General features: G+C 72.9%; 49 protein-coding genes (1 of these 49 running past the window's edge). 35 read left to right on the forward strand and 14 right to left on the reverse strand.

The window, feature by feature from the left end; translation table 11 throughout:
- Entirely contained in the window at nucleotides 1-1437 is a 1437-nt protein-coding gene (locus tag DCW30_RS08375) for a PLL family lectin (protein ID WP_076685799.1), read from the reverse strand.
- A 210-nt stretch (nucleotides 1438-1647) separates the two neighbouring features.
- Here DCW30_RS08375 and DCW30_RS08380 point away from each other — a divergent pair, with 210 nt between their 5' ends.
- A complete protein-coding gene (locus DCW30_RS08380; RefSeq protein WP_237283424.1) occupies nucleotides 1648-3333 on the forward strand; it encodes a carboxylesterase/lipase family protein in 1686 nt (561 codons plus the stop codon).
- Between the two features lie 19 nt (nucleotides 3334-3352).
- Here DCW30_RS08380 and hutI read toward each other — a convergent pair whose 3' ends face one another.
- The 4 genes from hutI to hutU are packed head-to-tail and all read right to left on the reverse strand — an operon-like array spanning nucleotide 3353 to nucleotide 8809.
- Nucleotides 3353-4534 carry an imidazolonepropionase gene (hutI, locus tag DCW30_RS08385; RefSeq protein ID WP_076685798.1) on the reverse strand — a complete coding sequence of 394 codons (1182 nt, stop codon included), beginning with the start codon at nucleotides 4532-4534 and terminating at the stop codon, nucleotides 3353-3355.
- 47 nt (nucleotides 4535-4581) lie between these two features.
- Nucleotides 4582-5934, reverse strand: a complete 1353-nt coding sequence (locus DCW30_RS08390) for a formimidoylglutamate deiminase (RefSeq protein ID WP_076689237.1) — start codon at nucleotides 5932-5934, stop codon at nucleotides 4582-4584.
- Nucleotides 5931-7133 carry an allantoate amidohydrolase gene (locus DCW30_RS08395; protein WP_076689239.1) on the reverse strand — a complete coding sequence of 401 codons (1203 nt, stop codon included), beginning with the start codon at nucleotides 7131-7133 and terminating at the stop codon, nucleotides 5931-5933. The genes DCW30_RS08390 and DCW30_RS08395 overlap by 4 nt, the downstream gene beginning before the upstream one ends.
- An 11-nt stretch (nucleotides 7134-7144) precedes the next feature.
- Nucleotides 7145-8809, reverse strand: a complete 1665-nt coding sequence (gene hutU / locus DCW30_RS08400) for a urocanate hydratase (RefSeq protein ID WP_076685797.1) — start codon at nucleotides 8807-8809, stop codon at nucleotides 7145-7147.
- Nucleotides 8810-8944: 135 nt separating this feature from the next.
- On the opposite strand from hutU, the gene DCW30_RS08405 reads away from it, so the two are divergent.
- The 6 genes from DCW30_RS08405 (at nucleotide 8945) to DCW30_RS08430 (ending at nucleotide 14246) form a co-directional block, all read left to right on the forward strand.
- Entirely contained in the window at nucleotides 8945-10363 is a 1419-nt protein-coding gene (locus tag DCW30_RS08405; RefSeq protein WP_076685796.1) for a type III PLP-dependent enzyme domain-containing protein, read from the forward strand.
- 117 nt (nucleotides 10364-10480) lie between these two features.
- Complete coding sequence (locus DCW30_RS08410; RefSeq protein ID WP_062774352.1) at nucleotides 10481-11845, forward strand: APC family permease; 1365 nt, start codon at nucleotides 10481-10483, stop codon at nucleotides 11843-11845.
- Nucleotides 11846-12061: 216 nt separating this feature from the next.
- Complete coding sequence (locus tag DCW30_RS08415; protein WP_076685795.1) at nucleotides 12062-12526, forward strand: hypothetical protein; 465 nt, start codon at nucleotides 12062-12064, stop codon at nucleotides 12524-12526.
- Entirely contained in the window at nucleotides 12523-13311 is a 789-nt protein-coding gene (locus tag DCW30_RS08420; RefSeq protein ID WP_076685794.1) for a hypothetical protein, read from the forward strand. The genes DCW30_RS08415 and DCW30_RS08420 overlap by 4 nt, the downstream gene beginning before the upstream one ends.
- Before the next feature lie 82 nt (nucleotides 13312-13393).
- Nucleotides 13394-13786, forward strand: coding sequence for a roadblock/LC7 domain-containing protein (locus tag DCW30_RS08425; RefSeq protein WP_062774346.1), 393 nt, complete (start codon nucleotides 13394-13396; stop codon nucleotides 13784-13786).
- Nucleotides 13787-13871: 85 nt separating this feature from the next.
- On the forward strand, nucleotides 13872-14246 hold the full coding sequence (locus DCW30_RS08430) for a hypothetical protein (RefSeq protein ID WP_076685792.1): 375 nt from the start codon (nucleotides 13872-13874) through the stop codon (nucleotides 14244-14246).
- 21 nt (nucleotides 14247-14267) lie between these two features.
- Here the strand turns inward: DCW30_RS08430 and DCW30_RS08435 are convergent, their stop codons facing one another.
- Nucleotides 14268-15101 (reverse strand): MurR/RpiR family transcriptional regulator, encoded by an 834-nt coding sequence (locus DCW30_RS08435; protein ID WP_076685791.1) that lies wholly within the window; start codon nucleotides 15099-15101, stop codon nucleotides 14268-14270.
- Nucleotides 15098-16657, reverse strand: coding sequence for an aromatic amino acid ammonia-lyase (locus DCW30_RS08440; RefSeq protein ID WP_076685790.1), 1560 nt, complete (start codon nucleotides 16655-16657; stop codon nucleotides 15098-15100). Before DCW30_RS08440 ends, DCW30_RS08435 begins: the two co-directional genes overlap by 4 nt.
- Nucleotides 16658-16789: 132 nt before the next feature.
- Here DCW30_RS08440 and DCW30_RS08445 point away from each other — a divergent pair, with 132 nt between their 5' ends.
- From DCW30_RS08445 to DCW30_RS08470, 6 genes are all read left to right on the forward strand, one after another.
- Entirely contained in the window at nucleotides 16790-17908 is a 1119-nt protein-coding gene (locus DCW30_RS08445) for an ABC transporter ATP-binding protein (RefSeq protein ID WP_079250107.1), read from the forward strand.
- Nucleotides 17905-18552, forward strand: coding sequence for an ABC transporter permease (locus DCW30_RS08450; RefSeq protein ID WP_076685789.1), 648 nt, complete (start codon nucleotides 17905-17907; stop codon nucleotides 18550-18552). Before DCW30_RS08445 ends, DCW30_RS08450 begins: the two co-directional genes overlap by 4 nt.
- 1 nt (nucleotide 18553) lies before the next feature.
- The gene (locus DCW30_RS08455) at nucleotides 18554-19225 is read left to right on the forward strand and encodes an ABC transporter permease (RefSeq protein WP_076685788.1); all 672 of its coding nucleotides are present in this window, start codon (nucleotides 18554-18556) and stop codon (nucleotides 19223-19225) included.
- A gap of 11 nt (nucleotides 19226-19236) precedes the next feature.
- Nucleotides 19237-20169 (forward strand): ABC transporter substrate-binding protein, encoded by a 933-nt coding sequence (locus tag DCW30_RS08460; RefSeq protein ID WP_076685787.1) that lies wholly within the window; start codon nucleotides 19237-19239, stop codon nucleotides 20167-20169.
- Nucleotides 20170-20249: 80 nt separating this feature from the next.
- A complete protein-coding gene (locus tag DCW30_RS08465; RefSeq protein ID WP_076685786.1) occupies nucleotides 20250-21677 on the forward strand; it encodes a purine-cytosine permease family protein in 1428 nt (475 codons plus the stop codon).
- 11 nt (nucleotides 21678-21688) lie between these two features.
- On the forward strand, nucleotides 21689-22108 hold the full coding sequence (locus DCW30_RS08470; RefSeq protein WP_076685785.1) for a hypothetical protein: 420 nt from the start codon (nucleotides 21689-21691) through the stop codon (nucleotides 22106-22108).
- A 74-nt stretch (nucleotides 22109-22182) separates the two neighbouring features.
- On the opposite strand, the gene DCW30_RS08475 is transcribed toward DCW30_RS08470, so the two are convergent.
- On the reverse strand, nucleotides 22183-24480 hold the full coding sequence (locus DCW30_RS08475) for an MMPL family transporter (protein ID WP_076685784.1): 2298 nt from the start codon (nucleotides 24478-24480) through the stop codon (nucleotides 22183-22185).
- Nucleotides 24481-24839: 359 nt separating this feature from the next.
- On the opposite strand from DCW30_RS08475, the gene DCW30_RS08480 reads away from it, so the two are divergent.
- The 9 genes from DCW30_RS08480 (at nucleotide 24840) to DCW30_RS08520 (ending at nucleotide 33839) form a co-directional block, all read left to right on the forward strand.
- Nucleotides 24840-25448 carry a TetR/AcrR family transcriptional regulator gene (locus tag DCW30_RS08480; RefSeq protein WP_076685783.1) on the forward strand — a complete coding sequence of 203 codons (609 nt, stop codon included), beginning with the start codon at nucleotides 24840-24842 and terminating at the stop codon, nucleotides 25446-25448.
- Nucleotides 25449-25535: 87 nt separating this feature from the next.
- Nucleotides 25536-26147, forward strand: coding sequence for a hypothetical protein (locus DCW30_RS08485; protein ID WP_062774323.1), 612 nt, complete (start codon nucleotides 25536-25538; stop codon nucleotides 26145-26147).
- A gap of 492 nt (nucleotides 26148-26639) precedes the next feature.
- A complete protein-coding gene (locus DCW30_RS08490; protein ID WP_062774321.1) occupies nucleotides 26640-27416 on the forward strand; it encodes an AfsR/SARP family transcriptional regulator in 777 nt (258 codons plus the stop codon).
- 343 nt (nucleotides 27417-27759) lie between these two features.
- The gene (locus DCW30_RS08495) at nucleotides 27760-29412 is read left to right on the forward strand and encodes an aldehyde dehydrogenase family protein (protein WP_076685782.1); all 1653 of its coding nucleotides are present in this window, start codon (nucleotides 27760-27762) and stop codon (nucleotides 29410-29412) included.
- 103 nt (nucleotides 29413-29515) lie between these two features.
- Entirely contained in the window at nucleotides 29516-30808 is a 1293-nt protein-coding gene (locus tag DCW30_RS08500) for an aspartate aminotransferase family protein (RefSeq protein WP_076689236.1), read from the forward strand.
- Between the two features lie 12 nt (nucleotides 30809-30820).
- Nucleotides 30821-31309 (forward strand): type II toxin-antitoxin system RatA family toxin, encoded by a 489-nt coding sequence (locus DCW30_RS08505; RefSeq protein ID WP_076685781.1) that lies wholly within the window; start codon nucleotides 30821-30823, stop codon nucleotides 31307-31309.
- Nucleotides 31310-31326: 17 nt separating this feature from the next.
- Nucleotides 31327-32328 (forward strand): beta-ketoacyl-ACP synthase III, encoded by a 1002-nt coding sequence (locus tag DCW30_RS08510; RefSeq protein ID WP_076685780.1) that lies wholly within the window; start codon nucleotides 31327-31329, stop codon nucleotides 32326-32328.
- A 33-nt stretch (nucleotides 32329-32361) separates the two neighbouring features.
- Nucleotides 32362-32601, forward strand: a complete 240-nt coding sequence (locus DCW30_RS08515) for an acyl carrier protein (RefSeq protein WP_062774314.1) — start codon at nucleotides 32362-32364, stop codon at nucleotides 32599-32601.
- Nucleotides 32601-33839, forward strand: a complete 1239-nt coding sequence (locus tag DCW30_RS08520) for a beta-ketoacyl-[acyl-carrier-protein] synthase family protein (RefSeq protein WP_076685779.1) — start codon at nucleotides 32601-32603, stop codon at nucleotides 33837-33839. Before DCW30_RS08515 ends, DCW30_RS08520 begins: the two co-directional genes overlap by 1 nt.
- A gap of 74 nt (nucleotides 33840-33913) precedes the next feature.
- On the opposite strand, the gene DCW30_RS08525 is transcribed toward DCW30_RS08520, so the two are convergent.
- Genes DCW30_RS08525 through DCW30_RS08535 form a run of 3 tightly spaced genes read right to left on the reverse strand, consistent with a single transcriptional unit; the run spans nucleotide 33914 to nucleotide 38212 of the window.
- Nucleotides 33914-34240 carry a RedY protein gene (locus DCW30_RS08525; RefSeq protein ID WP_076685778.1) on the reverse strand — a complete coding sequence of 109 codons (327 nt, stop codon included), beginning with the start codon at nucleotides 34238-34240 and terminating at the stop codon, nucleotides 33914-33916.
- A 55-nt stretch (nucleotides 34241-34295) separates the two neighbouring features.
- Nucleotides 34296-35474, reverse strand: a complete 1179-nt coding sequence (gene redW, locus DCW30_RS08530) for an L-prolyl-[peptidyl-carrier protein] dehydrogenase (RefSeq protein WP_076685777.1) — start codon at nucleotides 35472-35474, stop codon at nucleotides 34296-34298.
- Entirely contained in the window at nucleotides 35471-38212 is a 2742-nt protein-coding gene (locus DCW30_RS08535) for a polyketide synthase (RefSeq protein WP_076685776.1), read from the reverse strand. The genes redW and DCW30_RS08535 overlap by 4 nt, the downstream gene beginning before the upstream one ends.
- A 263-nt stretch (nucleotides 38213-38475) precedes the next feature.
- On the opposite strand from DCW30_RS08535, the gene DCW30_RS08540 reads away from it, so the two are divergent.
- Genes DCW30_RS08540 through DCW30_RS08575 form a run of 8 tightly spaced genes read left to right on the forward strand, consistent with a single transcriptional unit; the run spans nucleotide 38476 to nucleotide 48987 of the window.
- Nucleotides 38476-38736 carry an acyl carrier protein gene (locus DCW30_RS08540; RefSeq protein ID WP_062774305.1) on the forward strand — a complete coding sequence of 87 codons (261 nt, stop codon included), beginning with the start codon at nucleotides 38476-38478 and terminating at the stop codon, nucleotides 38734-38736.
- Nucleotides 38733-40577, forward strand: coding sequence for an aminotransferase class I/II-fold pyridoxal phosphate-dependent enzyme (locus tag DCW30_RS08545; RefSeq protein ID WP_076685775.1), 1845 nt, complete (start codon nucleotides 38733-38735; stop codon nucleotides 40575-40577). The genes DCW30_RS08540 and DCW30_RS08545 overlap by 4 nt, the downstream gene beginning before the upstream one ends.
- 10 nt (nucleotides 40578-40587) lie before the next feature.
- Nucleotides 40588-42174, forward strand: coding sequence for a D-alanine--poly(phosphoribitol) ligase (locus tag DCW30_RS08550; protein WP_076685774.1), 1587 nt, complete (start codon nucleotides 40588-40590; stop codon nucleotides 42172-42174).
- A gap of 36 nt (nucleotides 42175-42210) precedes the next feature.
- Nucleotides 42211-43062, forward strand: coding sequence for a thioesterase II family protein (locus tag DCW30_RS08555; protein ID WP_076685773.1), 852 nt, complete (start codon nucleotides 42211-42213; stop codon nucleotides 43060-43062).
- Nucleotides 43059-44114, forward strand: a complete 1056-nt coding sequence (locus DCW30_RS08560) for a methyltransferase domain-containing protein (RefSeq protein ID WP_076689234.1) — start codon at nucleotides 43059-43061, stop codon at nucleotides 44112-44114. The genes DCW30_RS08555 and DCW30_RS08560 overlap by 4 nt, the downstream gene beginning before the upstream one ends.
- A gap of 37 nt (nucleotides 44115-44151) precedes the next feature.
- Complete coding sequence (redH, locus tag DCW30_RS08565) at nucleotides 44152-46881, forward strand: undecylprodigiosin ligase RedH (RefSeq protein ID WP_076685772.1); 2730 nt, start codon at nucleotides 44152-44154, stop codon at nucleotides 46879-46881.
- 4 nt (nucleotides 46882-46885) lie between these two features.
- A complete protein-coding gene (locus tag DCW30_RS08570) occupies nucleotides 46886-47761 on the forward strand; it encodes a 4'-phosphopantetheinyl transferase family protein (RefSeq protein ID WP_079250105.1) in 876 nt (291 codons plus the stop codon).
- Between the two features lie 8 nt (nucleotides 47762-47769).
- Nucleotides 47770-48987: a RedV protein gene (locus tag DCW30_RS08575; RefSeq protein ID WP_237283423.1), complete on the forward strand. Its 1218-nt coding sequence runs from the start codon at nucleotides 47770-47772 to the stop codon at nucleotides 48985-48987.
- Nucleotides 48988-49231: 244 nt separating this feature from the next.
- Here DCW30_RS08575 and DCW30_RS08580 read toward each other — a convergent pair whose 3' ends face one another.
- Nucleotides 49232-50620 carry a cystathionine beta-synthase gene (locus DCW30_RS08580; RefSeq protein WP_062774299.1) on the reverse strand — a complete coding sequence of 463 codons (1389 nt, stop codon included), beginning with the start codon at nucleotides 50618-50620 and terminating at the stop codon, nucleotides 49232-49234.
- A 158-nt stretch (nucleotides 50621-50778) separates the two neighbouring features.
- Here DCW30_RS08580 and DCW30_RS08585 point away from each other — a divergent pair, with 158 nt between their 5' ends.
- The 4 genes from DCW30_RS08585 to DCW30_RS08600 all read left to right on the forward strand — a co-directional run bounded on the left by DCW30_RS08585 (nucleotide 50779) and on the right by DCW30_RS08600 (nucleotide 56623).
- Entirely contained in the window at nucleotides 50779-51798 is a 1020-nt protein-coding gene (locus tag DCW30_RS08585; protein WP_076685771.1) for an SGNH/GDSL hydrolase family protein, read from the forward strand.
- A 150-nt stretch (nucleotides 51799-51948) separates the two neighbouring features.
- A complete protein-coding gene (locus tag DCW30_RS08590; RefSeq protein WP_076685770.1) occupies nucleotides 51949-53976 on the forward strand; it encodes a serine/threonine-protein kinase in 2028 nt (675 codons plus the stop codon).
- Nucleotides 53977-54254: 278 nt separating this feature from the next.
- A complete protein-coding gene (locus DCW30_RS08595; protein ID WP_076685769.1) occupies nucleotides 54255-55475 on the forward strand; it encodes an acetyl-CoA C-acetyltransferase in 1221 nt (406 codons plus the stop codon).
- A gap of 311 nt (nucleotides 55476-55786) precedes the next feature.
- On the forward strand, nucleotides 55787-56623 hold the full coding sequence (locus DCW30_RS08600) for a hypothetical protein (protein WP_076689228.1): 837 nt from the start codon (nucleotides 55787-55789) through the stop codon (nucleotides 56621-56623).
- A 41-nt stretch (nucleotides 56624-56664) separates the two neighbouring features.
- On the opposite strand, the gene DCW30_RS08605 is transcribed toward DCW30_RS08600, so the two are convergent.
- A complete protein-coding gene (locus tag DCW30_RS08605; protein ID WP_232626709.1) occupies nucleotides 56665-56976 on the reverse strand; it encodes a hypothetical protein in 312 nt (103 codons plus the stop codon).
- 102 nt (nucleotides 56977-57078) lie between these two features.
- Here DCW30_RS08605 and DCW30_RS08610 point away from each other — a divergent pair, with 102 nt between their 5' ends.
- Complete coding sequence (locus DCW30_RS08610; RefSeq protein ID WP_062774294.1) at nucleotides 57079-57309, forward strand: DUF4287 domain-containing protein; 231 nt, start codon at nucleotides 57079-57081, stop codon at nucleotides 57307-57309.
- 94 nt (nucleotides 57310-57403) lie between these two features.
- Here DCW30_RS08610 and DCW30_RS08615 read toward each other — a convergent pair whose 3' ends face one another.
- Nucleotides 57404-57671: the 3' end of a Bax inhibitor-1/YccA family protein gene (locus tag DCW30_RS08615; protein ID WP_062774293.1), read on the reverse strand. Its footprint extends 662 nt past the window's final position; 268 of the gene's 930 nt are visible here — the last part of the coding sequence; the start codon falls outside the window, past its right edge; its stop codon occupies nucleotides 57404-57406.

Genomic DNA, 57671 nt, shown 5'->3' on the forward strand with positions numbered 1-57671 from the left:
TCACAGCGGTTGCCAGTCGAGCCAGGTGCTGCCCGGCTGGTGCTGCCAGCGGTGGTGGACACCGCCGGGGTTGTTCGCGAAGATCTCCAGCCGGCCGTCCCGATTGCGCAGCCCCCGGATGAAATAGCCTCCGCCGCCGAAGTCCTGCCAGGTGCGCCACGCCCCCGACGCGTCCACCTGGTAGTTGTGCTGCAGGACGTCGTCATTCATGGCGAACACCTCGATCCGCTCGTCATGCGACTCCACCACCGCAAGCCGCGCACTCACCGGACCACCCAGCGGCTGCCAGTCGTGCCAGTCACCGGCCGGAACGTTCTGCCACCGGTGATGCACCCCCGAGTCATTGCTCGCGAAGACCTCCAACCGACCATCACGGTTCCTCGCCACCGCCAGATGCTCACCCCCCAGACCGAAGTCCACCCACTCCCGCCACGTCCCCACCAGATCCGTCTGACAGGTGTGACGGAAGATGTCATCGTTCATCGCGAACACCTCGATCCGCCCGTCCGACGCCGGAGCCGCCGCAAGCCGCGCACCCGCAGGACCACCCAACGGCCGCCAGTCATGCCACGTCCCACCCGGCGTGTCATGCCAACGGTGATGCACACCACCGCCGTTGGAAGCGAACACCTCAAGGCGACCGTCATGGTTCCTGGACACCGCCAGATGGTCCCCGCCCCCGCCGAACGCATACCAATCGGCCCACTCCCCCGACACCTTCGCCTGATACCGGTGCATGAACGTCCCACCGTTCATGGCGAACAACTCCAACCTGCCGTCCGGTGACGCCGCCAGCGCGACCGTCGCCGACGCCGGGCCGCCGAACGCCCGCCAACCCGACCACGCACCCCCCGGCTCATGCTGATACGTGTGATAGATCTGGTCGACCGCCGCATGGAACACCTCCACACGGCCGTCCACCGACATCCCCACCGCGAGCCGCTGCCGCCGGTCCGGCGTTACGGGGCCCTTCCACCAGCTCGTCTCCTTGCGGGCGCCGGCCCACGAGAAGCTGAAGTGGATGTGGTTGGTGTGCGGGTTGGCGCCCCGGTACGGCTGCCAGCCGGCGTCGGGGCGGTTGGCCATCCAGATGCGCCGGTTCCAGATCATGTACATGATGCCGAAGCGGCGGGCGAGGGCGTGCGGGTTGCCGTGCCGGTCCGTGGCGTGCAGCCAGCCGATGAGGTCGTCGGCCAGGTGCTCCTGGCCCTGCACGTTCACGCCCCAGTCCCAGGCCCGCCCCTCCTTGTGCTCGCTCTGGCCTCCGCTGCCGCAGGCCCTGCTGATCCCCATGCTGGTCGTGCCGGGGTAGGCGGCGAGCACCAGGTCGCGGAAGCCGACCAGGCCGGGCTTGGCCTCGGGGTCGCAGCCGCGCTGCGGTTCGTAGGGCGCGTACGGGTCGATGTCGGGACCGAATTCGGGTGTGGTGGGCGCCATGTCCGGCTCCTCGGGTCTCGGTCCCCCGCCCGGTGCGGAGGATCGTCGTACCCGTGGGGCGCGTGATGGGATCGCGCGGCCGCCGGACGCGATCACGCGCCTGCCCCGTGGCAGTGGCGCGGGCCCGTCCGACCGGGCCCGTGCCCCGTTCAGGTCGTCCTCGGTGCGTCCGCGCGCCGGGACGGACGCCCACGAGGAAGGCTTCCCGTCGTGATCCCTCACAGAACTCCCCACCGGGCGGCCGTCGCGCTGGCGGCCACCGCCCTGACGTTCACCGCGCTGCTGTCCGCCCCGCTCACCTCCGCGGCGAAACCCGGCCCCGGCACCGGGGCGACGCCACACGCCGGCGACACCGTGCGCACCGACGCCGGTCTCGTCCGCGGCGTCCGGGCGGGCCCGCACCGTGTCTTCCGGGGCATCCCCTACGCGGCGGCCCCCAAGGGACGCCACCGCTGGGCGCCGCCCCGCCCCGTACGGCCGTGGAAGGGGGTCAGGGACGCCACGAAGCCCGGGCCGCTGTGCCCGCAGGCGCCCTCGGCGTACGCGCCCATCTCCAGCACCGAGGAGGACTGCCTGGTCCTGAACGTCACGACGCCGCCGGTCACGGACCGGCGTCCGCGGCGGGCCGCGCCCGTGCTCGTATGGGTCCACGGGGACGGCTCCGTGGGCGGGGGCGGCTTCTTCGACGGCCGCAGACTGGCCGGACGCGGCCTGGTGGTCGTCACCGTCAACTACCGGCTCGGCGTCTTCGGCGGTCTCGCCCTGCCCGGTCTGCGGGGGTCGGGCGCCTTCGGCCTCCAGGACCAGCGGGCCGCCCTCACCTGGGTACGCGACAACGCGCGGGCCTTCGGCGGCGACCCGGGCAATGTCACCGTGGCCGGTGTGTCGTTCGGCGCGTCCGCCGTGGCCGGGCACCTGACGTCACCCGCCTCCAAGGGCCTGTTCCACCGTGCCGTCATGGCGAGCGGTGAGGCCGTGATGGACATGCCGGCCGGGGCGATGGGCCCCGGCGTGCCGGGCTATCCGTGGTATGTGTGGCGCACGGGCCGGGAGATGGAGGACATCACCACCGAGATGACCTCGACCCTCGGCTGCCGGGACCACCGCCCGCGGCGCACGCTCGCCTGCCTGCGCGCCCTGCCCGTAGAGACGATCCTGAAGGTGCCGCACATCATGAACGCCTTCCAGGCGTTCGGATACGGCAACGCCACCCTGCCCGAACTGCCCCCGAAGGCCCTGCGCGCCGGACGTTTCCACCGGGTGCCCGTCCTGTCGGGCGCGACGCTCGACGAACACCGCACGTTCGTCGGGATGACGTACGACGCGGTGGGGAGGACGTTCACCGAGGCCGACTACGGGCGGGCGCTGCGCACCGCGTTCGGCAGGCGGTTCGCGAAGCGGGTGCGGGCCGAGTACCCCACGGCGGCGTTCCCCTCCCCCGCGCTGGCGTGGGCCACCGTGATCACCGACCGCATGTGGGCGCGGGGCACGTGGGACCAGCACGAGGCGCTGGCCCGGCACGTCCCGGTGTACGCCTACGAGTTCGCCGACCGCGACGCGCCCATGTTCCTGCCGCTGCCCGGCGACTTCGACTTCGGCGCCTTCCACGCGGGCGACATCCCGTACCTGTTCGAGGACGAGACGGCCGAGCCGCGGTTCACCCCGGCGCAGCGGCGCCTGTCGGCCACGATGAGCGGGTACTGGGCCGCGTTCGCCCGCACCGGCACGCCGGGTGCCGGTGCCCTGCCCGCCTGGCCGCCCTACCGGCCGGGCCCCGGCGCCGGCCGGCCGTACGCGACGCACACGCCGTACACGCAGTCGTTGGCGCCGCACCGGATCGGCCCCGTCGACTACCACCGGGAGCACAACCTCGCCTTCTGGCGCCGCGAGGGCTGACGCGGCCCCCACAGGGTGATCAGCGGGTCGGCGACGTGACCCGGCCCCGCTGCCACACCTCGGCGACCAGCGGCACCCCGGGGCGGTAGGCCAGGTGGACGTGGCTGGGGGCGTCGAGGAGGGCCAGGTCCGCGCGGGCGCCCTCGCGGACGACGCCGATGTCCGTGCGGCGCAGGGCCGCCGCGCCGCCCGCCGTGGCCGACCAGACCGCCTCGTCCGGGGTCATGCCCATGTCCCGTACGGCCAGCGCGATGCAGAACGGGACCGAGGACGTGAACGACGAGCCCGGGTTGCAGTCCGTGGACAGGGCGACCGTGGCGCCCGCGTCCAGGAGGCGGCGGGCGTCCGGCCACTCCGCCCGCGTGGAGAACTCCGCGCCGGGGAGCAGCGTCGCCACCGTGCCGCCCTGCGCCAGGGCGTCCACGTCGGCGTCCGTCAGGTGCGTGCAGTGGTCGGCGCTGGCCGCGTCCAGTTCCACGGCCAGTTGGACGCCGGGGCCGTACGAGAGCTGGTTCGCGTGGATGCGGGGGTGCAGGCCCTTCGCCTTGCCCGCCGTCAGGATGGCGCGGGCCTGGTCGCCGTCGAAGGCGCCCTTCTCGCAGAAGACGTCGATCCAGCGGGCGTGCGGGGCGCAGGCGTCCAGCATCTCGCCGGTGACCAGTTCCACGTACGCGGCGGGGTCGTCGGCGTGGTCGGGGGAGACGATGTGGGCGCCGAGGAACGTGACCTCGTCCGTGTGCCGCGCCGCGATGCGGAGGGCGCGGGCCTCGTCCTCCGTCGTCAGGCCGTAGCCCGACTTCGTCTCGAACGTGGTGGTGCCCTGGCGGAGGGCTTCGGCGAGGTAGTGCTCGACGTTCGCCTCCAGCTCGGCGTCCGTGGCCGCGCGGGTCGCCGTGACCGTGGTGCGGATGCCGCCCGCGGAGTACTGGCGGCCGGACATGCGGGCGTTGAACTCCTGGGTGCGGTCGCCCGCGAAGACCAGGTGCGAGTGGGAGTCCACGAAGCCGGGGATCGCGGCGCGGTTCCCCGCGTCGTGGACGGTGTCCGCCGCCGGGGCCTTGGCCGCCGGGCCGACCCAGGCGATCCGCTCGCCGTCGAGGACGACGGCGGCGTCCGTCAGGAGGCCCAGGGGGCTTCCGTCGCCCTGGGCGGGGTCGTTGGTGACGAGGCCGGCGATGTTCGTGATGAGGGTGGTCGTCATGGGTGCTCCGGGTGGGGGCGAAGGGGCGGGCGGCGCTGGGGGTGTCGTCAGTCTCGTAGCGCCGCGATCGCCTCCGTCAGGGCGCTCGCGACGTCCGGGACCAGGGTGTGGACGCCGTCCCGTACGATCCGGCGGCCGCCGGTGACGACGTGCCTGACGTCCGCCGCCGTCGCCGCGAACACCGCCGTCTCGGCCGCCAGGCGGGGGACGGGGCCCGCCGTGCGGACCGAGTCCAGGGCGATCGTGGTGAGGTCGGCCAGGGCGCCCGGTTCGATCGTCCCGGCGTCCGGCCAGCCCAGCGTCGCGTGGCCGTCCGCCGTCGCCGCGCGCAGCAGCGCCGCCGCCGTCCAGTGGCCCCGCGTGTGCGAGCGGAGGCGTTCGTTCAGCTCCATGGCCCGCGCCTCCTCCAGGAGGTCGATGACCGCGTGGCTGTCGCTGCCCAGGGAGAGCGGGCTGCCCTCGCGCTGGAGGGCGACGGCGGGGCCGATGCCGTCGGCCAGGTCGCGTTCCGTCGTCGGGCACATGCACGTGCCCGTCGTGGAGCCGCCGAGCAGGCCGATGTCCTCCGGCGTGAGGTGGGTGTTGTGGACGCCCGTCGTGCGCGGGCCGAGGACGCCGTGGTCGGCGAGCAGCTGGGTCGGGGTGCGGCCGTGCACCGCGAGGCACGCCTCGTTCTCGGCCTTCTGCTCCGAGAGGTGGACGTGCAGCGGGGCCCCGCGGTCCGCCGCCCACCGCGCCACCGTGGCCAGCTGGGCCGCGGGGACCGCGCGCACCGAGTGGACGGCCGCGCCGATCCGGGCGTGGTCGCGGTCCTTGAGCGCCGAGACCCGCTCCGCCCACACCTGTGTCGTGCCGTCGGAGAAGCGGAGCTGGTGGCGGTCGGGGGCCTTGCCGCGCTCCGCGCCGAGCAGGCCCGACGCCACGTACGCCGTGTCCAGGAGCGTGATGCGGACGCCCGCGTCCGCCGCGGCCTGGATCAGGGCCTCGCCCATCGCGTTCGGGTCGGCGTACGGGACGCCGCCGGGGGCGTGGTGGAGGTAGTGGAACTCGCCCACCGCCGTGATACCGGCCAGCGCCATCTCCGCGTACACCGCGCGGGCCAGCGCGTGGTAGGTCTCCGGGGTCAGGCGGTCCGCCACCCCGTACATGACCTCCCGCCAGGTCCAGAACGTGCCCGAACCGACCTGGACGGTGCCGCGCAGCGCGCGGTGGAACGCGTGGCTGTGGGCGTTGGCGAGGCCGGGGAGCGTCAGGCCGCGCAGGACCGTCGCACCGGGCGGGGGCGCGCCGGTGTCCCTGCGGACCGCCGTGATCCTGCCGTCCGCCACGTCCACCGCCACGCCCGGCTCCACATGGGCGCCGAGCCAGGCGTGTTCCAGCCAGTACGTGTCCGTCGTCACCTGCACGCCAGCCCTTCCAGTACGTCGGCGAGTGCGGTCACCCCGGCCACGCAGTCGTCCTCGGCGGCGAACTCCGCCGGGGAGTGCGAGACACCCGTGGGGTTCCGTACGAACAGCATGGCGGTGGGGATGGAGGCGGACAAAATACCCGCGTCGTGTCCCGCGCCCGTGCCGAGGACCGGGACCGGCCGGTCGGCTTCCCCGCGCAGGATGGCGCCCAGTTCGTCGCGCAGCGCGTGGCCGAACTCCACGACCGGCGTGAAGGACTCCCGTACGACGTCCAGGTCGACGCCGTGGCGGTCCGCGTACGCGCGGGCCGCCTTCTCGATGCCGGTGATCACCGCGTCCAGCGTCTCCTGGTCGGCCGCGCGGGAGTCCAGCCAGCCGCGCACGAGGGAGGGGATGGCGTTGACGCCGTTCGGCTCGACGGAGACCTTGCCGAAGGTGGCCACCGCGCCCGTCAGCTCGGCCTCGCGGCGGGCGGCGATGACCGTCTCCGCGTACGTCAGCATCGGGTCCCTGCGGTCGGCGATGCGGGTCGTGCCCGCGTGGTTGGCCTCGCCCCGGAAGTCGTAGCGCCAGCGGCCGTGCGGCCAGATGGCGGAGGCGATGCCGACCGGGTCGCCCGTCAGGTCCAGGGCCCTGCCCTGCTCGACGTGGAGTTCCACGAAGGCGCCGACGCGGGCCAGGCGCTCGGGGTCGGGGCCGATGCCGTACGGGTCGTAGCCCGCCGCCTCCATGGCCTGCGGGAGCGTGACGCCCTCGCCGTCGGTCAGCCTGTGCGCGGCCTCGATCGTGAGCTGTCCGGCCGTCAGCCGGGAGCCGACGCAGGCGAGGCCGAAGCGGGCGCCCTCCTCGTCGGCGAAGTTGACGATCGCGAGCGGTCTGCTGAACACCGCCTCGCGGGCCCGGAGTTCGTCCAGGGCCGCGAAGGAGGAGACGACGCCGAGGGGGCCGTCGTACGCGCCGCCGTCGGGGACGGAGTCCAGGTGGGAGCCGGTGACGACGGCGTCGCCCGCCGCCGGGTCGCCGAGCCAGGCCCACTGGTTGCCGTTGCGGTCCAGTTCGTACGTCAGGCCGCGGGAATCGGCCTGCTGCTTGAACCAGGCCCGGCAGTCGGCGTCGGCCCCCGTCCACGCGTAGCGGCGGTAGCCGCCGGAGGCGGTGTCCCGGCCCAGCGGGGCCAGGTCCCGCCACATCTCGTGGAACGTCACGCCTGCTCGCCCTCCCGCATGGGGACGCGGACGCCCCGCTCGTCCGCCACCGTCTCCGCGATGTCGTACCCCGCGTCGACGTGCCGGATCACGCCCATGCCGGGGTCGTTGGTCAGGACCCGGCGGATCTTCTCGCCCGCGAGCTCCGTGCCGTCGGCCACGGAGACCTGGCCCGCGTGGATCGAGCGGCCCATGCCGACGCCGCCGCCGTGGTGGAGGGAGACCCAGCTCGCGCCGGACGCGACGTTCACCATGGCGTTCAGGAGCGGCCAGTCGGCGATCGCGTCGGAGCCGTCGAGCATGGCCTCCGTCTCGCGGTACGGGGAGGCCACCGAGCCGCAGTCCAGGTGGTCGCGGCCGATCGCGAGGGGGGCCCGGAGCTCACCGGAGGCCACCATGTCGTTGAAGCGCTCGCCGGCGCGATCGCGCTCGCCGTAGCCGAGCCAGCAGATGCGGGCGGGCAGGCCCTGGAAGTGGACGCGCTCCCCCGCCATCTTGATCCAGCGGTGCAGGGACTCGTTCTCCGGGAAGAGGTCGAGGATCGCCTTGTCCGTCTTGTGGATGTCCGAGGCCTCGCCGGAGAGCGCCGCCCAGCGGAAGGGGCCCTTGCCCTCGCAGAAGAGCGGGCGGATGTACGCCGGGACGAAGCCGGGGAAGGCGAACGCGCGGTCGTAACCGGCGAGTCGGGCCTCGCCGCGGATCGAGTTGCCGTAGTCGAAGACCTCGGCGCCCGCGTCCATGAAGCCGACCATGGCCTCCACGTGCCGGGCCATGGACTCGCGGGCGCGGGTGGTGAAGCCCGCCGGGTCCTTCGCCGCGTACGCCGCCATGTCGTCGAAGTCGACGCCCGTCGGCAGGTACGCGAGGGGGTCGTGGGCGGAGGTCTGGTCCGTCACGATGTCGACCGGCGCGCCCTCGGCGAGCATCCGCGGGAGCAGATCCGCCGCGTTGCCGAGGAGGCCGATGGACAGGGGGCGGCGGGCGTCGCGGGCCTCGGTGGCGAGCTGGAGCGCGTGCTCCAGGGAGTCCGCCTTCACGTCCAGGTACTTGTGCTCGATGCGGCGCTCGATGGCGCGCGGGTCGCAGTCGACGCAGATCGCCACGCCGTCGTTCATGGTGACGGCCAGCGGCTGGGCGCCGCCCATGCCGCCGAGTCCCGCGGTGAGGGTGATCGTGCCGGCCAGGGTGCCGCCGAACTTCTTCGCGGCGACGGCGGCGAACGTCTCGTAGGTGCCCTGGAGGATGCCCTGCGTGCCGATGTAGATCCAGGAGCCCGCGGTCATCTGGCCGTACATCGTGAGGCCGAGCTGCTCCAGGCGGCGGAACTCCTCCCAGTTCGCCCAGTCGCCGACCAGGTTGGAGTTGGCGATCAGGACGCGCGGCGCCCACTCGTGGGTCTGCATGACGCCGACGGGGCGGCCCGACTGGACGAGCATCGTCTCGTCCTGCTTCAGGGTCCGCAGCGTGCGCGCCATCGCGTCGAAGGAGCGCCAGTCGCGGGCCGCCTTGCCGGTGCCTCCGTAGACGACGAGCTTGTCGGGGTGTTCGGCGACCTCGGGGTCGAGGTTGTTCTGCAGCATCCGGAGGGCGGCTTCCTGCTGCCATCCCAGGGCGCTCAGTTCCGTGCCGCGCGGTGCCCGTACGGGGCGGGGTCCTGACATGGGCGGTGCCTCCTCGCGTCGATGTCGCTGCAAGCTTGTTATTCACATCCTGGTGGCCTGAATAGAGCTAGTCAATAGCGAACGAATGCACGAGTACGCCAGCGGGGCCGCGGCCCGGGTGATTGGCTGGATCGCATGGATCACGTGGAGCAGCCGGAACGGGAGCACGCGGCGCGCGACGGACGGGGCCGGGCCGACGACGAGACGCGGGACCTCCGTTCGGGGGCCGCCGCCGCGGCCCGGCGCGACCTCGCCGTCCGCGCCGCCGTCGAGCAGGGCGTCGTCTCGCCCGCCGCCCCCGTCGCGGGGCTCCTCGACATCGCCGGCATCCGCGCGAGCGCCGCGGCCCTGCGGTCCGCCTTCGAGGCGGTCACCCCGCGGGGGACGCCCGTCCTGCACGCCTTCGCCGTCAAGGCCACGCCGCTCGTGCCGGTCCTGCGGCTGCTGCGCGCGGCGGGGATCGGCGCCGAGGTGGCGAGCCCCGGCGAACTGGCGCTCGCGCGGGCCGCGGGGATCGCGCCCGCCGACACCGTGCTCGACTCGCCCGCCAAGACCCCGGCCGAGCTGCGCCAGGCCCTCGCGCTCGGCATCGCCGTCAACGCGGACAGCCCCCAGGAGCTGGCCCGCGTCGACGCCCTGATCCAGTCGGCGCCCACCTCCTCCCCCCTCGGCCTGCGCGTCAACTCCCAGATCGGCGGCGGCTCGATCGGGGCCCTGTCGACGGCGACGGCCACCTCCAAGTTCGGTGTGCCGCTGCGGGACGAGGGCGTCAGGGAGTGGGTGGTCCAGGCGTATCTGGACCGCCCGTGGCTGACCCGGCTGCACGCCCACTCCGGCTCCCAGGGCATGCCGCTGGAGATGATGGTGCGCGGGGTCGCGGCCACGTACGAGCTGGCCGAGGAGATCAACGCGCGCGTCGGACGCCGGCAGGTCGACACCATCGACATCGGCGGCGGCCTCGCCGTCAACTTCGGCTCGGACGAGGAGACCCCGACCCACGCCCAGTACGCGCGCCGCCTCAAGGCCCGGGTGCCGGGACTGCTCGACGGGCGGTACGGACTGGTCACCGAGTTCGGCCGGTCGCTGCTCGCCAAGCACGGCACGCTCCTCGCCCGCGTCGAGTACACCAAGGAGGCGGGCGGCCGGCCCATCGCGGTGACGCACGCGGGCGTGCAGGTGGCGACGAGGACGGTGTACGCGCCCGCGTCCTGGCCGCTGCGGATCGCCGCGTACGACGGCGAGGGACGCCCCAAGCGGGGAACCACCGTCGGCCAGGACATCGCGGGCCCCGCCTGCTTCGCCGGCGACCTGCTCGCCGAGAACCGGCCGCTGCCGCCGCTCGCGCCGGGCGACCACGTCGCCGCCCTCGACACCGGCGCCTACTACTTCGCCCAGCACTACTCCTACAACAGCCTCACCAGGCCCGGCGTCCACGGCTTCACCGCGTACGACGGCGAGGTCCGCTTCGCCACCGCGCGCGAGCCGCAGACGCTCGACGCGATCGTGGCGGAGGCGGGCGGGGGGCCGGAGCGCGACGCCCTGCGGCGCCTCTGAACCGGGGCCGGGCGCCCGGCCGGCCGGGAAGGCTCAGGGCTTGCTCAACCCGTGCATAGTGACGTGCGTCACGGGCATCCCTCCCCCGACGTGTTCTCGGGCTCGGGGGAGGCTCCTGTGACGGCATCCGGCACACCCACCACCACACCTGCACCCGCCGACGGCGGTGCGCTGCACCGCGCCATCGGCCCCAAACTGCTGATCCTCTTCGTGATCGGCGACATCCTCGGCACCGGCATCTACGCCACCACGGGCAAGGTCGCGGGAAAGGTCGGCGGCGCGCTCTGGCTGCCGTTCGCGATCGGCTTCGTCGTGGCGATCCTGACGGCCGCCAGCTACGTGGAACTGGTCGGCAAGTACCCGAAGGCCGCCGGCGCCGCGCTCTACACCCAGAAGGCGTTCAAGACGCCGTTCCTCACCTTCATCATCGCCTTCATGGTGATGTGCTCGGGCCTGTCGTCGGCGAGCGCCGCGGCCCGCGCGTTCAGCGGTGACTACCTCGGCGAGCTGACGGGGGACGCGCTGCCGCCGACCCTCATCGCGATCGTCTTCGTCGTCCTGCTCGCCGCGCTCAACATGCGGGGCGTCTCGGAGTCGGTGAAGACCAACGTGGTCCTCACGCTCGTCGAGCTCACCGGGCTCGCGATCATCCTCGCGATCGGCGCGTACGCGGTGCTCAGCGGGGACGGGGAGCCCTCGCGGCTCACCGAGTTCGAGTCCGGGGGCAGTGGATACGCGCTGATGACCGGCGTGCTCGGCGCGACCGCCCTCGGCTTCTTCGCCTTCGTCGGCTTCGAGGACTCGGTGAACATGGCCGAGGAGACCAAGGACCCCGTCCGCACCTTCCCGCGCGCGATCTTCATCGGCGTGGCCGTGACGGGCACGATCTATGTGCTCGTGGCGCTCGTGTCGTCCCTGCTGGTCGACTCAGAGACACTGGAGGGGTCGAGCGGGCCGCTGCTGGAGGTCGTCAAGGCGGGCGGCGTCGACTTCCCGCACAAACTCTTCGCGCTGATCGCGCTGTTCGCGGTCACCAACTCGGCGCTGATCAACATCATGATGGCCTCGCGGCTCTGCTACGGCATGGCCAACGAACGCATTCTGCCGCGCGCCATGGGCCGGGTCCTGGCGAAGCGCCGCACCCCCGTCGTCGGCATCGTCTTCGTGTCGCTGCTCGCCGTCGGCCTGGTGTCGACCGGGGAGATCGAGGGGCTCGGGGACACCACGGCGTTCCTGCTGCTCTGCGTCTTCGCGGTGGTCAACGTAGCCGTGCTCGTGCTGCGCAAGGACCGCGTCGAGCACCGGCACTTCCGCACGCCGACCGCCCTGCCGGTCCTGGGCGCGATCACCGCGCTGATCCTCGCGAGCCCGCTGGCGGACCGGCCCGCGGAGGTCTACCTCCGCGCCGGGGTGCTGATCGCCATCGGCGTCGCCCTGTGGGGCGTGAACAAGGCGGTGCTCAAGGCGCGCGGCGAGGACTGACCGGCGATCACGTTCGGCCCTGGACCGGTCAGTTGTGGGCGGTTCAGGGCCGTATGGCGTCCTTGAACCGTCAGGGGTCGGGCATGTTCCCCTGGAAAATGCCCATCAGCGGGGAGTCTCCACGATTCCCGCATACCTTCCTCACACCGGGCGGCTGTCGGCGTCCGGTCGGGTGGTCAGGGGCCGCCCGGTCCAACCCTGGGGAGGGGAAGCCGCGTGCCCGGAATCGACGAGTGTCTGTCCGAAGCGATGGCACTGCCCGGTGCGCGGGGCGCGGCGATCGTCGACTGGACCAGCGGGCTCGCCCTCGGTTCGGTCGGCGATTCCCCGAACGGCGACCATGAGGCGACCGCCGCGGAGACCGCGGAGGTGGCGCGGTCGGCCGCCGAGTACGGGGCGTTCGCCCCGGCGACGCCCGCCCCCGCACCGGCCGGGCCCGGCCCCGCGCCCCTCACGCCGGACTCCGCGGCCGTCGTGCCCGACCTGGCAGCGGTCCGCGGGGAGCTGCCCGTGGAGGACCTCATGGTCACCACGCGGGCAGGGTTCCACCTGATCCGCTTCGTCGAGACGACCTTCGACAGCAGCGTGTTCCTCTACCTCTGGCTCGACCGGCGCACCGGCAACCTCGCGCTCGCCCGCATGCGCCTGCGCGACCTCTCCGAGCGGCTGGTGCTGGTGTGAGTGCCCCGCGGACGGCCGAACCCGCCGCGTCGCCGCTGCTGCGGCGCCTGGCGGGCGAACGGGCGACCGGCGCGCTCCTGCGCGACCAGGGCAGCCTCTACCTCGCCGAGGGCCGTGTCGTGCACGCCGAGAGCCCGGCGGCGCCCGGCGTCGACGTCCTGCTCACCGCGGGCGGCACGCTGCCCCCGCAGGGCTGGCAGGAGGCCCTGTCGCTGGCGGACACCCGGCACGGGGTGGCGCGGCACCTGGTCGACAGCGGCCGGGTCACCGCGGGCGAGCTGGAGGTCTGCCACCTCGGCGCGCTGTTCGACGCGGCGTTCTTCGTGCTCGGCCCGGCGAGCGGACCCACCCGCTTCCGCTACGGGGTCGCGCACTGGCTCGGCCGGGTGCGCCCCGTGGCGGCCGAGGCCGTGGCGCGCGAGACGCGGCGGCGCCGGGCGCTCCTGGACAGCATCTGGCCCTGCCCCGGCCTCGACACCGCGCCCGTCGTACGCCGCCCGCCCGCGCCGGGGCAGCGGGTCACCGCCCGGCAGGGGGCCCTGCTGCGGCTCGCCGACGGCTCCCGCACGCCGACGGAGATCGCCTGGGCCCTCGGCCGCCCCTCGTTCCACACCCTGATAGAGGTCAGACGGCTCGCCGCGGCCGGTCTCGTGGAGTCACCGCGAGCGGGGCCCGCCGCCGCCCCGGACCCGGCCCCGGACCCCGCCCCGTTCCCCCTCGACCACCCCGAGCCGGACATCGCCCTGCTGCGCCGGGTCAGGGACGCGCTGGAGGCGAGCCTGTGAACCCCCCTGCCGCGCGACGGCCGCGGCATCCGCACCGATGAGGCTCTTCGCGCTGCGCAGGCGCGCCGGGAGGAGACAGCTGATGGCCGCCGAATCCGACGTACTCGGTGAACTGAGACGGCTGCGGACCCGCATCCCCCAGTTGAGGGGCGCCCTGACGGCGAGCGTCGACGGGCTGCTTCTGGCGCAGGACGCCGCGGACGTGGAGGCGGAGGGCGTCTGCGCCCTCACCGCGGCGGCGCTCGGCGTGGCGCTGCGGCTCTCCGACGCCACGCGCCAGGGCCGCTTCCGCGAACTGCTCATCCGCGGCGACCAGGGCTACGTGGCGACGTACGCGGCGGGTTCGTCGGCCGTGCTGACACTGCTCGCCGAGCCCCGGGTCAACGTGGGCCGGCTGCATCTGGAGGCCCGCCGCTCCAGCGTGCTCATCGGCGAGCTGGTCGACGCCGCCGTCGAACGAGCGGAGGAAACCTGACGTGTCCCCCACCCCGCCCACCCCGCCCCCCACACCGCGGACCTCCACCAGAAATCCCGCCCGACGGAAAGGAAGTGCGAAGCGCATGGCCAACACGGAGACGGCACTCAAGGAAGCGACCACCTCGATCGAGGGCGTCATCGGCGCGGCCCTCGTCGACTACACCAGCGGCATGGCCCTGGGCACGATCGGCGGCGGCAAGGACCTCGACCTCTCGGTGGCCGCCGCGGGGAACACGGACGTCGTGCGCGCCAAGCTGCGCGCGATGGAGCTCCTCAACCTCAAGGAGGAGATCGAGGACATACTGATCACGCTGGGCACCCAGTACCACCTGATCCGGCTGATCAGGGGCCGCAACAACAACGGCCTCTTCCTCTACCTGGCCCTCGACAAGGACCGCGCCAACCTGGCCATGGCCCGCCACCAGCTCCGGCGCATCGAGTCGGCCCTGGAGGTCTGAGCCCTGGCCCCGCCACCTCCGCTACTCCACGAAGAGACCCCGCTCCGCCGCCCGTACGTCGAACTCCTCCAGGCGGGCCTGGGCGTCCGGGAGGCCGTCGCACATGGCCTCCAGCAGGACGCGGCCGAGCAGCATCGGGGCGCAGGCCGTGTCGAAGGCGAGGCCGGTGCCGACCGCCGCGGGCAGCAGCAGGTCGGAGTGGGCGGCCACGGGGGCGAACGCCGAGTCGGCGACCGTCACCACGGTCAGGCCCGCCGCGCGCGCGTTGGCGAGGGTGTCGACGACCTCGCGGGGGTGGCGGGGCAGGGCGAAGCAGAGGAGGGCGGTGGCGCCCGCGCGGACCGCGGCGTCGACGCGGTCGGCGAGCATCGTGCCGCCCTCGTCGAGGAGGCGGACGTCGGGGTGGACCTTCGCGGCGAAGTACGAGAAGCCGTACGCCTGGGAGGCCGCCGCCCGCAGTCCGAGCACCGGCAGCGGCCGTGAGGCGGCGAGGAGCCGTCCCGCGCGCTCGACGGGGGCGGGGTCGGCGAGCAGCCCGGCGAGGTGCCGGAGGTTCTCGATCTCCGCCTCGACCGCCTGCTGGTACTCGTTCGCCAAAGCCTTGGCCGAGGACTCGGCGGGCGCCACGTCCCGCAGGTGCCGGCGCAGCGCCGGGTAGCCGTCGAAGCCGAGCGCCACGGCGAAACGGGTGACGGAGGGCTGGCTCACTCCCGCCAGCTCGGCCAGTTCGACGCTGGAGAGGAAGGGCGCGTCGGCGGCCCTGCGCACCATGCAGTGGGCGATGCGCCGCTGGGTCGGTGTGAGCCGGTGGCCCTCGAAGAGCACTTGCAGTCGCGCGGCAGGGCTGTCACTCATGCCGTCCCCCTCAGAATGTCTGTTCCCACACTCGTGCCGGCGCCGGACTCCGCCCAGAGCCGGGTGAAACGGCTCAGCAGCCCGGCCGCCGCCGTCACATCATCCGTCAGCGGCCGGTCGGCGAGTTCCGCCTCCAGTGCGGAGTCGGCGAGCGCGAAGGCCTCCGCGAGCGGCGTCTCGGGATCGGGCCGTATCCCGCGCTGCCTCAACGCCCGTACGGCGGCCACCAGTTCGCATCCCACGACCATGCGGTACGCCTCGCAGGCGCGCAGCGTCTGGCGTGCGGCGAGCGAGGCGAAGCTGGCCTGCTCCTCGACGCCGCGGGAGAGCACCGCGTGGCCGAGGGAGGCGGGGGCGGAGAAGGCGCGCAGGTCGCCGAGGGCGGCCCCGGCCGCGTATTCGAGGATCATCACGCCCGACGAGGCGGGCTCGCCGTCGGCGAGGAAGGGCCGCAGGCGGGTGAAGGCCGGTTCGTTGAGGGTGGAGAGGCGGGAGGTGGAGAGCCGGGCCGCCTGGGTCACCGCCAGCCGGAAGTGGTCGAGGGCCAGAGCGAGTTGGGCGAGGTAGAAGCCGCCGTGGTGGTAGGCCGCCATGTCCTCGGGTGAGATCAGCGGGTTCTCGGCCGCCGCGTTGATCTCGACGGTGAGGACGTCCTCCAGGGCGTTCGCCGCGTCGTGGGCGGGTCCGTGGATCTGCGGCACGCAGCGGAAGCCGTAGGGGTCCTGGATGCGGCCGAGCGGCGGGGTGGGGCGGTCGGCGGCGCCGAGGAGGCGGCGCATGCGCTCGGCGACCGCGGAGGAGCCGGGGTGGGGGCGCGCCTCGTGGACGGGGAGCGCGTACGCCTCGTGGGAGCCGTCGACGGCCATCAGGGAGAGCGCGGCGACCACCTGGGTGGCGCCGATCAGGCCCCGCAGTTCGTGCAGGGCGAGCGCTGACTGGCCGAGAGTGAGGGCGTTGCTGCTGATCAGGGCGAGGGCGTCGTTGTTGTCCAGGGGCTGCGGCTCGGGGGCGGCGCCCGGCCCTCGCCAGGGGTGTTCGCCGGCGAGGGCGAGGCCCATCTGCGCGAGGGCGGCGATGTCGCCGGTGCCGACCGAGCCGAACTCGTTCACCCTCGGGTACGCGCCCGTCTCCAGGGCCCGGCACAGCGCGGTGACGACGCTGGGGCGCAGGCCCGCGCCGCCGGCGAGGAGCTGGTTGGCGCGGACGGCGAGCATGGCGCGGACCTGCCGGGCGGGCAGCTCGGCGCCGATGGCCCCGGCGTGCGAGCGCAGCAGCCGCAGACCGTGGTCGGCGGCGGCGCCGGTGGGCACGTCCTCGTTCCGGTTGGCGCCGACGCCGGTGGAGCGGCCGTAGACGCGGCCCCAGGCGGCGATCTCGCGGGCGGCGTTCCAGGACTCCTCCGCGCGCTTCATGCCGTCGGTGGCCGGCACGGGGCGGGCGTCGGATTCGGCCAGGCGTACGACGTCTGCGACCATCATTCCCCGGCCGTCGAGGACGACGACCGCTCCCCTGTCGTCGCTCGCCGTGTCCGCGATACGAGACGACTTCACTCGCAATCCCTCCTCAATCGGACGCCCTGTCTTGCTCAGCGACCACGTGTTGCCAGCGATGTGCGCCGAACCCATTGACAACTTATTCAGACAGCGAGAACTCTGCATGACGATATACAGCCGGGCAAGGGACTCCTCATGATCCAGTTCGACACGGTCCACAAACGCTTCCCGAACGGCACGACAGCGGTCCACGACCTCACGCTCGACATGCCGGAAGGCGGCGTGACCGTCCTGGTCGGATCTTCCGGTTGCGGCAAGACGACGACCCTCCGCATGATCAACCGCATGGTCGAACCGACCTCGGGCGCCATCCGGGTCGGCGGCCGTGACGTCCTCGAACAGGACGCGGCCGACCTGCGCCGCTCCATCGGCTACGTCATCCAGCAGTCCGGGCTCTTCCCCCACCGCACCGTCCTCGACAACATCGCCACCGTGCCGCTGCTGCTCGGCTGGGGCCGCAGGAAGGCCAGGGCGCGGGCGGCGGAACTCCTGGAGACCGTCGGCCTCACCGCCGACGCCGGGAAGCGCTACCCGCACCAGCTCTCCGGCGGCCAGCAGCAGCGCGTCGGCGTGGCGCGGGCGCTGGCGGCGGACCCGCCGGTGCTGCTCATGGACGAGCCGTTCGGCGCGGTGGACCCCGTGGTCCGCACCCAGCTCCAGGACGAACTGCTCCGCCTCCAGCGCGAGCTGTCAAAGACCATCGTCTTCGTCACGCACGACATCGACGAGGCCGTCCGCCTCGGCGACCGCATAGCCGTCTTCCGCACCGGCGGCCACCTCGTGCAGTGCGCCGCGCCCGCCGAACTGCTCGCCCGCCCCGCGGACGACTTCGTCGCGGACTTCCTCGGCGCGGAGCGCGGTCTGAAGCTGCTCTCCCTGGTCCCCCTGGCCGGGGTCCCCCAGGGCCCGGCCCCGCAGGACGGCGACTGGGCGCTGCGGCTGGACGCTGCGGGGGCGCCGCTGGCCTGGCGGCACAAGGACGGTGACGCGGCGGACCTCCCCGTACGGCCGCTGCGGGACGGCGACTCGCTCCTCGCCGCCCTCGACGAGTCCCTGGCGTCCCCGACGGGGCTCGTGGCCCGCGTGGACGCGGAGGGGCGCCTGACGGGGGTGTCGTCGCGGGACGACATCCACGAGGGCGCGGCGCGCGAACGGGATCGCTGCGTCCGCGGGCCGGTGGGGGCCGACCACGCGGTTCCCCGCGCCCCCGCCGCGGCCGGCTCGACGCGGGACGACGTCGAGGGGCGGGCATGAGCGTCGACTGGTCGTGGACAGCCGACCACGCCGACGAGCTGGCCACCCTCACCCTCTCCCACCTCCAGGCCGCCCTCTCCGCCGTGCTGCTCGGCCTGGTGATCTCCCTGCCGCTGGCCGTCCTCGCGCACCGCGTACGCCCGCTGCGCGGACTGCTGCTCGGCCTGTCGAACGTCCTGTTCACCATCCCCTCCATCGCCGTCTTCGTGCTGCTCCTGCCGGTCAGCGGGCTCACCAGGACCACCACCGTCATCGGCCTGACGATCTACACCCTCGTCGTGCTGCTCGGGAACACCGTCGAGGGCCTGGACTCCGTCCCCGCGAGGACCAAGGAAGCCGCCGAGGCCATGGGCACGCGCCCCCTGCGGACGCTGCTCACCGTCGAGCTGCCGCTCGCCCTGCCGGTGATCATGGCGGGGGTGCGGATCGCGACGGTCATGTCGATCTCCCTGGTCTCCGTGGCGACGTACATCGGCGACGGCGGCCTCGGCCAGCTGTTCACCGACGGCTTCCAGCGCGACTTCCCCACCCCCGTGATCGTCGGCGTCGTCCTCACCCTGCTCCTGGCGCTCGTCGCGGACGCGCTGCTCGTCACCGTGCAGTACGTCCTGACGCCCTGGACCCGCCGCCAGAGGAGCGCGTGACATGTACGAACTCTTCAAGGACCTCGGCGCCTGGCTGGTCAGCGGCGAGCAGTGGACCGGGCCCGACGGCATCGGTCACCGCCTCGCCGAGCACCTCCAGTACTCGCTGCTCGCCACGCTCGTCGCGGCGGCCATCGCGCTGCCGCTCGGCCTGCTCATCGGCCACACGGGACGCGGCGCCTTCGTCGCGATCAACCTGGCCTCCTTCGGCCGGGCGCTGCCCACCGTCGGCCTCGTCGTGCTCGTCTTCCTGGTGAGCGGCCTGTCCATGTGGCCCGTCTACATCGCGCTCGTCGCGCTCGCCGTCCCCTCCATCGTCACCAACACCTACGCCGGCATGACCGCCGTCGACCGCGACGTGAAGGACGCCGCGCGCGGCCAGGGCATGCGGGCCCACCAGGTCCTCTTCCAGGTGGAGCTGCCGCTCGCGCTGCCGCTGATCATGACCGGGCTCCGGCTCGCCCTGATCCAGGTCGTCGCGACGGCGACCATCGCCGCGTACGTCTCCTTCGGCGGGCTCGGCCGGTACGTCTTCGACGGCCTCGCCCAGCGCGACCTGGTCCAGGTGCTCGGCGGCGCCGTGCTCGTGGCGGTCGTCGCCGTCGTACTCGACCTGGCGCTCTCCGCACTCCAGCGCGCCCTCTTCCGCCACCGTCCGGCCCAGCGGGCCTAGGAGCGATCACCATGAACCGCAGAACCCTCCTCGGCGGACTCCTCGCCACGGCCTCCGTCCCCGCACTCGCCGCGTGCGGCGGCGGCATCACCTCCCTGGACGGCGGCGGCGCCGGCGGCGGCGGCGGCTCCAGCAAGGGCGGCGTCACCATCGGCACCGCCAACTTCACCGAGAACCAGGTGCTCGGGTACCTCTACGCCGCCGCCCTGGAGGCCGAGGGCGTGAAGACGAGCGTGCGCCCCAACCTCGGCACCCGGGAGATCCTCATCCCCGCGCTCAAGGGCGGCGACATCGACCTGCTGCCCGAGTACCAGGGCGCCCTCCTGCACTACCTCGACCCGAAGGCGGAGGCCACCGAGGAGGGAGAGATGCAGAACGCCCTCGCCATGGCCCTGCCGCGCGGCCTGCAGATCCTCCCCTACGGGCGGGCGGAGGACTCCGACGCGTTCGTCGTCACGCGCGACACCGCGAAGGAGTACGGCCTGAAGTCCCTCGCCGACCTGGCGAAGCACGACGGCGAGCTGGTCATCGGCGCCGCCCCCGAGGTGAAGAAGCGCACGGTGGGCGCGGTCGGCCTCAAGGACGTGTACGGAGTGGAGTTCAAGGAGTTCAAGTCCCTGGACTCCTCCGGGCCGCTGGTGAAGGGCGCCCTGCGCAAGGGCGACGTCGACGTGGCGAACCTCTTCACCACCGACACCGACATCGCCGCCGAGCGCTGGGTCGTCCTCACCGACCCCAAGAACCTCATCCCCGGCCAGCACGTCGTGCCGCTCATCGCCGACCGCAAAGCCGACTCCACGGTGCGCAAGGCGCTCGCCCGGCTCGGCGCGCTCTTGACCACGCGGCAGCTCACCGAACTGAACCGCCTGGTGGACAAGGACAAGAAGGACCCGAAGGACGTCGCCGACGACTGGGCGGCGCGGCACGGGCTGACGAGGAAGTAGGCGCCCGGAGGCAGCGCCCAGAGGCAGTACCCGCGGGCGGACGGCCCGAAGAGGCAGCACGACAAGGGGAGTTGATCGGCATGGCAGCCGAAGAGCTGGTGGAGCGGCGCTCCATCGACGTCGTCCCCGACGACGAACGGCACGGCACCGCGTTCAGCCAGTTCACGCTCTGGCTCGGCGCCAACCTTCAGATCACCGCGGTCGTCACGGGCGCACTCGCCGTCGTCTTCGGCGGCGACGTGGTGTGGTCGCTGGTCGGCCTGGTGCTCGGCAACCTCCTGGGCGGCGCGGTCATGGCGCTGCACTCGGCGCAGGGGCCGAAGCTCGGCCTGCCGCAGATGATCCAGTCGCGGGCCCAGTTCGGGGTGAAGGGCGCGGTCGTCCCGCTGCTCCTCGTCATCCTGATGTACGTCGGGTTCTTCGCGTCCGGCAGCGTCCTCGCCGGACAGGCCACGGCGGAGCTGACGCACACCGGCGACACCACCGGCATCGTGCTCTTCGCCGCGGTCACGGCGGTCATGGCGGCGGTCGGCTACCGCGTCATCCACGCGCTCGGCCGGGTGGCGAGCGTGATCTGCGCGGTGGCCTTCGTCTATCTGGGGGTGCGCCTCCTGGACCGCGTGGACCTCCCCGCGCTGTTCGGCGACGCCCACTTCGACCTGCCGATGTTCCTGCTCGCGATGTCGCTCTCGGCGTCCTGGCAGCTCGCCTTCGGCCCCTACGTGGCGGACTACTCGCGCTATCTGCCGCGTACGACGTCGGGGAAGGCCACCTTCTGGTGGACGCTGTCGGGCTCGGCGATCGGCTCGCAGTGGTCGATGACGTTCGGGGTGCTCGTGGCGGCGAGCGCGGGTGACGCCTTCCTGGCCAACCAGGTCGGCTACGTCGTCGGCCTCGGCGGCACCGGCCTGATCGCCTCGTTCCTGTACTTCGTGATCGCGCTCGGCAAGCTGACCATCAACGTGCTCAACACCTACGGCGGCTTCATGTCGATGGTCACGAGCGTCAGCGGCTTCCGCGGCCAGAAGGTCCTGACCCGGCGCGGCAGGGCCGCGTACATCGCGCTGATCATGGTCGCGGGCACGGCGGTGGCGCTGCTCGGCAAGGACAGCTTCCTCGCGTCGTTCAAGGACTTCCTGCTGTTCCTGCTGACCTTCTTCACGCCGTGGTCGGCGATCAACCTGGTCGACTACTACCTGATCTCACGCGAGCGGTACGACATCCCCGCCCTCTTCGACCCGCGCGGCCGCTACGGCTCCTGGCGCCGGGACGCCCTCGCCGTCTACGGCGTCGGGGTCCTCGCCCAGCTGCCGTTCCTCGCCACGCACTTCTACACGGGCCCGCTCGTCGAGCCGCTGGGCGGCGCGGACGTCTCGTGGATCGTGGGCCTCGCGGTGCCCGCGGTGCTGTACTGGGCGCTGGCCCGGCGGAACCCGGCCGTCCCTGGGGGTGGGCCCCGGCCGGAGAGGGGGGTTAGCCCCACCGCGGGCACCGCCCCAGCGCCGTAACGTAAAGCGGTATGGAAGCCCGTGACGCCGAACTCAAGAAGGAACTCGACGCCACTCTGCACGCCCGCAGAGAGCTCGGCGAAGAGTACGACTCCGCTCTGGTGGACTCGTTCCTGGGGAAGGTCGAGCAGCGCCTGGACGGCACGATCGACCGCCGGCTCCGCCGTCACATGGCCGAGCAGCAGATGATCGTCGCCCGCGGGGCCCGCTCGCCGAGCCCGGTGACCGACTCCTGGGGCGACCGCTTCGGCTTCGGCGTGATCTCGCTGATCCTGGCGGTCCCGCTCTCCGCGATCGGCGTGGTCAACGCCGGGATGCCGGGCCTGCTCACCACGTGGGCCGGCATCGTCGGCGTCAACATCGCGCAGGCGGCCCGCGGGGCGGTCTTCGGCGAGCGCCGCAAGGAGCGGGGCTCGGAGTGGGACGACTGAGGACGTCGCGCCGCCCGGCCCCATGAGTGTGCCGCGCCGCCGCACCCGGTGAGGCGGGTGCGGCGGCGCGGGGTTCACCTGGCCGCCCCGGTGCGTTTGGGGACGCCTTCGTCCGTGGCCTGCGCGGGTACCGCCGCGGGGCCGTCGGCCGCGGGCGCGGCGGGGACCTCGTGGTGGAAGCCGTACTTCTGGTGGAAGCGGCGCAGCGGTCCCGGCGCCCACCAGTTGGCCCGGCCCGCGAGCCGCATGAACGCGGGCACGAGCAGACCGCGGATGATCAGCGCGTCCATGACGATCGCGAGCGCCGTGCCGAGGCCGAGGATCTTCACCGGCGTGAAACTGGTGAAGACGAGCGCGACGAAGAAGATCGCCATGAGCCCGGCCGCGGCGGTGATCAGCCGTCCCGTGCTCTGGATGCCGTGGGCCACCGCCAGGGTGTTGTCTCCCGTGCGGTCGTACTCCTCCTTGATCCGGGAGAGCAGGAAGACCTCGTAGTCCATCGAGAGCCCGAAGATCACGCAGAACATCAGGATCGGCATGGTGACGTCGATCTGCCCCGTCACCGTGAAGTCGCCCGCGAGGAACGTGAGATGGCCCTCCTGGAAGATGAAGACCATCGCGCCGAAGGTGGCGGTCAGGCTCAGCAGGTTCATGATGATCGCCTTCGCCGGCACGAGCAGGCTGCCGGTGAAGAGGAAGAGCAGCACGAAGGTGAGCACGGCGATGATCAGCACGGCGTAGGGCAGCGCGTCCCAGAGGCCGTCGAGGGTGTCGGTGTAGGCGGCGGCCATGCCGCCGACCTTGGACTCGGCGCCGTCCGGCGGGGAGACCCCGCGCACGTCGGCCACCATGTCCTGGCCGTCGTCGGAGTACGCCTCGGTGACGCTCTGCAGGGACAGCCAGGTCGCGTCGTCGGCGTCGAAGACGTCCGGGGCGCCGGGCGGGGCGTCGGCGACGCGCTCGCCGTCCTGGAAGACGCCGGCCGAGGAGTCGACCCGCTCGATTCCGTCGACCCGTGACACCTCGGTGGCGTACGCGGTCAGGTCACCGGACGACGGCTTGGCGCCGTCGAGCACGATCTGCAGCCCCTGCCCGGCCAGCGCGGGGAAGTCCTCGCGCAGGGCGTCGCCGACCTGCGCCGCCTCGGCGTCCTTGGAGAGCGAGCGGTCGTCGGGCAGCCCGTACGAGGCGCTGCCGAAGGGCGCCACGATGACGGCGAGGCCGATGAGCACCACGGTGAGCACCGGGACGGGCCTGCGCATCACGAAGGTGGCGAGCCGGTACCAGAAGCCGTCCGAGCGCGGTCCCTCCGGCCGCGGCCGGCCCCGGCGGAACACCGCGAGCAGGTCGTACTTGTCGATGCGGGGGCCGAGCAGGGACAGCAGCGCCGGCAGCACCACCAGCGAGCCGAGCATCGCGAAGATGACGACGCCGATGCCCGCGTAGGCGAACGAGGTCAGGTAGAAGAGCGGGAAGACGAGCAGCGCGCAGAGCGAGAGCAGCACCGTGAGCGAGGAGAAGAAGACGGTGCGGCCCGCGGTGTTCAGCGAGCGGCGCAGCGCCTCTTCCAGGTCGCAGCCCTTGGCGAGTTCCTCGCGGTAGCGGCTGACGATGAAGAGGGAGTAGTCGATGGCCAGGCCGAGGCCGAGCGCGGTGGTGAGGTTGGTGGCGAAGACCGACACCGAGGTGAACTGGGCGATCACCACCAGGGCGGCCAGCGAGCCCACGACCGACACCCCGGCGACCGCGAGCGGGAGCAGCGCGGCGGCCCCCGAGCGGAAGACCAGGATGAGCAGAAGCAAAGTGATCGGGACGGCGATCGACTCGGCGAGGAGGAGGTCCTTCTCGACCTTCTCGTTGGCCTGCCGGTTGAACTCCGCGTAGCCGCCGGACTTCACGGCGAGGCTGCCCTGGTCGCCCGTGACCTCGGGCACGATCTCCTCGGCCGTCTCCGCCTGCTTGTCGTCGTCGCCGACGAGCCGGGCGACGATCAGGGCCTGGTCGCCCTTCTCCGAGACCAGCTCCTCCGGGGGCTGGCCGCCCTGGCCGGCGAAGTAGGAGTCGACGGACTCGACACCGTCCTGAGCGGCGAGTTTCTTGGTGAGCCGCTCACCGTCCCGGCGGGTCTGCGGGTCGTCGAGCGCCTTGTCGGGCGTGACGAGGAGGATGAAGTTGGCGTCGCCCGCGTCGAAGCGGTCCTCAAGGATGTCGGAGGCGGCGGCGGACTCGGAATCCGGGTCGTCGAAACCGCCCGCGGACAGCGAGGTCATCACCGGCCCGGAGACGACGGCGATCAGCAGGAATCCCAGGGCGGACAGGGTGAGCACAAGACGGCGCCGGTGGACTGCCAGCGACGCCAGTCGCGAAAGCATAGGGAAACTCCGTTTGTTTGCGGGAGCGGGGCGGGGGCGAAGAGACGTCGATTCGCCGCGGAATGCCGTCGACAGGCACAGAGATGACGGAGATGGCCGTCCGGGAGCTGCATGTAATAGCCGACCGGAGGCGAGTGTCAAGGCGGTTCGGGGGAATTCACGGCGATTTCCCCGGTCAGAGCGGGGGAGAAAGTTTCGCCGCATTCGGTGGCGCCCCCGCGGACACCGGCCCTCGGCGGGCCGCGCGCGGCCCGGGGCGCCGACGGGCCCGGCAGCCGGGGCCGCCGCGGGCTCGACCGCCCCGACCTGGGGCGATGGGTGAAGGTGACAAACCGGCGACGTGACGATAGGTTGCTCACATGACTAATTTAGTCGATCGGCCAACTTCGCCGCGAGGGCAGCGTCGACGTGATCAGCTGGTCGACGCCGGCGTGGAACTGCTCGCGGAGAGCGGGTGGCCCGGTGTCACCACCCGGTCCGTCGCCGAGCGCGCCAACGCCAACCTCGGTCTGATCCACTACTACTGGGGCGGCCTGCCCAACCTGAAGATCGCCATCGCCCGCCGGGTCGGCGCGGAGGTCTTCGACCCGGTGACCCTGGCGCTCAGCAGCACCACGACGGTCGAACAGGCCCACGCCCGACTGATCGAGCTGCTCGCCGCCCCGCACGACAGCAGGACCGCCCGGCTCACCGTGGAGGTCATCGCGGGCGCGGCCCGCGAACCGCTGCTCGGCGAGGCGCTCCGCGAGGCGCTCACCGAGACCAGGGCCAAGCTGCGCGCCTGGATCAAGCGGGTGCACCCCTCCGCGCCCGACGGCAGCGAGACGGTGCTGATCGCCCTGCTCGACGGCATGCTGCTGCACCGGATGCTCGACCCGGACCTCGACAACGGCGAGGCGCTCTCGGCGCTCTCCCAGTTCCTGCCGGGCGGCCCGCCCTCCGGCGCCACGGGGGAAGCCTCCCCCTGACCGCGCAGTCTCGGCGGCCCGGACACCCCCGGCCGGGTCGCCGATCTCCTCCGTACGTTCCCCCTGCCCCGCCAGGAAGGATGCACAGTGGAAGCGGCCAAGACGAGTTGGGCCTTCGGCGCCGGAGCGACGCGCGCGGAGAAGGGACTCGCCTACGCGGTCTCGGTCTTCGGCATCGGCGCGCTGCTCGTCGGAGGCCACGGCCTCGGCTGGACCTGGTGGCAGTGGCTCATCGGCATCCTGCTCGTACACGACCTGGCCGGCGGTGTCGTCGCCAACGGCCTGGACACCGCCAAGTGCTTCTACCACTCCCCCCTCACCTACACCGACTCGGCGTTCGCCCACTTCGTCCACCACCCGGTGGGCTTCACCGCCGCCCACTTCCAGCCGGTGCTCATCGCCCTGGTGATACCGGGCGGCACCTGGTGGTGGGGGCTGCTCTGGTACGCGTGGGCGCTGGCCGGCGCGGTCGCCGTCGACCGGTCCGCCGAGCGCCTGAAGCGGCCGATCGCCCTCGGCGTCGTGGTCGCCGGGATCATGGTGGCGCCCTATGTCGAGGCGCCTCCCGGGCTCGACTGGCTGCCGGCCGTCCTGCTCCTGAAGCTGGTCCTCGCCCACGGCGTGCCGGAACGCCTCGGCCGGCCCGTCCAGTCCTACGACCGGGCCGGCGACAGGAGCGGCGACCGGGCCGACGAGTGAGAATACGGAATGCCATGTTCGGAAGCGGAAGTTCCTGTTTTTCAGGACCGAGACGCCGGGAACGTCCGGTCCGCGAGGGCCGGTCAATTGGCCGTGGATTGCCGGTGATCAGGGCTTCGACGATCGTTCATAAATCAACTTGAGCGACCGGAGTAATCCAGGCCCCTCGGGGCATATGGCCACTGGATTCAGCCATCAGTCCGTGTTTTAATACGAGTTCCAACCAATTCGCGAATGCGCGTGCGTGTTCCTCTCGGTAACACGCACGCGACCATTGTCGCGGGCACGCACAAGCGGCGTCCGTGTTCGCCGCACGGCGACCGGACGCTATACGAACATTCATTCACTTCACGGGGCAGCACCTGGTCAAAGCTTTTTCAACGGGGGCCGCCGACACCTGTTTCCTTCACCCCCAGACAGGCCGTCGGTCGGACGGGCGACCCCACAGAACGCCCAGCAGAGCACGGCAATTTCGAGCAGACGGGGAACGGAATGCTGATCGAAGTTTTGGGACCGATGCGCGTCACCCACGAGGGGACCGAGATAGAGATACCGGGCGCGAAGCCCAGAACCATCATCGCCAGTCTCGCCCTGCACCCGGGCGAGGTCATCTCCTCGGCCGATCTCCTCGACGAGCTGTGGGGCGACAATCCGCCGCGCTCGGCGGGCAACTCACTCCAGGGCCACGTCGCCAGGCTGCGCCGCTCCCTCGCGGAGCAGACCGGCAGCACCCGCGCCCGCGACCTGCTGCGCACCTCCGGTTCGGGCTATCTGCTCGACGTCGACGCCGACGACGTGGACGCGCTGCGGTTCACCCGGATCGTGCAGCAGGTGGGCAGCCACACCCTCCACGAGGACCCCGAGCGGGCGATCACCCTGCTCAACGACGCGCTGCGGCTGTGGCGCGGTCCCGCGCTCGCCGACACCGGCCAGGGCATCAGCTGCCAGACGGCCTGCGCGCATCTCAACGAGACCAAGCTGATGGCCAAGGACCTGCTGATCGAGGCGCAGCTCGCCCTCGGCCTGCACCGCGAAGTCGTCCCGCAGCTCAAGCAGTTGCTCACCCGCCACCCCCTGCGGGAACGCTTCTGCGAGCAGCTGATGCTGGCCCTCTACCGCTCCGGCCGGCAGGCGGACGCCATCAACGTCTACTACCGGGTCCGCGAGCACCTCAGCAACGACCTCGGTCTCGAACCGGGGCCCGGCATGCGCAGCAGACTCGCGGAGATCCTCAAACAGGAACCGAGCCTGATCCTCGCCGGGCGCTGACGCCTCGCGGGGGCTCCCCTGCCGCCGAACAGTCACCCTCCGCCCGGCAGCGCCGGTCCCGCGGCGCGCGCACCACCCCCGATCCCTCGGGCGTTCCCTCGGGTTAGTCACCTGACTAACCATAGTGGGGGCGTCCCTCTCTGTCACCCCTCGAAACCGGCCGTGACGCCTCATCCGGTGATATCCGGACAGGCGACGGCCGGTTATTCGGCGTGCGTTCCTCCCGGAAAAAAACCGCTTCAGTCAGGTTTCAGTGCATTCTCAGGAAGCCCTGGAAAGGTCTTGTACGCATCCCTTCCACAGACTCGACTCGCTCGATGTCCGCAGACGAAATGGAGTCAGTGTGGGCACTGGTCAGCTGTCCCGTTCGATCCCCCATCAGGACCTGCGCACTTACTACTCCTACGTGAACGGCGAGCGGAGAGAGAGCGGTGAGTGGGTCTACGTGGTGGACTCCAACGCCCTGCTCGACGACGTATTCGCCACTCTCCGCCTCAAGCGCCGCCTGGAGCAGGGGCGGCCGGAAGACACCCCCGGCGAGCTTCCGGACACGGTGGTGGGCCGGGTCGCCAAGGCCGACAGGGACACCGTCGAACTGGCGGTGAAGGCCGCCGCGTCGGCGGCGCCCGAGTGGGGCGCGGTGCCGCTCGACACGCGCGTCGACCGCTTCGCCGAGCTGCTGCACCGGCGGATCTCCGAGAACGCCGAGCAGATAGCCGCCGTCCTGGTCGCCGAGGGGCACCCGCTGCCACTGGCCCGCTGGCAGGTCTCCGGGATGCTGGAGATCTTCGGTCCGCGGTCCGCCGCGTTCTACCGCTCGCAGATGCTCCAGGAGTTCCGGCACGGCGAGCGCCGCCTCCAGGTGCGCCGCAGGCCGGACGGCGTGGTCTGCCTGAACCCGCCGCAGAACGCCCCGCTGTCCAGCGCGATGCTGGGCGCCACCTCGATCATGGCGGGCAACGCGCTCGTCGTCCGCGCGCCCCGCAGCGGCCCCCTCGGCGTCATGTACGTCCTCCAGGAGATCGTCGCGCCCGTCCTCGACGAACTCGGCGCCCCCGGCGGCGTGCTCAACGCCGTCTGCGGCGATCCGGCGCCGATGCTCTCCGTCTGGCTGGACAGCCCCGAGGTCGACGACATCATCTACTTCGGCAGCAGCGAGAACGGCGTCCGCTTCGAGCAGCGCTGCGTCGCCGCCGGCAAGAAGCCGATCCTGGAACTCGCCGGCAACGACGTCGTGACGGTCTGGAAGGACGCCGACGTCGAACTGGCCGCCGAGGCGCTGACCGAGAGCTTCTACGGCTCGGGCCAGCTCTGCATGATCCCCAACCAGGTCGTCGTCCACCCGGACGTCGCCGACCGCCTCACCGAGGAACTGGTGCGGCGCGTACGGGAGATCCGCCCCGGCCGGCCGCAGGACCCCGAGGTGCTGCTCACCCCCGTCCTGCGCAACGAGAAGTTCTTCACCTGCCTGGAGCAGGCGCTGGACAACGGCGCCGAACTCCTCACGGGCGGCCACGCGATGCAGCTCGACGGCACCCGCGACCCGCACGGCATCTTCCTGGAGCCGACGGTCCTGCTCGTCCGGGGCCTCGCGCACGCCAGGGAGCTCGACGCCGTGCGCCACGAGACGTTCTTCCCGCTCCTGCCGGTCGTCGTCGCCGAACCCGCCGACGACGAGACCCTGCTCGACCGCTTCGTCTCCTTCGTGGAGAGCAACGACTACGGGCTGCGGAACTCCCTGTGGGCGCGGGACGAACGGGTCGTCACCCACTTCACCGACCGCGTCACCGGGGGCGGCCTGCTCAAGGTCAACGACTCGCACATCGGCTTCCTGCCCTGCCTGCCCACCCACGGCGGCACCGGCCTGACCGGCGGCGTCTTCGGCGAGGCCAACTACCCGATCCTACGCACCTCGCACGTCCAGGGCGTCAGCTTCAGCGAAGGGTCACGGCCCCGCGAGGCGGTCTTCGGCGCCTGGCGTGAGCTGTTCGGCTGACGTGTCCGGCGGACACCTGCCCCAGCTGTTCGCCGCGACCCTCCAGACGGCCCTGCGGGACATCCGCCACAACCTGCCCTTCCGCGCGACCACCGAGGGAACCATGACCACAGTCGAAACACCGGGCGCGGCCGTCGAGGCCACCGACGCGGACACCCTGATCGAGCTCTACCGGACGCGGATGAACAAGGGCCGCGCCACGCTCGGCGAACTCTTCGGCCGTCACGTCGAGCTTGCGTCGGAGGGCGCCTGGGTCACCGGCGAGGACGACCGCCGGTTCCTCAACTGCGGCGGCTACGGCGTCTTCATCACCGGCGCCCGGCACCCGGCCGTCCTCGCCCGCGTCACCGAGCAGCTCGGCCGCCACCCCGTCGCCACCCGCCTCTTCCTCGAACCGCAGGCCGCCTACGCCGCGGACGCCCTCGTCGACTTCGCCCCGCCCGGCCTGGAACGGGTGCACTTCGCCAACAGCGGCGCCGAGGCCGTGGAAGCCGCGGTCAAGGTCGCCCGCACCCAGGGCCGCACCCGACTCGTGGCCACCGAGGGCGGCTACCACGGCAAGACCATGGGCGCGCTCAGCCTCACCGGCAAGGACACCTTCCAGGACCCCTTCCGGCCGCTCCTGCCGGGCGTCGACCACGTCCCCTACGGCGACGCCGCGGCGATCGAGCGGCTGCTGGCGACCATGCCGGGCGAGGCGTGCGTGGTGATCGAGCCGGTCCAGGGCGAGGCCGGGGTGATCATCCCGCCGGAGGGCTACCTGCGCGAGGTGCGCCGCGCCTGCGACGCCCATGGCGCGCTGCTCGTCCTCGACGAGATCCAGACCGGCCTCGGCCGCCTGGGCGCCTGGTGGGGCGCCGACCTGGCGGGCGTCGTCCCCGACATCCTGCTCACCGGCAAGGCGCTCGGCGGCGGCGTCATGCCCGTCTCCGCGCTGGTCGCCACGCCCGAGGTGTTCTCCGTCTTCGACAAGGACCCCTACCTGCACACCTCCACCTTCTCCGGCTCGCCGCTCGCCATGGCCGCGGTGCGCGGGGCGCTGGAGGCCATCGAGGACGACGGCCTGGTCGACCGGGCCCGGGTGCTCGGCGCCCAGCTCCTCACCGAGCTGCGCGCCATCGCCGAACGCCACTTCGGCGCCGCGGTGCGCGAGGTGCGCGGCCAGGGGCTGCTCATCGGCGTGGAGTTCACCGAACCCGGCCTCGCCGGCGAGCTGCTGATCGAACTGCTCGAACAGGGCGTCATCGCCAACCACTCGCTCAACTCGCACATGGTGCTGCGCTTCACTCCCCCGGCCGTGCTCACGCCCTCCGACGTCGCCTTCCTCTGCGAGGCGTTCGACCGGGCGTGCCGCGCGCAGGCGGCGCAGTACCTCCCTTCCACACCGACTCACTAGGCGGCAGAACCCATGCGTAGCGTGCAGCTTGTGATCGACCTGCCCGGCAGCGAACCCGGCGCCGTGTTCACCGCGGTCCGCGAGTTCGGCCGGTTCCCCGACCTGGCGCCCGCGGTGCGCTCGGTCGAGCCGCACGAGGGCGGCAGCGACTGGGAGGTCTACTTCCGCAACGGAATCCTCCGCTGGACGGAGACCGACCGGGCCGACGAGGAGGCCCGCACCATCGACTTCGCACAGACCGACGGGGACTTCGAGTCCTTCTCCGGCCGGTGGCACGTCCTGGCGAACGACGAGGGCGCCCGGCTCGACTTCACCACCGACTTCGACTTCGGCATCCCCAGCCTGACCGGCATCCTCGACCCGGTCGCCGAGCGGGTCATCAAGGAGACCATCGGCCTGATCGTCCTCGGCCTCTTCCCGGACGCCGAGGTCGTCGGCGACAGCCGGCTCGCCGGCCGGCTGGCCTCGCTCGCCGGGCCCGCGCCCGCGGGCGCGGCCTGACCGCGGGGACGGCGGCGATGGTTCGGACCTCGGTCGTCGCCGGTCTGGGCGCCTGGCTGCCCGCGGGGGTCGTCACCAACGACGACCTCGGCAGGGAGCTGGACACCACCGACGACTGGATACGCAGCAGGACCGGCATCGGACGGCGGCACATCGCCGAACCCGGTGTCGCCACCTCCGACATGGCCGTCGAGGCGGGCGGGCGGGCGCTGAAGTCCGCCGGTGTGGCACGGGCGGACGCGGTGGTGCTCGCCACCACCACCCCCGACCGGCTCTGCCCGGCCACCGCGCCCCTGGTCGCCGCCCGGCTCAGCCTCGGCCCCGTGCCCGCCTTCGACGTCTCCGCGGTGTGCACCGGTTTCCTGTACGCGCTGGCCACCGCCCGCGGTCTCATCGCGGCGGGCACGGCCGACCGCGTCCTGGTGATCGGGGCGGACACCTACTCCAGCATCCTCGACCCCGGCGACCGGTCGGCCCGCGCCATCTTCGGCGACGGGGCGGGCGCGGTGCTGCTGCGCCCCGGCGAGCCCGACGAGCCGGGCGCGCTCGGGCCCGTGCTGCTCGCCAGCGACGGCTCGGGCGAGGAGCTGATCTCGGTGCGCTCCGGCGGGTCGCGGGAGCCGTTCCGCCGGGAGACCGCCGCCGACGCCGACCCGTACTTCCGGATGAACGGCAAGGCCGTCTTCCGCGGCGCGGTGGAGCGGATGTCGCAGAGCTCCCGGCAGGTCGCCGAGGAGTCGGGGTGGACGGCCGACTCCATCGACCGGCTCGTCGCGCACCAGGCCAACCTCCGCATCCTCCACGCGGTCGCCGACCGGCTCGGGCTGCCGCGCGAGCGCTGCCCCGTCCACCTGGACCGGGTCGGCAACACGGCCGCCGCCTCCCTGCCGCTCGCGCTCGCCGACGCGGTGGCCGCGCGACGGCTGCTGCCCGGCCACCGGACCGTGCTGACCGCCTTCGGCGGCGGGCTCACCTGGGGCGCGACCGCCCTGACCTGGCCCGACGTACAACCTGCCTGACGCAAGAACCCACCCACCCTTACGGAGAACCCCATGAGTGACGTCTACGCACGCTTCGTCGACCTCTTGGTGACGGGCTTCGGCGCCGAGGCCGGCGAAGTCTCCGAGAGCACCACCTTCATGGACCTGGAGCTGGACTCCCTCGCCCTGGTCGAGCTGACGATGGCCGCCCAGCAGGAGTTCGGCGTGCCGATCGGCGACGACGAACTGCGTGCCGAGGACACGATGGCGCACGTCGCCAAGGTCATCGAGGCCAAGCTGGTGGAGGTCTGATGGCGGCCGGTGAGGGCCGCTTCGACGCCGCCATCACCGGCCTGGGGATGGTGACGCCCGCCGGCAACGGAGCCTCACCCACCTGGGAGCGGCTCTGTGCCGCCGAGGCCACCTGCGCCGGTCCCGTGGCCGCGCTGGAGGGCGGCGAGGTCGCGTTCGGCGCGCGGGTGCCGGACTTCGACCCGGTGGCGGCCATCGGGCGCCGCAAGGCGTGGCGGCTCGACCGGCACAACCAGCTCGCGCTGGCCGCCGCCGCGGAGGCGCTGGCCGACTCCGGGCTCGACCCCGCCACGTGGGACGGGGCGCGGGTCGGTGTGGTGCTCGGGGTCGGGCTCGGCGGCGCGGCCACCTGGGAGACCCAGCACCGCAAGCTCCTCGAACACGGCCCGGAGAGCATCTCGCCGATGCTGATCCCCATGCTGGTCTGCAACATGTCGGCGGGGCACATCGCCATGGAGTACGGGGCGATGGGCCCCAACCTCGTCACGGCGACGGCCTGTTCCTCGGGGACCACCGCCATCGGCACCGCCCGTGACCTGCTCCGCAGCGGGGCCTGCGACGTGGTGGTCACCGGCGGCACGGAGGCGTGCGTGGTGCCCTCCATCGCCGGCGGGTTCGCGAGGATGGGGGCGCTGTCCCGGCACTCCGCCGACCCGGCGGTCGCCTCCCGGCCGTTCGACGTCCACCGGGACGGCTTCGTCCTCGCCGAGGGCTCGGCCGTGCTCGTCCTGGAGCGCCCCGAGGACGCCCGGGCCCGCGGGGCCCGTGTGCGGGCCCTGGTGAGCGGTTACGGGGCGTCGGCCGACGCGCACAACCCGACGGCGCCCGACCCCGAGGGCAGGGGCGCGGAGCTCGCGGTGCGCGCGGCGCTGCGCGACGCCGGGGTGGCGCCGCAGGAGGTCGCCCACGTCAACGCCCACGGCACCTCCACGCCGCTGAACGACGCGGCGGAGGCCAGGCTGATCCGCCGGGTCTTCCCGCACCAGCCGCCGGTGACGTCGGTCAAGGGCGTGCTCGGGCACACGCTGGGCGCGGCCGGGGCGATCGAGGCGGCGGCGGCCGCGCTGTCCCTTGAGCACTCCTTCGTGCCGCCGACGGCGAACCTGGAGAGCCAGGACCCGGAGATCGACCTGGACGTCGTACGCAAGGAGGGCCGCGAGGGCCCGCTGTCCACCGTGGTCAGCAACTCCTTCGGGTTCGGCGGGCAGAACGCGGTGCTGCTCCTGAGCAAGGCCTGACGGCGGGGAGGGAACACGGAGGGGCCCCGGCCGCGATCTCGCGGCCGGGGCCCCTCCGTGCGGTGCGCCGGGACCTACCAGGAGGACCGCTGGGAGTAGCCGGAGCCGACGCGCGTCCCCGCGATCTCGTCGACGACGACGGCCATGGTGTCGAAGACCTCCTCCAGGCCGTGGAAGGCGTCCAGTTTCATGTCCCGCGCGAAGGCGTCGCGGTCGTGCACGCCGATGATCTCGAAGTAGTGGAAGGGCGCTTCGGGGTCGGTCGAGGCGCGCTGGACGCTGAACGTGACGACGCTCGGCAACACGGCGCAGGTGGCGTAGTCGACGTCGCGGACCCAGCTCTCGAAGCGCTGCGGGTCGACGCCGGGGCGGAGCTTGATGCGGTGCACGATGTACTCCACGGGTCCTCCGGATGCGGGCGGTACGGGTACGGACTGACGGGTGCGGGCGGCGGGGTCAGCGGGAGGCGCGCCGGCGGTGCGGCGCGCGGCCGAGGCCCATCGCGCGGGCGATGTTGTTCTTCTGGATCTCGTTGGTGCCGGAGAAGATCCGGGACGGCAGCGCGTCGCGCAGGAACGTCTCCGCCTCGCCGTCGACGATCCCGAGGCCGCCGCGCAGCTGCACGGCGTCGAGGCCGAGCTGCACGGCCGCCTCGCTCACGGCGAGCTTGGCGAGCGCGGGGCCCACCTCGTCGTGGCTGCCCTCGTCGAGGCCGACGGCGGCGCGGAAGAGCATCAGGCGCGCCGACTCGTAGCGCAGGGTCATGTCGACGATGCGGTGGCTGACCGCCTGGAACGAGCCGATGGGCGTCCCGAACTGCTCGCGCTCCTTGACGTAGGCCACGGTGGAGTCGAGGAGGCGCTTCATGGCGCCGAGGTAGGCGGCGAACAGGCAGGTGCGCTCCCAGCGCATCGAGGACGTGAAGACGGCCGCGCCACCGCCCTCGGCGCCGAGGACCTGGTCGGCCGGCACGAACACCCCGTCCAGGTGCACGTCGGCCATCGGTGAGCCGCGCAGCCCCACCTTGTCGTACGGGCGGCCGACGGTGAGGCCGGGCGTCCCCGCCTCCACCAGGAAGGACGTGACGCCGAAGTAGCCGCCGGCGGGGTCGGTGACCGCCTGGACGAGGAAGACGTCGGCGACCGGTGCGTTGGTGGTGAAGCACTTGGCGCCGGTGAGGACGTAGCCGTCGCCGTCGCGGACGGCCCGCGTGCGCAGGCTGAGCGCGTCGGAGCCGGCCTCCGGCTCGGTGATGCCGTGGGCGGCGATCCGCTCTCCGGAGGCGAGCGCGGGCAGCCACCGCTTCTTCTGCTCGGTCGTGCCGAACTCGACGACGGGCATCAGGCAGGCGTAGAGGTGGGCGGCGACGGAGAAGGCGAAGCCGGTGTCGCGGCAGCCCCTGCCGAGCGCCTCCATCAGCGCGGTGGCGGTGACCGCGTCGAGGCCCGAGCCGCCGAACTCGTCGGGCACGCAGGTGCCGGTCACGCCCTGCCGCCCGGCCAGCAGCCAGCGGCGGCGGAAGTCGGCGGCGTCGAACCGCTCCGGCGCCCCGAGCCGCTGCTCGGCGAAGTCCGTGAGCGTCGCGCACATCTCCTCGGTGTCCCGGTCGAAGGTGAAGCTGATCAGCGGGTTCATCGGGGGTGGTCCTCCTCGACCAGCAGGTGGTAGTTGATGCCGCCGGTGCCGAACGAGCTGACCGCCGCCCGGCGCGGGGCGCCGGGAGCGGCGGGCCACGGCCGCGGGCGGGTGCCGATCGCGGCGGGCAGGTCGTCGAGGCCGAGCGCCGGGTTGAGCCGGTCCAGATGGGTGTGGGGCGGCAGCGTCCGGGCGCGCAGGGCGAGCAGGGCGCGCAGCAGTCCCGCGCCGCCCGCGGCGGCGAACGTGTGGCCGACGAAGCCCTTGGCGGAGCCGATCTCCAGCGGCCTCGGGCGGGCGGCGCCGCCGTAGACCCGTCCGGTGGCGGTGATCTCCACGCGGTCGCCGACCTTGGTGCCGGTGCCGTGCGCCTCCAGGTAGTCCACGTCTGCCGGTCCGTGGGCGACCTGGGTGAACGCCTGGCGCATGGCCCTGACCTGGCCGTCGACGTCGGGGGCGATCAGTGACTTGGCATCGTTGGAGGCGCCGGAGCCGGTGAGCAGGGCGACGATCTCGTCGCCGTCCCGCACGGCGTCCGAGCGCCGCTTGAGCAGGAACAGCGCGCAGCCGTCGCCGGGCGTGAAGCCGTCGGCCCCGGCGTCGAAGGGCGTGATGCGGTTGTGCGAGAGCAGCCCGAGGGCGGAGCACAGCACCATGTCCCGCGCGGAGCAGGGCAGTTCGACGCCGCCTGCCAGGGCGTAGTCGACGGTGCCGGAGCGCAGCGCGGTCAGCGCCGTGTCCAGGGCGGCCAGCGAGGACGCGCAGGCCGCCTCCACCGCGAACGGCACGGCGTCGAGGCCGTACGCCCCGGCGATGAGCGCCGCCGTGCCGCTGGCCAGGGCTCCGTCCAGGGTGTCGGCGGTCGGCTCGGCCGGGGGCCCGTACGCCTGCCGGGCGGTGTCGATGAGCCCTTCGACCTCGGCCGTGGAGAGCCCCTTGAGCGCGGTCAGATCGCGTACGGCGTCCTCCAGTTCACCGAGGCTCCGGTCCACGTGGGCGCGGCGGTCGTTGGCCAGGCCGAGGTTCCCGGCGACGGCGAGCATCCCGCGGCCGGTGAGCGGACGCCCGCCGTACCGCCCGAGGACCTCGTCGGCGACGGCCAGGGCCATGCGCTGGGCGGCGTCGAGCGCGGCGTACCGCTCGGGTGGTATGTCCGCGCCGGGCGGCGGGGACTGCGGGACGTCGGCCCAGCCGCCGAGGTCGGTGTAGCTGCGGTTGAGGTTCAGGACGCCCGGGGCGTGGTGGAGTTCGCGGTCGAGGCGGTCGGCGGGGACGGGGCGCAGCCGGTCCTCGCCGCTCAGCATCAGCCGCCAGTAGGCGTCGGCGTCCTCGGCGTCGGCGAAGCGCCCCCCGTAGGCCACCACGGCGACGGGTTCGGGGAGCCGGGCGGCGCGCGGCACGGCCGCGGGCGCGGGCGCCGGGGCGGGCGCGGCCGTGGGCCGGTGCTCCTCCAGGACGAGGTGGCCGAGCGTGCCGGTGAGCGAGGTCCCGCTGACCGCGGCCCTGCGGGGCGTGCCGTCGGCGGGCGCCGCCCAGGGGGCCGCGGGGGCGGTGCCCGCCGCCGTGCGGTGCGCGGGCAGCGTGCGGTGGTGCAGCGCGAGCGCCGCCGTGGTGAGGGCGGCGATGCCCGCGTGGGCGAAGGTGTGCCCGGTCCGGTCGCGGGCGACGCCGATCACCGGTGGCTCGGCGTCGGCCGACTCGGCGGCGAGGGCCGCGAGTTCCGCGCTCTCGGCCTCGCCTGCGGTCCCGGTGCGCTCGACGTAGCGCACGCCGCCCGGCTGCGCGCCGACGGCGCGGTGGGCGGCGCGGAGGAGGTCGCGGTGGCGCTCGACGGAGGTCTCGTGGCGGAAGCGGCCCGGCACGCCGTGGTGCCGGACGCGGCAGTCGGCGATCGTGGCGTAGATCCGGTCGCCGTCCCGCTCGGCGGCGGCGAGCGGCTTGAGCAGCACCGCGCCGACGCCTTCGGCCAGTTCGCCCCGGTCCGCCGGTCCCGGCGGCGGCAGCAGGCCCTTGGCCCGCAGCAGCGAGGTCAGCACCTCGCTCTCGTGCAGCTGTCCGGTGAGGACGAGGGCGCGCTCGGCGAGTCCGGCGCGCAGCGAGCCGAGTGCCTGGGCGAGGGCGACGAACGCGGTGGCGTCGGCCGACTCGACGGCGAGCGTGCGCCCGCGCAGGCCGAAGGCCGAGGCGATCCGGGCCGGGATGGTGCTGGCCATCTCGCCGACCCGGTCGTGCGGGGACGCGCCGAGGGTGCGCTGGAGCAGGCCGCGCAGCTCCTCGGCGGCCTGGCCCGCGTTCTCCACGGCCTCGGGCAGGCCGGTGGCGAGGGCGGCCCGCTCCACCTCGCGGGCGTAGGCGCTGCCCGCGATCCGCAGGGCGTTGGCGTACTGCCGGTCGAGGCCGAAGCAGGTGCCCACGACGACGTCGGTGCGGTCGTCGGCGCCGCCGGACACCGCGCCCGCGTCCCGCAGACACTGCTCGGCGGCCTCCAGCATCAGCGGCTGCAGCCGGGCCATGGACCGCGCCTGCACCGGCGGGATGCCGAAGCGGGCCACGTCGACCGCCGGCTCGTCCGGCGCCCAGCGGGCCGGGGAGCGCGGTCCCCCGGATGCGTCCCTCACGTATTCCCAATAGGCATCTACCCCCATGACCCGAGGAGTGAGCGCGGCGATTCCGACGATCGCCGTACGCTCCTTTCCGATGTTCTCCCACTGATCGCAGGTTGCGTCTTCGGAGTGCATGACAGGCAACTCCACATTCCGTCGTAACGGCAGGATGGCGAAATTCCGTGGAAACTTACCACAGAATTACAAGCCTTTGGCCCTGGCATTGTTTCCAGCCTTCCCGGCCAGGCGGGCCCGGCGAGGAGTCTCCCCAAAGACCATGCTGACCAGCGACAACGCCTGCGCCAGCGGTTTCACATCCGGATCTCAGCAGGATGCAAGTCGCATCTGCGACAGTTGTCCCGGCTCGGCATTCTGCCGAATACAAGTCTAAGGCGGCCATGATTACTGAGCAGTCGATCATCGATTACATTGCGACGGCCTGGCTTGACGGTGACACCGAAGGGCTGGACAGCGAGACACCTCTCACCGAATTGAGCATCATCGACTCCGCCGGGATTTTCGACCTGGTGCATTTCCTGCAGAGCGAATTCCGTATCACGGTGCCGCTGCACGAGGTCGCGCCCGGGAACTTCCAGACGGTCGGCGCCATCGCCGCGCTGGTCGACCGCATCCAGAACGAGAAAGAGGGTGCCCGATGAACGAGCCGGCCCAGACGTCCAAGGACCCCTCGCTCATCCACCGCCAGGTCGTCGAGATCGTGGCGTCCCGCACGCTGTACGACACCGCGCGGCTGCGGCCGGAGAGCGACCTGGAGGGCGAGCTCGGCATCGACTCCGTCGTCCTCGAGTCGATCCTGGTGGCCCTGACCGAGCACTTCGGGCTCCCCCGCGAGCTGGACTCCGCGCCGGAGACCCTGCGCGACCTCGTCGCGGACGTGACGGCGGCGCTCGCCGCGGCCCACGGGCCCGCCGACGGCACGCCGGAACTGCTGGAGACCCTCGTCGGCACGGCCATGCGGCACACCCACTACCAGCGCCATCAGCTGGGCCTCGACGCCGACTTCGAGAGCGAGCTCGGCATCGACTCCGTCGTCCTGACGTCGATCATCGCGGACACCGCGGACGCCGTCGGCATCCCGCAGGACGCGACCGACGGCGTCCAGGCGACCACCCTGCGCAAGCTGCACGCCGAACTCGCGGCGCTCCAGCCGCTGGACGGCGGCGCCGACGGCGCGCCGGCCGCGGACCGGGCGGCGGCGGGCACGGGCGCCGACGACTGGGACAGCCGCTCCATGAAGGACTTCATGGAGGAGCGCGACACCGACCTGTTCGCCAAGGCCCGGTCCTTCCGCGCCTACCGCACCCGCCGCGAGCAGGACAGGCTCTACTGGTACGGGATGCCGCACCGCGCCAGGAGCGGCAGCCGCGCGGTCATGTACGACGACCTGGAGGGCCGGGAGCGCGAGTTCCTGATGTTCGCCTCCAACAACTACCTCGGTCTCGCCGAGCACCCGAAGGTCGTCGAGGCGGTCTGCGACGCCACCCGCGCCTTCGGCGCCACCCACACCGGCTCCCGCATCATCGGCGGCACCAACGAGCTCCACCGCGAGCTGGAGCGCCGCCTCGCCCGCCTCAAGGGCAGGGAGGCGTGCGCGGTCTTCCCCGGCGGCTACTCGGCCAACCTCGGCGTCATCTCCGGCCTGGTCAAGAGCTACGACGCGGCCATCGTCGACCGGCTCAACCACATGAGCATCGTCGACGGCTGCAAGCTCTCCGGCGCCGTCCGCAAGATCTACCGGCACAACGACATGGCCGACCTGGAGCGGGTGCTCCAGCGCTGCCGCGGCGAGGTGATGGGCAGACTCATCGTGGCCGACGGCGTGTTCAGCATGCACGGCGACATCTGCGACCTGCCCGAGATCGTCCGCCTCGCCCGGGAGTACGACGCCCGGGTGCTGATCGACGACGCGCACGCCACGGGCGTCCTCGGCGAGCACGGCACCGGCACCGCCGAGCACTTCGGGCTCAAGGGCCAGGTCGACCTGGAGCTGGGCACGATGAGCAAGGCCCTCGCCGGCATGGGCGGTTTCGTCGTCGGCGACCAGGACGTCATCGACTACCTGCGCTTCTACGCCAACTCCTATGTCTTCGCGGCGAACATCCCGCCCGGCACCGCGGCCGGACTGATCGCCTCCATCGACGTCATGGAGTCCGAGCCGCAGCGGCTCACCCGCCTCTGGGACAACATCCGCACCCTGCGGTCCGCGCTCCTCGACGCCGGTTTCGACCTGGAGCGGTCGGAGAGCGCCATCCTGCCGATCGTCATCGGCGACGAGCGCACCGCGATGGAGATGGGCCGCGCCGTGCGGGCCCGCGGCCTGTTCTGCCAGACCGTGGTCTTCCCCGGCGTGCCGCTGGGCGACGCCCGGCTGCGGATCAGCGTCACCAGCGAGCACACGCCGGCCGACCTCCAGGAGGCGGCCGGGATCTTCGCCGAGGCCGGCCGGGAGACCGGGGTGCTGCCCCGGTCCGAGCGGTGAGGGGGCGGCCGTGAGGAAGGGGGACATCTCCGTGATCCGGCTGCCGCGCGGCCTATCGGACGCCGAACTCGCCCGCACCGCGCTCACCGGCGACGACCCCGTCTCGTACGGGGAGCTGACCCGCCGCGTGGACGCCCTCGCCGGGCGGCTCGGCGAGGTGACCGCGGGGCCGGGCGAACGCGTCGCCGTCTGGCTCGGCAAGGGCACGCGCTATGTGACGGCCGTCCTCGCCGCCCTGGAGGCCGGGTGCGTGTACGTGCCGCTGGACGGCGCCCAGCCCGCGGGCCGGGTGACGACGATCCTCGGCGACTCCGGGCCGACCGTGCTGTTCACCGACCACGGGCGGCTGCGGCAGCTGGCCGGCGCGGAGCTGCCCGCCTCGCTGCGCGCCATCGTCCTGACCGGCCCGGCCGAGGACCCCGGTGAGCCCGTACGGACGCCGGCGACGGTGGCCGTGCACTCCTGGTCCGCGTTCACCGCCGACGCCCCGGACCGGCCCGCGGGCCGCGGCCGGACGCCGGACGACCTGGCCGCCCTGCTCTACACCTCGGGCTCCACCGGGACGCCCAAGGGCGTGAAGATCTCCCACCGCAACCTCGCCAACTTCGTGGGCTGGGCCCTGGAGGAGTTCGAGGTGGGCCCCGACGACGTCTTCGCCAACCACGCCTCGTTCAACTTCGACCTCAGCACCTTCGACCTCTTCGCCGCGCTCGCCGCGCGGGCCACGCTCTGGGTCGTCCCCGACGCCGCGGCCAAGGACGTCTCCGCGCTGGCCGCCGGCATCCGCGGCCACGGCGTCACGGTCTGGTACTCGGTGCCCTCGATCCTGCACCTGCTCACCGCGTCCGGGGCGCTGACCCCGGCGGAGACCCGCTCGCTGCGGTACGTGCTGTTCGCCGGGGAGGTCTTCCCCATCGGCCGATTGCGCGCGCTGCGCGGCGTACTGCCGCCGGACACCGCGCTGTACAACCTCTACGGGCCCACCGAGACCAACGTCTGTACCTACCACCGGGCCACCCCCGCCGACCTGGAGCGCGAGCACCCGCTGCCGATCGGCACCCCGATCAAGGGCGCCCACGTCCGCGTGGAGGACGAGCACGGCGAGGCCGTCGACGCCCCGGGCGACCCCGGCGAACTCGTCGTCAGCGGCGAGTGCGTGACCCCCGGCTACTGGGGCCGCGAGCACGAACCGGCCGCCGCCGACCACCGCTCGGGCCGCCACCGCACCGGCGACCTGGTGACGGTGGAGGAGGGGCGCCTGGTCTACCGGGGCCGCAAGGACCGCATGGTGAAGCTCTCCGGCTACCGCGTCGAGCTGGGCGAGATCGAGGCGGCCGTCCTGCGCCACCCGGCCGTCGCGGACGCCGCGGTGATCACCGCCGAGACCGGCGGCAGGACCGGGATCGCCGTGTACTACGTCCCGCGCGAGGGCGTGAAGCCGCCGAACCTGCTCCAGCTCAAGCAGCACTGCAAGGCGCTCCTGCCGCCGTACATGCTGCCGCACTCCGCGACCCGCCTCGCCCGGCTGCCGCGCAACGCCAACGGCAAGACCGACTACCGCGCGCTCACCGAGGGCGCGGCGGAACCGCCGTCCTGACCACCGCCGCCGGACCGCACACCCACCGAGGACGCCGTGCCACTCCCCGAACCGCCCCTTCGCACCCCACTGGACGCCCGTGCCGCAGGGCCCTGGTTCCCGCCCGGAACCGGCCCGGTCCCCGCCCCGGCGGCCCTGACGCTGGTGTGCTTCCCCTACGCGGGCGGCACGCCCTCCCTCCACCAGCGCTGGAGCGGCCGGCTCGGCGACGGCGTCCACGTGGCGCCGCTGCTGCTGCCCGGCCGGGGGCTGCGCCTGGCCGAGGAGCCGTTCACGGCGATGGGCCCGCTGGCCGACGCGGTCACCGACGCCCTGGCGGACCGGCCGGGCGGCGGGGCGTTCGCGTTCTTCGGCCACAGCATGGGCGCCCTGCTCGCCTACGAGGTGGCCTGCGCCCTGCGGGAACGCGGCCTGCCGGGACCGCTCGGACTCCTCCTCTCCGGCAGCAGGGCCCCGCACCAGTACGGCGACCGCGAGGACAGCACCCTGCCCGAGGAGGAACTGCTGGCGCTCCTCGGCGGCCTCGGCGGTCTCGGCGCCGGGCGCGCGGGGGTGCGCCGGGCGTTCTGGCGCCGCAGGCTGCCCGCGCTCCGCGCCGACCTGCGGGCCTGCGACGACTACCGGTGGCGGCCCAGGGAGCCGCTGCACGTGCCGCTGACCGTGCTGGCCGGACGCGACGACCCGCTGGCCCGCCCCGCGCAGACCGAGGCCTGGCGGACGTACACCACCGGCGGCTTCGTCCGCCGCGAGGCGCCCGGCGGCCACTTCTACCTGCTCGACGACCCGGCTCAGGAGCTTCTCCTGCGCGAGCTGCGCGACTGGTGCGCGCGGCTCACCCGCGCCCACGCCCGCACCGGCCCGGACCGCACACCACCGAGGGACTCATGACTTCGAACGGACACCGTCGCACCGCCTCGCCCCTGACGACCGCGGCGACCGTCGTGCGGCTGCTGCGCTCCCCGCAGATCAGGCTGCTCCTCTCGCTCTCCGGCAAGCTCGTCACCCCCGTCTACCGGGCCGCCTTCCTGACCGGCGCCGCGAGCAGCGGCGTCCTGCGCCGGCTCGCCGAAGGCCCCGCCGACGTGCACGCCCTGGCCGCCTCCCTCGGCGTCCAGGACGACACGCGCCGCCTCGCGCGCTGGCTCGACGCCGGGGTGACGCTCGGCCAGCTCCAGCGCAGGAACGGCACGTACACCCTGCGGAGCAGGCTGGCCAAGCAGCTCGCCCGGATCGAGAACGACGCCGCCGCGGGCGCGCTCGAAGAGGTCGTCCGCTTCCACCAGCCGGTGCTCATCGACGCCCCGCGGATGGTGCGCGAGGGCCGCTCGTTCGGCCTCGGCGACCAGGACGGCTCGGTGATCGCCCGCTCCTCGCTGGTGGTGCAGCCCTTCATCGAGGAGGCCGTCTCCCGCGTCCTCGACCGCGAGCGTCCCGTCCGGCTCCTGGAGATCGGCTGCGGCAGCGGCGTGTACGTGCGGCACGCCGCCGCCCTCAACCCGCGGCTCACCGCCCACGCCATCGACCTCCAGCCCGAGGTCGCCGAGGAGGCCGCGCGGAACATGGACCGCTGGGGCCTCACGGAGCGGGTCACCACCCGCCAGGGCGACCTGCGCACCCTCGCCTTCGACGAGCGCTACGACCTGGTGACCCTGCACAACAACATCTACTACTTCCCCGAGGCCGACCGGGTGGAGATCCTCGCCCGCGCCCGCGAGGCCCTGGCCCCCGGCGGCCGGCTGCTCCTGACCACCTCATGCCAGGGCGGCGGTCCGAGCCTCGAAGTCCTCGGCCTCTGGTTCGAGTTCGCCGACTTCGGCGGGCCGCTGCCGGTGGAGGACGAACTCGTGCAGCAACTGGTCAAGGCCGGGTTCACCGATGTGGAGGCGCACCGGATCGTCCCCGGCGAGCAGTTCCGCGCCTTCGTCGGCACCAACGCCTGACCACGCCACCCGTACCGGCCCCTTCAGGAGGACCCGTATGACCGCAACCGACGGCACACCGACCACGGAGAACCCCGGACGGGACGACCGCTACGTCGTCACCCTCGGCTCGGGCGCCCCGGTCGCCACCGAGCAGCTGGGCGGCAAGGCCGCGCGGCTCGGCGAGATGATCGACGCGGGCGTGCCGGTCCCGCCCGCCTTCTGCCTCACCACCGACCTCTTCCGGCGCTTCCTCGACGAGACCGGGCTCGCCGAGGACCTGCGCACCGGCGACACCCCGATACGCAAGGAGATCGTCGCCCGAGAGCTGCCGGAACCGATCGCCCGGCTGATCCTGGACGCCTACGCGGCACTCGGCAGGCCCCGGGTCGCCGTGCGGTCGTCGGCGAGCAAGGAGGACTCGGCGGCCCAGTCGTTCGCGGGCCAGCACGACACCGTCCTCGACGTCGGCGGCGACGAGGCGGTGCTGCACGCGGTGAAGGAGTGCTGGGCCTCCCTGTGGTCGGACCGCGCCACCGTCTACCGGGACGACCCCGCCGCCGTCGGCTCGATGGCCGTCGTCGTGCAGGAGATGGTCCACGCGGACGTCAGCGGCGTGCTGTTCACCATCGACCCGATGGGCGGCCGGCCGCACCGCATGGTCGTGGAGTCCTGCTGGGGCCTCGGCGAGGGCCTGGTCTCCGGCAAGGTCACCAGCGACCTGTTCGTGGTGGACGACCGCACCCTGGAGGTCGTCGAGAAGCGCGTGCGCTACAAGGTCACCCAGTGCGCCGCCGTGGAGCCCGGCCGGGTCGCCCTGGTCAAGGTGGACCCGGCCCGCCGCGACCGGGCCAGCCTGACCAGCGAGCAGCTCGGCGAACTCGCCCGCCTCGCCGTGCAGGTGCGCGACAGCTACGGGGCCGAGCAGGACATCGAGTGGGTGCTCAAGGACGGCCGCGTCTCGCTCCTCCAGACCCGGCCCATCACCACCAGGCCGCAGCCGGACGCCCGGCACAGCCCGTACATCAAGGACGTGCCCGACCACGTCAGGCAGAACACCATGTGGTCCCGCATGGACATCGGCGAGATCTTCGTCGGCGCGATGACACCGCTCGGGCTGAGCTTCGCCCGCTACTACCAGCAGCACATCCACGGCGGCTGCGTCCGGTCCATCGGCACCCGCGACCACGGGGACATGGACCTGCACATGGGCTACCTCCAGGGCCACGTGTACCTGAACGTCTCCTACACCGCGCACGTCCTCACCCAGAGCCCGCCGACCAAGGACGCCGCCGTCTTCACCGAGCGCTTCGCCAGCGAGGAGGTGGACATGCCCTCCTACCGGTCGCCGTTCGGGCAGTTCACCAGCGGCGCGCGGAGCGTGGCCGCCGCCGCGCACTGGGCCCGCAGCTTCGCCGGGGAGCTGGCCCGGATGCGCCGGCGCTCGGAGCGGATGGCCGCGTCCCGGCACCGCGCGTACGACCGGGCGCGCGCCATCGACCTGCGCACGCTCAGCCGCGCGGAACTGGGCACGGAGTTCCGCAAGTACCTGGCGTACTGCGAGGCGATGAACGTCGGCTACATGCCGTACTACATCAACGCGTTCGCCTTCTACAGCGCCTTCTCCGACCTGTGCGCCCAGTGGCTCGGCGACAAGGGCGCCAACCTGCAGAACCGCATCAAGACGGACATGTCCAACCTGCGGACCGTCGAGTCCGCCCGCGAGCTGTGGGAGCTGGCGCAGGCCGCGCGGCGCCGCCCCGAGGTGCTGCGGACCATCATGGAGACGCCGCCGGCGGAGATCGAGCCCGCGCTGCGCGCCACCGACGAGGGCCGCGCCTTCTGGGAGACCCACGTCGCGCGGTTCATGCGCGCCAACGGCACCCGCGGCCGCCAGGAGATGGAGCTGACCAACCCGCGCTGGGTGGACGACCCCTCGTACGTCTTCCAGATGGTCCGCCGCTACGCGCAGGACGAGCACTTCTCCATCGACGGCCTGCTGCGCGGCGACGACTCCGCCGCCCACGAGGCCGAGGCCGTGCTGCGCGAGCTGCCCGCCGTGAAGCGGGCCGTCCTGCGGAAGATCATGTCGCTCTTCGCCACCTGCAGCGAGCTGCGGGAGATCACCCGGATGGCGATGGTCACCTCGGTCTGGCTGGTGCGCACGGCCGTCTACGAGGTGGGCCGCAGGCTGGTCGACGAGGGCGTCCTGCGCTCCCTCGACGAGGTCGCCTACCTCGACTTCGAGGACATCCGCACCTACCTCGCGGGCGACCGCCCGGCCGCCGACGTCTTCCCGCAGGCCAAGCTGGCCGAGCGCAGGCGCACGCACGAGTACCACAACCGGCTGCCCGAGCCGCCGCTGACGTTCGTCGGCGAGTACGACGTGACGCAGGCGCTGCGCGCGCCGGACGACGGCGCCCGCCTCGAAGGGCTCGGCTCCAGCCCGGGACGGATCGTCGGACGGGCCAGGATCATCGAGGACCTGGCCTGGCAGGCCGACGAGTTCCAGCCCGGCGAGATCCTGGTGGCCCGCTTCACCGACGCGTCCTGGACACCGCTGTTCGCGATCGCGGGCGGCGTGGTCACCGACATCGGGTCCATGCTGTCGCACAGCTCGATCGTGTCCCGCGAGTTCGGGCTGCCGTCGGTGGTGAACTGCAAGCACGCCACCCAGCGCGTCAACACCGGCGACATGATCGTCGTCGACGGCGACGCCGGTCTCGTCGAGGTCGTCCGGCCCGCCGAGGCGTCCGGCGCGGCGCCGGACACGGAAGCCGGGAACTGAAGCGGTGCCCGCCCTGCCGACGGCCCCGCCGGGCCCCTCCCGGCCGGCCCCCCGGGCGCGCGCCGGCGGGGCGCGCCCGCCGGCCGTGCCCGGCGGGCGCCACGCGCTGCTCACCGGTCTGGAGCACCGGCTGCGCCTCACGCCCGAACGCCCCCTGCTGGTCCTCCGCACCCCGGGCCCGCTCACCTTCGCCGTGGTCTCCATCGCCTGGCTGCGGGGCCTCGGGGAAGCGGCGCGGGACCACCTCGCGGAGACCCGGCTGCACCCGGACGAGCGGGCCAGGCTGCGCGGGTTCGCCCTGCCGAAGCGGCGCACGGAGTGGCTCGCGGGGCGGCTCGCGGTGAAGCACGCGGTCAAGGGGCACCTGCTCGGCGGCGGGCCCGGCGCCCCGGGCGCGGGCGCCGGCGGGCCCGACCCGCGGGACATCGTCGTCCACGCGGTGCCCGAGGGCCCGCGCGCCGGGAAGCCCTACGTCCGCGAGCCCGTGCACATCGGGCTCTCCCACTCCCTCGACTTCGCGATCGCCGTCAGCGGCGCCCAGCCGCTCGGCATCGACCTGGAAGGACGCCCCGTCGGGCCGCACCTGGCCCGGCTGCTCGACGTGCCCGACACCGGCCGCGCCCCGGCCGGACTGCGCCGGGTGGCCGCGATGCCGCTGCCGCTGCGCTGGGCCTGCCGGGAGGCGGTGGTCAAGCACACCGGCGTCGCGGGACCGGGCGCGCTGCACCAGACCCGGATCACCGACTGGCACCCCGACGGCACCTTCCACTGGACCCCCGGCGCGGCGCTCCTCCGCCACACCCCCGGGGCCGACTCCCTGCCGGCCCACGGCTGGGCGCGGCAACTGGGCACCTACGCACTGGCCGTCACCTGGAGATAGGACTCCCCGTGGTCCCCGCAGAACCCATCCCGTCCCGCACCCTGGTCACCTGCAGCGACTTCGGCCGCGCCCTGCGGACCGCCGCCGGGACCGCCCGGCTCGCCCCGTCCTCGCACAACTGCCAGCCCTGGGCCCTGCTCAGGCTGAGCGGCGCGGACGCGCGCGCGAGCGCCGCCCGGCTGCTGCGGCAGCCCGGCGGCGGGCCCGCGCGCGCCGACAGCGAGTACGTCGCCGTCGTCCTCGACCGCGGCAGGCAGCTCGACTCGCTGGCCTCGCACGAGCTGGAGATGCAGCTGAGCTGCGGCGCCTTCACCCAGCTCCTGACCCGGACCCTGGCCTGCCAGGGGTGGTGGCTGGAACGCGCCGTGCTCACCGACGAGCCCGGCGGCTGGGCCTACCGCAGCGTCCCCGCCCCGGTGCGCGCCCTGCGCGACGCGGGCTGGCGCCCCGACTGGTCCCTCCTCGCCGTCCTGGAACTGCGCTACGCGGGCATGCCCGAGGGCAGCCTGACGGAGTACCAGGAGCTCACCGCGGCCCGCAGGACCAACCGCGGGCCCTACCAGGACCGCGCCGTGCCGGCCGACGTCCTCGAACAGCTGCTCAAGCCGGCGCCGGGGCTCGCCGCCGAGGCCGACCTCGACATCAGGCACCTCACCGCGCGGACCGACCTGGACCGCTTCGTCTCCTTCGTCGCGCGCTACGCGGGCCGGGACTTCAGCCACCCCGAGGCCTGGCGCGAGACGTACGCGTACATCCGCCCCACCCGCGCCGAGGCCGAGCGGCGCGGCGACGGCTTCGCCCTGAGCCAGCTGTTCGGGCCCCTGCACCCGCTGCGGGCCGCGGCCCTGCGCACCGCGCTGCGCCCCGCCACCATGCGGGTCCTGCGGCACGTGGGCTATCCGCGGGTCCTCGCCTCCCGGATGGCCGCGGCGATCCGGCCCACCCCGGCCGTGGTCGCCATGGGTCTGACGCCGGGCTCGCCGGGAGCGGCGGACGTCCTGCGCGCCGGCGCGCGGCTCGCGGACTACTGGCTGACGGCCACCCGGCACTCTCTCGCGCTGCATCCCATCAGCATCGTCCTCCAGCACGAGGACCTGCGCGAACGGCTCCAGTCCTGCCTGGGCCTGCCGGGGCGCACCGTCTTCGTCAGCCGCCTGGGGCACGCGGAGACCGGCTTCCCCCCGGCGCCGCGCAGGGGGGCGGACACCTTCACGCACACGCTGTAGGGCCGTCCGCGGGGACCGCCGCACCCCCGGGGCGAACCCAGGGGGCGGGACGACGGCGGTCCCCGCGGGGGGCGCGCACCGGGTCAGGCCAGGTCGCGCCCCGGCGTCCTCGGAGGTCCGGGAGCCGCTCCGGAGTTCCTGACGCCGACCTCCACCAATGTGCCGGAGCCGTGTTAAGCGGGTGCTGCGTCCACATGTCGTGCTCGTACCGCTTCCGCGAAGTCCGGCCCCCGGCCCGTGCCCGCTACTTCTGCTGCTCCGCGAGGAAGGCGAGCAGGTCCTGGCGGCTGACGACACCGGTCGGCTTGCCCTCGACCAGGACGATCGCCGCGTCCGCGCCGCCGAGCACCGACATCAGGTCGGCCACCGGCTCACCGGAGCCGACCTGCGGCAGCGGGTCCGACATGTGCTTCTCCAGCGGGTCGGAGAGCGAGGCGCGCTGCGCGAACAGGGCGTCGAGGAGCTCCCGCTCGACGACCGAGCCGATGACCTCCGCGGCCATCACGTCGGGGTGGCCGGCGCCCGGCTTCACGATCGGCATCTGGGAGACGCCGTACTCGCGCAGCACGTCGATGGCCTCGCCGACCGTCTCCTCGGGGTGCATGTGCACCAGCGACGGCAGCGCGCCGCCCTCCTTGCGGCGCAGCACGTCACCGACGCGGGGCGCGTCGCCGGCCTGCTCCAGGAAGCCGTAGTCGTTCATCCACTCGTCGCTGAAGATCTTGCTCATGTAGCCGCGGCCGGAGTCCGGCAGCAGCACGACCACGACGTCGTCGGGGCCGAGCCGCTCCGCGACGCGCAGCGCCGCCACGACCGCCATGCCGCAGGAGCCGCCGACGAGCAGCCCCTCCTCCTTGGCCAGGCGCCGCGTCATCTGGAAGGAGTCCTTGTCGGACACCGCGATGATCTCGTCGGTGACGTCGCGGTCGTACGCCGTCGGCCAGAAGTCCTCACCGACGCCCTCGACGAGATAGGGCCGCCCGGAGCCGCCGGAGTACACGGAGCCCTCGGGGTCGGCGCCCACGACGGTGACCGCGCCCCCGGAGACCTCCTTCAGGTAGCCGCCCGTGCCGGAGATGGTGCCGCCGGTGCCGATGCCCGTCACGAAGTGGGTGATCTTCCCGTCCGTCTGCTCCCACAGCTCGGGGCCGGTGGAGTGGTAGTGGGAGAGCGGGTTGTTCGGGTTGCTGTACTGGTCGGGCTTCCAGGCGCCGGGCGTCTCGCGCACGAGGCGGTCGGAGACGTTGTAGTACGAGTCCGGGTGCTCGGGGTCGACGGCGGTGGGGCAGACGACGACGTCGGCGCCGTACGCGCGCAGCACGTTGATCTTGTCGAGCGACACCTTGTCGGGGCAGACGAAGATGCACTTGTAGCCCTTCTGCTGGGCCACGATGGCGAGGCCGACGCCGGTGTTGCCGGACGTCGGCTCCACGATGGTGCCGCCGGGCTTCAGCTCCCCGCTCTGCTCGGCCGCCTCGATCATGCGCAGCGCGATGCGGTCCTTCACGGAACCGCCGGGGTTGAAGTACTCGACCTTGGCCAGGACGGTCGCCTGGATACCCGCGGTCACGTTGTTGAGCTTCACCAGCGGGGTGTTGCCGACGAGGCTGATCATCGAATCGTGGAATTGCACCGTTGTCTCCGGGCTGCGATGTAGTGCGACGAATTTGTGCCGTCAGCCTAGTAAGGGTCCGCCTCATCCGTTCACCTCCGCTCGCGATTGGCCGACCGTGCTTACGGGGCAATGACTGGGTGTACGGCGGATCGGCGACGAGGAGGTGGCTGCGGGGCATGTCGAGGGCGAGGGTGGCACGACGGATCGCGGCGGGCGCGGCCTACGGCGGCGGAGGCATCGGGCTGCTCGGCGCCGCGGCGGTGGGGGTGGTGCTCGCCGAGGTGCAGCTCGCGAAGCGGTATGTGGGCGGCGGGGCGCACGCCGACCCGCCGCGGGCGGACGGCCGCTACGGCCGGGCCTTCCCGGACGATCCGGAGCATCCGCCCGGCTCGGAGCCGCTGCGGTTCGCCATGCTCGGTGATTCCACGGCCGCGGGGCAGGGGGTGCACCGGGCCCGGCAGACCCCCGCGGCGCTGCTGGCCTCCGGGCTCGCCGCGGTCGCCGAGCGGCCCGTCGACCTGCGGAACGTGGCGCTGCCCGGCGCCCAGTCGGACGACCTGGACCGCCAGGTGACGCTGATCCTCTCGGACCCCTCCTGGGTGCCGGACGTCTGCGTGATCATGATCGGCGCCAATGACGTGACGCACCGGATGCCGGCCACTCGCTCCGTGCGGTACCTCGCCGCGGCCGTGCGGCGGCTGCGGACCGCGGGGGCGGAGGTCGTGGTGGGCACGTGCCCCGACCTCAGCACCGTCGAGAACGTCTACCAGCCCCTGCGCTGGCTGGCCCGCCGCGTCTCGCGGCAGCTGGCCGCGGCGCAGACGATCGGCGTGGTCGAGCAGGGCGGGCGGACGGTCTCCCTCGGCGACCTGCTCGGCCCCGAGTTCGCGGCGAACCCCCGGGAGCTGTTCGGTCCCGACAACTACCACCCCTCGGCCGAGGGGTACGCGACCGCGGCCATGGCGGTCCTTCCCACGCTCTGCGCGGCGCTCGGGGTGTGGCCGGAGGAGGAGCACCCGGACGTCTCGCGGGACGAGGGCTTCCTGCCGGTGGCCCGCGCGGCGGCGCAGGCCGCCGCGGAGGGCGGCACGGAGGTCACGGCGGCGATGCCTTCCGGCCCCCGGGGGCCGTGGGCCCTGCTCAAGCGCCGTCGCCGCCGCCGGATCCAGACCCCGGAGCCCTCACCGGCCCACTGACCCGAAGGCCACCCCAAGGGCCCGCGGGCGCCGGGCTCTTGGGGGTCATCGCGCGGGGGCGCGTTGTTCGCCACCGCCACATCTCCATGCTCTACGCGCGCTGCGGACCGAGCATCTACTGTGGTCTGGATCCAGTTGCGAGGGGGGCGCATGCAAGGTGAAGACAGGGCCGGGGCCGGTGGTGGCTCCGGCGGACCGTGGACGGGCAGCACGCCGCAGCAGGCGGGCTCCGGGGCGGCTCAGCACTGGCCCACGGCGCCGTCCCCCGGGGCCTCGTCCGCGCCCCCGCACGCGGTGATCGAGGGCCGCTACGAACTGGTGGAACCGATCGGCAGCGGCGGCATGGGCGAGGTGTGGAAGGCCCACGACCGGCGGCTGCGCCGGTTCGTCGCCGTCAAGGGCCTGCTCGACCGGCACGCCGTGGCCGCCGGTTCCCAGGCCTCGGCGATGCAGCGGGCACGCCGGGAAGCGGAGGCCATAGCCAAGATCGAGCACCCGAACGTGGTGACGGTGCACGACCAGATCGAGACCGACAACCAGGTCTGGATCGTGATGAAGCTGCTCGACGCCGGGTCGCTGGCGGATCTGCTGCACCAGCAGCGGGTGCTCGCCGTGCCGAGGGCGGCGGGCATCGGCCACCAGATCCTCCAGGGGCTGCGGGCGGTGCACGCGGCGTCGGTCCTGCACCGCGACGTGAAGCCCGGCAATGTGCTGGTCCGTGACGACGGTCAGGTGATCCTGGTGGACTTCGGGATCGCGACGTTCGAGGGGGCCACCCCGCTGACCCGGTCCGGCAGCGTCATCGGCACGCCCCCGTACCAGGCGCCCGAACTCTTCTTCAGCGGCCCCAGCCCCGCCTCGGACCTGTGGGCCCTCGGGGTCACGCTGTACGAGATGGTGGAGGGCCGCCTGCCGTTCGACGGCAGGGAGCCCTGGGAGGTCCAGGCGAGCATCGAGCAGTCGCCGCACCCGCCCCTGCGGTACGCGGGCCCCCTCGCCCCGGTGATCCAGGGGCTGCTGCGCACGGACCCCGCCGAGCGCCTGGACACGTCCACGGCGGACGCCATGCTGCGCGAGGTGCTGGGCGCCCCGTCGAACGCCGCCCCCGCCGGGACCGCGCCGCGGCCCCCGGAGCCCGCACCCGCTCCCGCTCCCGCGCCCGCACCGGAGCCCGTGCCCGCCCCGCGGCCCCCCGCCGCCCCGCCGAAGGCCCCGCGGCCCGGCTCCCGGAAGGGCACGAAGAGGGCGGTGGCGGCGGCCCTGGCCGTGGTGCTGCTGTCCGCCGCGGGCTGGCTCGTGTCCAACGAAGTCGGCTCGGGCGGGAAGGCCGAGGACAAGGCCGGCGGCGCCGTCGGCCCGGACGGCCGGGACGGCGAGGCCGGGACACAGGCGTGGCAGGACTGGAAGAAGGCCCACCCCCAGTTGAAGATCGGCGTCAAGGCCGACCAGCGCGGGCTGAGCCTGCGCAAGCGCAAGGACAGCGAGGGGAACCACACGTACGCGGGCCTCGACATCGACATGGCCCACAAGGTCGCCGGCGACCTGGGGTACGGGGCCGAGGACGTCGAGTTCGTCGAGGTCACGTCCGGGAACCGGGACAGCCACCTGAAGCGCAAGGCGGTGGACCTCGTCATCGCCTCGTACACCATGCGGAAGAGCGCCGAGATCGACTTCGTCGGCCCGTACTACGAGGCGGGCCGCGGGTTCCTGGTGCGCAAGGACTCGGTGCGGCACGGAGAGATCAAGGACTCCAGCTATCTGAAGTCCGAGAAGGTGGAGGTGTGCACCGCCAAGGGCTCCACCTACGCGAAGGATCTTCCCTCGCTCGGCTTCACCCTGATGGAGTCGCTGCCCGCCACCTACCAGTACTGCCTGGAGCAGCTGCTGAGCGGGAAGACGAACGTCTACGCGGTGGCCTCGGACGACGCCGTCCTCGCGGGCTACGCCCAGTCCGACGAGGTCAAGATGCTGGACCCCATCGAAGGCACGGAGCGATACGGCGTGGCGATGCGCGCCGGGACGCCGGCCCTGAAGAAGAAGGTGTGCTCGGCGGTGGCGGCGGTCCTCGACGACACGCGGGGGTGGAACGCCATGTACCAGAAGAACCTGGCCCCTCTGCTCAAGAAGCCGACGCTGGGCGTCCCCGACCTGGACCCGAAGGTGTGCCCGGACAGCTGAGCGGAGGGCGGGCGGCGGCCCGGGGCGGGGGCGCGGGGAACCGCGCGACCGGCCCGGGGCGGCCCGCGGAGGACCGTGGCCCCGAAGCCGCCGGGCAGCGGCGGCCCGCCCCCGCCACGGGGGAACCGGCCGGGCCCGGCGACCTGAGCGCCCGCTTAGAAATGCGTCCCGCATCACAGCCCCGCCCCCGTGACGGTCACCACTACGTGCAGGTAACTTCCCAGGGAGTCCAGCCGAAGCCCCACCGCCAGGGGCGTCCCGCCAGAGGAGAGCCCGAGATGCCCGAAGCCGTGATCGTCTCTGCCGCCCGCACCCCGATCGGCCGCGCCTTCAAGGGCTCGCTGAAGGACCTGCGCCCGGACGACCTGACCGCCACGATCATCGAGGCAGCCCTCGCCAAGGTCCCGGAGCTCGACCCGAAGGACATCGACGACCTGATGCTCGGCTGCGGCCTGCCCGGCGGCGAGCAGGGGCACAACCTCGGCCGCATCGTCGCCGTGCAGATGGGCATGGACCACCTGCCCGGCTGCACCGTCACCCGCTACTGCTCCTCCTCCCTCCAGACCAGCCGCATGGCCCTGCACGCCATCAAGGCGGGCGAGGGCGACGTCTTCATCTCCGCCGGTGTGGAGATGGTCTCCCGGAGCGTGAAGGGCACCAGCGACGGCCTGCCCGACACCCACAACCCGCTCTTCGCCGACGCCGAGGCCCGCACCGCGGCCGTCGCCCAGACCGAGGGCTCCACCTGGCACGACCCGCGCGAGGACGGCCTGATCCCGGACGCCTACATCGCGATGGGCCAGACCGCGGAGAACCTCGCCCGCAGCAAGGGCGTCACCCGCCAGGACATGGACGAGTTCGGCGTCCGCTCGCAGAACCTCGCCGAGGAAGCCCTCAAGAACGGCTTCTGGGAGCGCGAGATCACCCCGGTGACCACCCCCGACGGCACGGTCGTCAGCAAGGACGACGGCCCCCGCGCGGGCGTCACCATGGAGGGCGTCCAGGGCCTGAAGCCCGTCTTCCGCCCCGACGGCCTGGTCACCGCCGGCAACTGCTGCCCGCTGAACGACGGCGCCGCCGCCCTCGTGATCATGAGCGACACCAAGGCCCGCGAGCTCGGCCTGACCCCGCTCGCCCGCATCGTCTCCACCGGCGTCACCGGCCTCTCCCCCGAGATCATGGGTCTCGGCCCGGTCGAGGCCAGCAAGCAGGCGCTGCGGCGCGCCGGTCTCACCATCGGCGACATCGACCTGGTCGAGATCAACGAGGCCTTCGCCGCCCAGGTGATCCCTTCCTACCGCGACCTGGACATCCCGATCGAGAAGCTGAACGTCAACGGCGGCGCCATCGCCGTCGGCCACCCCTTCGGCATGACGGGCGCCCGCATCACCGGCACGCTCATCAACTCCCTCCAGTTCCACGACAAGCAGTTCGGCCTGGAGACGATGTGCGTCGGCGGCGGCCAGGGCATGGCGATGGTCATCGAGCGCCTCAGCTGACCCGGCCCCGCGCTTCGGCCTGCACGGTCGGAGGTCGAACAACCGGAGAACACACGTTTTCGCTGACGCAGAGTTCACGTGAAGGAGCGCTCCGTCTCTGCATCTTTTCGTGACCCAATCTCCCCCAGGATGTGATCTGCCTCCTGGGGGAGCTGCATATGACCAGCTCAGAGCCGTTCCGCGGGGAAACACCAGGCCCAAAGTCCTGTCCACTTCGTGACGTAATGCACTGACAGCGGGATCGTGCAGGCTTCAAGCTGATGTAGGAAGTCGGGGGTCGACTTGAAACCGGGAGTACGTCAGTGAGCGCCATGCCTCTTGCCCTGCTGCTCTCCGCGGCCGCTGCCACGGCCGTGGGCGCCGCCGCCCTGCACGCCGTGTACGGGCTCCGGAAGCAGCTCGCTGAAATCAGAGCCCTCCAGACCGAGCTGGCCCGCAGCCGTGCCGAGAGCGCCCCGCAGCCCTCGGTGCCGGCCGCCCGCAGCGCCCTGGACACGGACGAGATACGCGCGGCCGTGGCCGAGGCGCTCGCCGAGGAGCGGGAGCGCGAGCTCGCCGAGGCGCGCGCCTTCTGGGCCGCCCAGGAGACCCGCGACGGCACGGACGCGACGTCCTTCCTGCACGGCCTGCCCGGTCTGCCCGACGGCATCGCCGACGAGCTGTTCCTGCCGCGCCAGACGGACTTCGCGGGCCTGGAGGCGGACAGCCTGGAGCCGGTGACGGAGCCCTTCGCCGAGCCGGCGGGCGACGAGTTCGCCGGGGACTCCCCCGAGCTGGCGGCGGCCCGCCGCCGCCACCCCTCGCACCCGGACTTCGTGCCGGTGCAGACGCCCGCCGCCGACGGCTACGGCGACCACGAGCGCACGGTGGCCTGCCTGGAGGAGCTGGCCGACGCCCGCACCGCCCTCGCCGACGTCCGGCCGGGCCCGCTGGGCACCCTGGACGTGTACGTCTTCGCGGACGGCACGACGCTCTGCATGACGCCGGGCCACCGCGAGACCGCGGAGCTGCTCGCCCACGCCCTGCGCGAGGGCCGGGCGCCGGTGCTGCTCGGCGGCTCGGGGATCTCGGGCGCGTACGCCCTGACCTTCGAGTGCGGCTCCGAGAACGTCTACATCCTGGCCGACCGCGTCATCGCCTCGGTCTGAGAGCACCCGCAGGGCCGGGGCGCAGGGAGCCTTCGCGCTCCCTACACCCCGGCCTTCTTCTGCGCCCCCGCCACGAGTTCCAGCGCCCGCGCCAGCTCGTCGGGGTCCCTCAGCACGAGGGCCAGGTCGTGCCCCGCGACGGTGATCTGGTCGGCGGCGGCGAACATCCCCGCGTCCGGCATCTGTCGCGGCGGCGACCCCGGTTCCTCGATGGCCTGCGCGCGCACCGCCAGCTCCCTGGCCAGGGCGAGCGCCTCGGTCGCCGCCCCGCGCTGGAGGCGGCTCTGCGGCGCGGCCCGCAGCCGGTCGGCGAAATGGTCCACTGCGGCCGTCAAAGGCGTCGTATCGAGCACTGTGCGACCTTATGCGCCCCGGCGGGACTGTTGCCAACGCACCGACGCTCAGGCACGGTGTCGTGAAGGACGGAACACATCGCGACGCGTCCGGAGGCGCCGATGTCACAAGTCTTCTCCGAGGAGACCCACCGCAACATGCTCGCCCGCATCCCCCACTGCACCGGTCGAGAAGTCTCCGACTGGCTCCGCGCCGTGGACGAAGGACCCTCTCTCTTCCGCTTCGAGGAGAAGGTCAGCTGGCTCCGCGCCGAGCACGACCTCGCCTATGGCCACGCCAAGGCGATCATCCACGAGTACGACCTGCGGCGGGCCGCCCGCAACCTGCTCTGAACCTCCGACCCCTGCTCACACCGCTCACGCGAAGGGCCCGCGGACCGGATCGGTCCGCGGGCCCTTCGGCTGCCGGTCACCCGGCGATCATCCGTCAGTCGTTGCCCGAGAAGATCGCGATCAGGCGCAGGAACTCCATGTAGATCCAGACCAGCGTCATCGTCAGGCCGAACGCGGCCAGCCAGGCCTCTTCCTTCGGCGCGCCGTACGCGATGCCGTCCTCGACCTGCTTGAAGTCGAGGGCCAGGAAGCAGGCGCCGAGCAGGATGCCGACGATGCCGAAGACGATGCCGAGGCCGCCGCTGCGGAAGCCGAGGCCGTCACCGCCGCCGAAGACCATGAACAGCAGGTTCACGGCGGTC

Origin of the sequence: Streptomyces alfalfae (genome assembly GCF_004127445.1) — a bacterium.
Classification (GTDB): domain Bacteria; phylum Actinomycetota; class Actinomycetes; order Streptomycetales; family Streptomycetaceae; genus Streptomyces; species Streptomyces alfalfae.

Bases quoted from the DNA above. Each gene is read 5' to 3' on its own strand.
- DCW30_RS08560 (WP_076689234.1), top strand. From the start codon at position 43,059: ATGACTTCGAACGGACACCGTCGCACCGCCTCGCCCCTGACGACCGCG.
- DCW30_RS08585 (WP_076685771.1), top strand. From the start codon at position 50,779: ATGTCGAGGGCGAGGGTGGCACGACGGATCGCGGCGGGCGCGGCCTAC.
- DCW30_RS08520 (WP_076685779.1), top strand. From the start codon at position 32,601: ATGGCGGCCGGTGAGGGCCGCTTCGACGCCGCCATCACCGGCCTGGGG.
- DCW30_RS08430 (WP_076685792.1), top strand. From the start codon at position 13,872: ATGGCCAACACGGAGACGGCACTCAAGGAAGCGACCACCTCGATCGAG.
- DCW30_RS08595 (WP_076685769.1), top strand. From the start codon at position 54,255: ATGCCCGAAGCCGTGATCGTCTCTGCCGCCCGCACCCCGATCGGCCGC.
- redH (WP_076685772.1), top strand. From the start codon at position 44,152: ATGACCGCAACCGACGGCACACCGACCACGGAGAACCCCGGACGGGAC.
- DCW30_RS08445 (WP_079250107.1), top strand. From the start codon at position 16,790: ATGATCCAGTTCGACACGGTCCACAAACGCTTCCCGAACGGCACGACA.
- DCW30_RS08510 (WP_076685780.1), top strand. From the start codon at position 31,327: ATGGTTCGGACCTCGGTCGTCGCCGGTCTGGGCGCCTGGCTGCCCGCG.
- DCW30_RS08475 (WP_076685784.1), bottom strand. From the start codon at position 24,480: ATGCTTTCGCGACTGGCGTCGCTGGCAGTCCACCGGCGCCGTCTTGTG.
- DCW30_RS08470 (WP_076685785.1), top strand. From the start codon at position 21,689: ATGGAAGCCCGTGACGCCGAACTCAAGAAGGAACTCGACGCCACTCTG.
- DCW30_RS08610 (WP_062774294.1), top strand. From the start codon at position 57,079: ATGTCACAAGTCTTCTCCGAGGAGACCCACCGCAACATGCTCGCCCGC.
- DCW30_RS08450 (WP_076685789.1), top strand. From the start codon at position 17,905: ATGAGCGTCGACTGGTCGTGGACAGCCGACCACGCCGACGAGCTGGCC.
- DCW30_RS08460 (WP_076685787.1), top strand. From the start codon at position 19,237: ATGAACCGCAGAACCCTCCTCGGCGGACTCCTCGCCACGGCCTCCGTC.
- DCW30_RS08505 (WP_076685781.1), top strand. From the start codon at position 30,821: ATGCGTAGCGTGCAGCTTGTGATCGACCTGCCCGGCAGCGAACCCGGC.
- DCW30_RS08465 (WP_076685786.1), top strand. From the start codon at position 20,250: ATGGCAGCCGAAGAGCTGGTGGAGCGGCGCTCCATCGACGTCGTCCCC.
- DCW30_RS08600 (WP_076689228.1), top strand. From the start codon at position 55,787: ATGCCTCTTGCCCTGCTGCTCTCCGCGGCCGCTGCCACGGCCGTGGGC.
- DCW30_RS08395 (WP_076689239.1), bottom strand. From the start codon at position 7,133: ATGTGGCGGGACCTGGCCCCGCTGGGCCGGGACACCGCCTCCGGCGGC.
- DCW30_RS08500 (WP_076689236.1), top strand. From the start codon at position 29,516: ATGACCACAGTCGAAACACCGGGCGCGGCCGTCGAGGCCACCGACGCG.
- DCW30_RS08455 (WP_076685788.1), top strand. From the start codon at position 18,554: ATGTACGAACTCTTCAAGGACCTCGGCGCCTGGCTGGTCAGCGGCGAG.
- DCW30_RS08435 (WP_076685791.1), bottom strand. From the start codon at position 15,101: ATGAGTGACAGCCCTGCCGCGCGACTGCAAGTGCTCTTCGAGGGCCAC.
- DCW30_RS08590 (WP_076685770.1), top strand. From the start codon at position 51,949: ATGCAAGGTGAAGACAGGGCCGGGGCCGGTGGTGGCTCCGGCGGACCG.
- DCW30_RS08545 (WP_076685775.1), top strand. From the start codon at position 38,733: ATGAACGAGCCGGCCCAGACGTCCAAGGACCCCTCGCTCATCCACCGC.
- redW (WP_076685777.1), bottom strand. From the start codon at position 35,474: ATGAACCCGCTGATCAGCTTCACCTTCGACCGGGACACCGAGGAGATG.
- hutI (WP_076685798.1), bottom strand. From the start codon at position 4,534: ATGACGACCACCCTCATCACGAACATCGCCGGCCTCGTCACCAACGAC.
- hutU (WP_076685797.1), bottom strand. From the start codon at position 8,809: ATGTCAGGACCCCGCCCCGTACGGGCACCGCGCGGCACGGAACTGAGC.
- DCW30_RS08535 (WP_076685776.1), bottom strand. From the start codon at position 38,212: ATGCACTCCGAAGACGCAACCTGCGATCAGTGGGAGAACATCGGAAAG.
- DCW30_RS08405 (WP_076685796.1), top strand. From the start codon at position 8,945: ATGGATCACGTGGAGCAGCCGGAACGGGAGCACGCGGCGCGCGACGGA.
- DCW30_RS08490 (WP_062774321.1), top strand. From the start codon at position 26,640: ATGCTGATCGAAGTTTTGGGACCGATGCGCGTCACCCACGAGGGGACC.
- DCW30_RS08515 (WP_062774314.1), top strand. From the start codon at position 32,362: ATGAGTGACGTCTACGCACGCTTCGTCGACCTCTTGGTGACGGGCTTC.
- DCW30_RS08480 (WP_076685783.1), top strand. From the start codon at position 24,840: ATGACTAATTTAGTCGATCGGCCAACTTCGCCGCGAGGGCAGCGTCGA.
- DCW30_RS08375 (WP_076685799.1), bottom strand. From the start codon at position 1,437: ATGGCGCCCACCACACCCGAATTCGGTCCCGACATCGACCCGTACGCG.
- DCW30_RS08425 (WP_062774346.1), top strand. From the start codon at position 13,394: ATGGCCGCCGAATCCGACGTACTCGGTGAACTGAGACGGCTGCGGACC.
- DCW30_RS08540 (WP_062774305.1), top strand. From the start codon at position 38,476: ATGATTACTGAGCAGTCGATCATCGATTACATTGCGACGGCCTGGCTT.